Origin of the sequence: Nocardioides sp. (assembly GCA_037045645.1) — a bacterium.
Lineage (GTDB): Bacteria > Actinomycetota > Actinomycetes > Propionibacteriales > Nocardioidaceae > Nocardioides.
This window is the reverse complement of sequence record JBAOIH010000004.1, coordinates 339,511-396,329: the sequence shown is the minus strand read 5'-3', so window position 1 is coordinate 396,329 and position 56,819 is coordinate 339,511. Positions and strand designations below refer to the sequence as shown.

Below are 56,819 nucleotides of genomic sequence, written 5' to 3'. Positions count from 1 at the left end.
TGCCGAGCGGGGTCGCGCGGCCGAGCAGGGCCACCGTGATCGCGTCGAAGCCGATCGTGCCGGGCAGGGTCGGGCTCAACGAGTTCTGCTGTCCGAGCACCGTCATGGTGGCGGCCAGACCGGCCAGCAGGCCGGCGATCAGCATCGCGATGGTGAAGACCTTCTCGACGTTCATGCCCGCAGTGCGGGCGGCCTGGGGGTTGGCGCCGACGGCACGCAACTCGAAGCCGAGCGTGCTGCGCTCCAGCAGCCACCACACCGCGGCCGCGGCTACGAATGCGAGCAGCACGCCCAAGTGCATGTCGCCGATGCTGCCGAAGGTCGCGCTGTCGTGGACCGGAGGCGACTGACGGTTGTCACTGCCCGGACGCTGGAAAGCATTCTTGCTCAGCGCATAGAGCATCACCGACGCTGCCAGGTAGTTGAGCATGATCGTGGTGATCACCTCGTGCGCGCCCGTCCGGGCCTTGAGGTAACCCGAGATCGCTCCCCACAGACCACCGGCCACCAGGCCACCGATCAGCGCGGCCAGGGTGTGGATGCCCGGGGGCAGGTCCCACGAGAAGCCGATGTAGCCCGCCACCAACGCACCGAGGATCAACTGACCCTGGGCACCGATGTTGAACAGCCCGGAGCGGAACGCCAGGGAGACGCCCAGGCCGGCACAGATCAGCGGCGCCGAGCGCTGGAGCGTACGACCGATGGCCTCACCGCTGCCCATCGACCCCTTCAGCAGGGCCCAGTAGGACGACGAGATCGCGTCCCACGAGCGCGAGAAGAAGTCCCACGGATAGGAGAAGAAGTAGGGCATCGACTCGACGACCTTCTCGTCCGACAGCGCGATCAGCAGCGCGCCGATGATCAACGCGATCGCGATGGCGACGAAGGTCTCGATCAGGCTCGGAAGCCAACTGATCGGGCTCTTGAGATCGGCGTGCTCGGGCTGATCCTCGATCTTGGGATCTGTGCCGGTGCGCTCCTCTTCGAGTTCGACCACGGTCTCGGCCTCGATGGCCTTGTGGCCGGTCGGCTTCTCCGGAGGGGTCGGGGTCTTCTCGCTCATGCGCTCGCCTCCTCGGTGGCGCCGGCCATCAGCAGGCCGATCTCTTCACGTGCGATGTCGGGCTTGACCACCCCGACGATGCGGCCGTCGTACATCACCGCGATGCGATCGGACAGGGCATAGATCTCGTCGAGTTCGGTCGACACGATCACCACCGCGGTGCCTCGATCGCGTTCCTCGATGATCCGCTTGTGGATGAACTCGATCGAGCCGACGTCGACACCGCGAGTCGGCTGTGAGGCGATCAACAACTTGATCGGGCGACTGAACTCGCGCGCGACCACGACCTTCTGCTGGTTTCCACCCGAAAGTGCACTGACGTGCGACTCCATCGTCTCGGTGCGGATGTCGAACTCTTCGATGCGGTGTTTGGCGTTGGCCGCGATGTCGTCGAGCTTGAGCGCCATGCCCTTGGAGAACTCGTCGTGGCGATACATGTCGAGGATGAGGTTCTCGCGCACGCTGAACGAACCGACGTACCCGTCGTGGGAGCGGTCTTCGGGGATATAGCCGATGCCCGCGTCCAGCGACTTGCGTGGGGTTGCCTTGGTGATGTCGTCGCCGTCGAGGGTGATCGTGCCCGCGTCGGGGCGTACGAGCCCCATCAGCGTCTTGATCAACTCGGTCTGACCGTTGCCCTGCACACCGGCGATGCCCAGCACCTCACCGCCGCGAGCCTCGAACGACACGTTCTTGACTACGTGGTGTCCGCGCGGGTCGACGACCGTGAGGTTCTCGACCTTGAGCACCGGGTCGCCGACGGCGGCGTTCTCTTTCTGCACCACCAGGTTGACCGAGCGACCGACCATGAGTTCGGCGAGTTCGGCCTCGGACGCAGTCGGAGGCGCGGAGCCCACGACCTTGCCGCGACGGATGACGGTGATCACGTCACCGACAGCCTTGACCTCGCGAAGCTTGTGGGTGATGAAGATGATCGACGTGCCCTGCGCCTTGAGCGAGCGCATGATCTCCATCAGTTCGTCGATCTCCTGCGGGGTCAGCACCGCGGTGGGCTCGTCGAGGATCAGCACCTTGGCGTTGTGCGAGAGCGCCTTGATGATCTCCACGCGCTGCTGCACCCCGACCGGCAGGTCCTCGACGAGCGCGTTGGGGTCCACGCGAAGGCCGTACTGCTCGGACAGTTCACGCACCCGCTCCGCGGCCTTGCGGCGGTTGAGGATGCCGCCGCCGATGGTGTGTTCGTTGCCGAGCATCACGTTCTCGGCGACGGTGAACACCGGCACCAGCATGAAGTGCTGGTGCACCATCCCGATGCCATGCTCGATCGCATCGCTGGGAGAGGCGAAAGTGACCGGCTGGCCGTCGACCAGGATCTCGCCCTCACTCGGGGTGAGCAGGCCGTAGAGCATGTTCATCAGCGTGGACTTGCCCGCGCCGTTCTCCCCGAGGAGGCAGTGGATCTGGCCGTCCTCGATGGTGAGATCGATGTGATCGTTGGCGGTGAACGAGCCGAACCTCTTGGTCAGCCCTTTGATCTCCAGCCGCATTCGTTCCTCCCGGTGACGCGAGGTGATGAGGTGTGCGTCACAGCGGACGCTATCGAAACAGAAGCCGGGGTGGGAGTCTCCCACCCCGGCTCACTGTGGGGTATTGCAGTGACGGCGAGGCCGTCGGTGATCGATCAGCCGGTCGTGATCTCGCCGTCGATGATCTTCTGGGTGATCTCGTCGATCTTGTCCTGCAGGTCGGCGGCGTCGTCGCTCAGCGGGGCCAGGCCCACGCCACCATTCTCCAGCGTGCCCACGTAGAGCTCGTTGGTGAAGGTGCCCTCGACACCCTCCTTGATGGCCTCCTCGACCGCAACGTCCATGCCCTTCATGACCGAGGTCAAGAGCACGTCGCAGTATTCGGCGGCCGACTTGCAGCCGTCGGTGTCGACCCAGATGCCCTTGACGTCGGCGTCCTGGGCGGCCTGAAGACCGCCGAGACCGGCGGGACCGGCGACCGGGAAGATCACGTCAGCGCCCTGAGCGATCATCTGCTCAGCAACGGTCTGACCCTTGGCCTTGTCCTCGAAGTCGTCGGTGAAGGTGCCCTTCTTGCCGTTCCAGCCCAGGACCTTGACCTCGCCACCCTCCTCGGAGTTGTAGTAGTCCACACCCTGCTTGAAGCCGGTCATGAACGAGGTCACCGTCGGGATGTTCATGCCGCCGAAGGTGCCGACAGTGCCGGACTCCGACTTGGCAGCGGCAACATAGCCGGCCAGGAACGACGGCTCCGCGGTGTTGAACACCAGGCCCTTGAGGTTCTTGGGAGCCTTCTCGTAGGCGAAGTCGACGATCGAGAAGTTGACCTTCTTGTTCTTCTTCGCAGCGGCCTCCGTGGCGTCACCGAGCAGGAAGCCGACCGTGGTGATGGAGTTGCAGCCCTCGGACACGAGCGCCTTGATGTTGTCGGCGTACTCCGAGTCGGACTGGGACTCGACCTCACCGGTCTGCACACCCAGGTCGGCCGCGGCAGCCTTCAGTCCGTCGTGGGAAGTCTGGTTGAACGACTTGTCGTCGAAGCCGCCGGAGTCGGAGACCATGCATGCCTTGAAGTCGATCTCGTCGACCGCAGGCGATTCCTCAGTGGTCGAGGTGGTCTCGGCGTTGGTGGGGTCGTCGGAGCCTTCTTCTTCTGCGGGCTTGCTGCCACAGGCGGCGAGAGTGAGTGCAGCAGCACAGGTAAGCGCTGCGATACGGGCCGTCTTCTTCACGGCACCTCCTGATCATTGAGGTTCGCGCCGGACGGCGCACTTCGGCCCAAACTGTAATCTGCCGCGACTCCCACCCGGCGCCGCGTTAGGTAACTGTTAGGTCTCGGTTTTGGTCGCGATCGTGACCAGCGCAGCCTCGGCCAGCACCCGCGCCCCGAGCGCCACCGCGCCCTCGTCGATGCGCAGGTTGCCCTGGTGCAGGTCGTAGGTCGTCCCCCCCGGCGTGCGCGTGCCCAGGCGCGCCATCGCGCCCGGACGTTGACCCAGATACCAGGCGAAATCCTCGCCACCCAGACTCTGCGCGGTCGCCACTTTGGCCTCGGCGCCCAGGGCTCGGGTCACCGCAGTACCCAGTAGTTCGGTGGCCTGTGGCTCGTTGACGACCGGGGGCACGCCACGGCGGTAGTCGACGGTCGCGCGGACGCCGTAGGGCGCGACGAGTTCGGCGACGGTGGCCTGGACGATCTTCTCGGAGTGATCCCAGGCCACATGGTCCAGCATGCGTACGGTGCCGCCGACATGGCCCTCGCTCGGGATCACGTTGTGCGCCGACCCCGAGCCGACGAAGCCCCACACCACACTGACGCCCGCGCGTGGGTCGAAGCGACGCGACAGCACGGCAGGCACTTCGGAAATGACCTTCCCGAGCGCGAAGATGACGTCCTGGGTCAGGTGCGGGCGCGAGGTGTGGCCACCATCGCCGGTGAGACGCACCTCCAGACGATCGGCCGCCCCGGTCAACGGCCCCTCGCGCAGGCCGACCTTGCCGACGTCGATGCTGGGGTCGCAGTGCAGCATGAAGATCGACGCGACGTCCTCGAGTGCACCGTTGTCGATCATCTGCAGGGCGCCGCCGGGCATGACCTCCTCGGCGGGCTGGAAGATCAGGCGTACGCGTCCTTTCAACCGGCCCTGTTCGTGCGCGGCGGCCAACGCATAACTCGCCCCGATCAGCGCGGTGGTGTGGACGTCGTGGCCGCAGGCGTGCGCGACCTGGTCCTGTCGACTGGCCCACGGGTCACCGGTCGTGTCTTCGACGGGCAGGGCGTCGAGGTCGGCACGCAGCGCGACCCGGGGTCCGGCATCGCCAAGGTCTGCGAAGAAGCCGGTCTCCCCTGCCTGCTGGACGTTCCAGCCGGCGGCCTCGACCTGCTTGCGTGCGATGTCGGTCGTACGCACCTCGTGCCACGAGAGCTCGGGGTTGGCGTGGAGGTCGCGCCGGATGTCGCGCAATTCGTCGGCGCGTGCGGCGATGGTGGATTCGACGAGCCGAGTGGTGTCGTCGGGAGTCAGGGATGGAGCAGCCATAGCGAGACGAGGTTACTCGTCAAAGGCGGCAAGGATGCGGTCCGCGGCGACCGTCGCGGGCAACTCGCCCGCGAGCAGGTCCCGCTGGACGCTGTCGCGGATCGCCAGGACCCCCGCCGAGGTGCGCAGCCGCTGGTCGAGTTCGTCTCGTACGAGTGCCCAGGCGAACTCCAGTTGCTGATGGGCGCGCTTGGCTCGCAGCCCGCTCGCGCCGAGGTGGTCGCGATGCGCGAGCACCTGCGCCCAGACCTCGTCGATGCCTTCACGTTCGAGTGCGGAGCACGTCAGAACCGGCGGCGACCAGGTGTCGATCTGCCCTCCCAGGGCGCCTTTGTGCACCATCCGCAAGGCGCCGGAGAGTTCCCGCGCCGCCGCACGCGCTCCGGTGAGGTGGTCGCCGTCTGCCTTGTTGACCGCGATCACGTCGGCGATCTCGAGGATCCCCTTCTTGATGCCCTGCAGTTGGTCACCGGTGCGCGCGAGCGTCAGGAAGAGGAACGTGTCCACCATCCCGGCCACGGTCACCTCGGACTGACCTACGCCCACGGTCTCCACGAGCGTCACGTCGTACCCGCCCGCTTCGAGCACCTGCATCGCCTGCGCCGTGGCACGGGCGACACCGCCGAGAGTGCCAGCACTGGGACTGGGCCGAACGTACGCATTCGGGTCGGCGCTGAGGTCCGGCATCCGGGTCTTGTCGCCCAGGACCGACCCGCCCGTACGCACGCTGCTCGGATCGACGGCCAGCACACCGACCTGGTGACCCTGCGACGTCAGCATCGTGCCGAGAGCCTCGATGAAGGTCGACTTGCCGACGCCCGGCACACCACTGATCCCGACCCGGATCGACATCCGGTCCGGGTCCCGGGCCAGGTCGGTCAACAACTCTCGGGCGAGTTGGCGATGCTGCGACTTGCGCGACTCGACCAGAGTGATCGCGCGCGCGATCGCAGCCCGCTCCCCGGCTCGGATGCCCGAGACCAGGGCGTCGACGTCGACCTGGCGCGCCATCAGGCTGCGGCGCGCAGCTTCTCGAGCAACTCCAACGCCGAGGCCGCGATCACCGTGCCGGGCAGGAAGACCGACGCGGCTCCCATCTGACGCAGCGTCTCCACGTCGTCCGGCGGGATCACGCCACCGATCACGATCATGATGTCGTCGCGGCCCAGATCCGTCAGTGCGCGCTTGAGAGCAGGCAGCAGCGTCAGGTGGCCTGCCGCCAACGACGAGACCCCGACGATGTGCACGTCGTTGTCGACCGCCTGCTGGGCGACCTCTTCGGGAGTGGAGAACAGCGGGCCTACGTCGACGTCGAAGCCGAGATCGGCGAAGGCGGTGACCACCACCTTCTGGCCGCGGTCGTGGCCGTCTTGTCCCATCTTCGCGACCAGGATGCGCGGGCGCCGGCCTTCCTCCTCCTCGAAGGCAGCCGTCGCGTCGAGCACCTGCTGGACCGCGTCGGCGCCACCGTCGTTGCTGGCCTCTTGGCGATACACGCCGCTGATCGTACGGATCTCGGCGCGGTGACGACCCCACGGCTTTTCCAGCGCCTCGGAGATCTCGCCGACCGTAGCCTTGGCTCGGGCGGCGTCGACCGCCAGTTTGAGCAGGTTGGCATCCGGGTCGTTGGTCTGGGTCTCAGCAGCATTGGTGAGTGCGGTGAGCGCGGCTCGTACGTCGTCGTCGTGGCGCTCGGCGCGCAGCCGCTCCAGTTTGGCTATCTGCTGGCGATAGACGTCGTCGTTGTCGACCTTGAGAACTTCGAGTGGGTCCTCGTCGGCCAGACGATAGGTGTTGACGCCGATCACGGCCTGCGCGCCCGAGTCGATACGGGCCTGCGTACGCGCCGCCGCCTCCTCGATGCGCAACTTGGGGATGCCCTGCTCGATCGCTTTGGCCATCCCGCCGGCCTCCTCGGCCTCGGTGATGTGCGCCCAGGCGCGTTCGGCGAGGTCGTGGGTGAGGCGCTCGACGTAGTAGGAGCCCGCCCAAGGGTCGATCGTCTGCGTGGTGCCCGACTCCTGCTGCAGCAACAACTGGGTGTTGCGGGCGATGCGGGCGCTGAAGTCGGTCGGCAGCGCGATCGCCTCGTCGAGCGCGTTGGTGTGCAGGCTCTGGGTGTGGCCCTGGGTCGCGGCCATCGCCTCGATGCAGGTGCGTCCGACGTTGTTGAAGACGTCCTGGGCGGTGAGGGACCAACCGCTGGTCTGGGAGTGCGTACGCAGACTTCGGCTCTTGGGGTTCTTCGGGTCGAACTGGTCGACCAGGCGGCTCCACAGCGCGCGGGCGGCCCTGCAGCTTGGCGACCTCCATGAAGAAATTCATCCCGATCGCCCAGAAGAAGCTCAACCGGGGCGCGAACGCGTCGATGTCGAGACCCGCGTCGAGTCCCGCGCGGATGTATTCGACGCCGTCGGCCAGGGTGTACGCGAGTTCCAGGTCGGCGGTCGCTCCCGCCTCCTGCATGTGATAGCCGGAGATCGAGATCGAGTTGAAGCGCGGCATGTGGGACGCGGTGAAGGAGAAGATGTCGCTGATGATCCGCATGCTCGGTCGCGGCGGATAGATGTAGGTGTTGCGGACCATGAACTCCTTGAGGATGTCGTTCTGGATGGTCCCGGCCAGTTGCTCGGGCTTGACGCCCTGCTCCTCGGCCGCAGCGATATAGAGCGCCATCACCGGGAGTACGGCGCCGTTCATGGTCATGCTGACCGACATCTGGTCCAGCGGGATGCCGTCGAAGAGGGTGCGGGTGTCGTAGATCGAGTCGATCGCGACACCGGCCATCCCGACGTCGCCGCGTACGCGCGGGTGATCGGAGTCGTAGCCGCGGTGGGTCGCCAGGTCGAACGCGACGCTGAGACCCTTCTGGCCCGCCGCCAGGTTGCGGCGGTAGAAGGCGTTGGACTCCTCGGCGGTGGAGAACCCGGCGTACTGCCTGATCGTCCACGGCTGGGTGGTGTACATCGTCGGGTAGGGCCCGCGCAGGAAGGGGGCGATGCCCGGGTAGGTGTCGAGCGCGTCGAGGCCCTGGAGGTGCTCGGGGCCGTACGTCGGCAGGATCTCGATGCCCTCGGGGCTGAGCCACGGCGTGGTTTCGAGACGGGCTGCGCCCTCCTCAACCACCGGGGACGGGGCCGCGGTTTCGAGACGGGCTGCGCCCTCCTCAACCACCGGGGACGGGGCCGCGGTTTCCAGAAGGGCTGCGCCCTCCTCAACCACCGGGGACGGGGAACCGGTGGTTGAGGAGCCCGGAACGGGCGTCTCGAAACCACTCAGCGGGATCCCCGCGAAACTCTCCGGAATGCTCATGCGCTCGCCTCTCTGGTGCGCGTCAGGAACGCGATGGCGTCGACGCCCATCGCGCAGGAGTCGTCGATCAGGTCCGCGGCCACGGTCCGGTCTCCCGGCTTGCCCGCGAGGATCACGTGCTTGGCGCCTGACTTGCGCAGCGCCGCGATGGCGTCCGCGCCCCATTCGGCGTACGCCGCGTCAGCGCCGACCAGGCACACGACCGGACTCCCGTCGTACGCCGCGGCGAGGGCCTCGACGTCGAGCAACGGGCCCGGATTGGTTATGGCTACGCCCCCGGCCGCGAACAGGTTGCCGGCGAACGTCGCCCGGGCGGTGTGTGCGGCGATGGTGCCGAGCGGAGCCAGCCAGACGGAGCCCCGTGGGTCGTCGCGCAGTGCTTCGAAGGCCGCACCCCAGCGGCGTACGGGCGTGGTGTCGACGGGCTCGCGCTCCAGCCGGGTCTCGGCCGATTGCGGGAACTCGCTCAACCCCGTGATCGGCCGTGTCCGCAGCGCCACCTGACGCTCACGCTCGGTGGCGACCGTCTCGATCAGGTCGTCGAGAAGCGAGAAGCCCTCGTCGTCGAGGCGTACGAACAAATCCCATGCCGCCTGCGCGAGGTCAGCCGTCAGTCGTTCGACGGCGTACGCGCCCCCGGCCGGATCCGACACGGCCGCGACGTGCGACTCGTCGATGAGCAGCGCACTGGTGTTGCGCGCGATCCGGCGCGAGAAGTCGGTCGGGGCGCCGAGCGGCTCGTCGAATGGCAGCACCGTGACCGCGTCGGCTCCCCCGACGCCTGCCGCGAAGGCGGCCACGGTGGTGCGCAGCATGTTGGTGTGCGGGTCGTACGCACTCATCATCGGACGGCTGGTCACCGCGTGGATCGCCATCTCGACACCAGGCGCGCCGGAGAGTTCGAGGACCCGCGCCCACAACCGGCGGGCGGCACGGAACTTGGCGATGGTCGGGAACTGCTCGTCGGTCGCGACGAGTCGGAACTCGATCTGCCGCGCGGCCTCGGCGGCCTCGAACCCGGCACCTGCATAGATGCGCAGCGCTTCCACTCCCTGGGCGAGCGCCCACGCGAGTTCTTGGACGTCGGAGGCACCCCGGTCGTGGACCGTGTCTGCGTCGACGATGACCGAGCGGATGGCGTGCTGCTGGGCTTCGCGGGCCAGCGAGACGCCCGAACCGAGATTGGTCGCGGGGTGGAGTTCGCGGTCCGCGGCGTACGCCAAGAAGGCCCGCGCCGCCTCGACGTCGCCCTCCAGCGTCACCGGCGCGAGGTCCAAGAACACGCCGTCGAGCAATGCCGCGAAGTCTGTCTGCCCGTCGACCTTCAGCCACAAGGAGTTGGCGCCGGTGTCGAGGTCGGCGAGCGCGGTCGCGTTGTCGGCGACCTGGGTGCGTACGTCCCAACCACCGACCCGCCTCGGGCGCTGTTCGAGGTCCAGTTCGGCCACGTCGTGCGGCGTCCCCAGGGGCGTGATCGCGATGCCGTCGAGGGTCGCGCGAGTAAGTCGGTCCCAGACGTGGGCGTCTGTGTCGTCGTCGCTCAGCGCTCGGGTCTTGCGCAAGACGGCTGCCGCTGCCTGCTCCCACGCCTCCCGACTCGACACATCGTCTGCGCCCTGCAGGGCAAGGCTCTGAACCGTCTCGGGCTCGGGAGGTGTCGCCGGGGTCGTATCCGACCCGGCGGCGTCTGGCGCGTCGCTCATGCGCGCGAGCCTATGCCGCCTCGTACGGGATCGACCATGCGCACGGCTATGGGATTCCTCTCAGGCTCACCCCGCCGGGGTCAACTGGACACCCGTCCGGAAATGTCACACCGCCCCGCCGGACAGGCGTCCGTGCACGGCGGTACCCTGCCGAGGTGGCGACCACCCAACTCGTGAAGAACAACCGAGCCTCGCGCTCGACGGTCTTCCTCAAAATCCAGATGGCAGTGAGCGGGCTGATCTTCATCGGCTATGTCCTGCTCCACATGTACGGCAACCTCAAGGCGTTCGCCGGGCAGGAGGCGTACGACGAGTACGCCCACCACCTGCGTACCTTCGGCGAGCCGATGCTGCCGTACGGCGGGCTGCTCTGGATCGTGCGGATCGTGCTGATCCTGGCGATCCTGGCGCACCTGCGCGCGGTGTTCACGCTGTGGGCACGCGCCGGCCGGGCGCGCTCGACGTCGTACTCGGTGAAGAAGAACCTCGGCTCGACGCTCTCCTCGCGCACCATGCGCTGGGGTGGCGTGGCGCTGCTGCTCTTCATCGTGTGGCACCTGGTCCACTTCACGATCGTGAAGCCGACGCTGGGTGGGTCCTACTCCAGCGCCGAGATCAAGGACTCACCGTTCCTGATGCTGCTCAACTCGTTCGACCCGAGCATGTGGTGGGTCACGGTGATCTATCTGCTCGCGCTGGCGGCGCTGGGCATGCACCTGCACCACGGCGTATGGAGCGCCGCGCAGACGCTGGGCCTGACGGGCAGCGCGGCTTCTCGCGCCCGGGCCAAGCTGGCTGCCGCGTTCCTCGCCGGTGTCGTGGCGATCGGGTTCGCGCTCGTACCCCTCGGCATCCTCTTCGGCGTCATCAAGAAATAAGGAGCGAGAGCGATGGCATACCTCGACGGCACCTCGGTCACCAACGAGCCCTCGGTCCAGGTCTCGGACGACGCGGCTGGCTACTACACACTCGGCGACAAGCTCGTCGACCCGGCGGCGCCCAGCGGCCCGATCAAGGACCGCTGGACCAACCGCAAGATGGACAACCGGCTGGTCAACCCGGCCAACCGCCGCAAGCTGACGGTGATCATCGTCGGCACCGGGCTCGCGGGCGCGTCCGCAGGCGCCACGCTCGGCGAGGCCGGCTACAACGTGAAGTCCTTCTGTTACCAGGACTCCCCGCGGCGCGCGCACTCGATCGCAGCGCAGGGCGGCATCAACGCGGCCAAGAACTACAAGGAGGACGGCGACTCGACGTTCCGTCTCTTCTACGACACGGTCAAGGGCGGTGACTATCGCTCGCGCGAGTCCAACGTCTATCGCCTGGCCGAGGTCAGCGCCAACATCATCGACCAGTGCGTCGCGCAGGGCGTGCCGTTCGCGCGCGATTACGGCGGCCTGCTCGACAACCGTTCGTTCGGTGGCGTCCAGGTTTCTCGTACGTTCTACGCCCGCGGCCAGACCGGCCAGCAGTTGCTGATCGGCGCGTACCAGGCGCTGGAGCGCCAGGTGGCCGCCGGCACCGTCGAGACGTTCACCCGCCACGAGATGCTCGACCTGGTCGTCGTCGACGGGCGGGCGCGCGGCATCATCGCGCGCGACATGGTCACCGGTGAGATCGAGACCCACCTTGCGGACGCGGTCGTACTTGCTTCTGGTGGCTACGGCAACGTCTTCTTCCTGTCGACCAACGCGATGGGCTGCAACGTCACCGCCGCGTGGCGCGCGCACCGTCGCGGGGCGTACATGGCCAACCCGTGCTACACGCAGATCCACCCGACCTGCATCCCGGTCTCCGGCGACCACCAGTCCAAGCTGACGCTCATGAGCGAGTCGCTGCGCAACGACGGCCGCATCTGGGTGCCCAAGAAGGCCGAAGACTGCGACAAGGACCCGCGCCAGATCCCGGAGGAGGACCGCGACTACTACCTGGAGCGGATCTATCCCTCGTTCGGCAACCTGGTGCCCCGCGACATCGCCTCGCGGGCAGCCAAGTACATGTGCGACGAGGGTCGCGGTGTCGGCCCGATGGTCGGTGACTTCCGTCGCGGCGTCTACCTGGACTTCTCCGATGCGATCGCGCGGTTGGGCAAGCACGGGATCGAGGAGAAGTACGACAACCTCTTCGACATGTACGAGCGCATCACCGGCGAGAACCCGTACGAAGTGCCGATGCGCATCTACCCGGCCGTGCACTACGTGATGGGCGGACTGTGGGTCGACTATCACCTGCAGTCGAACCTGACCGGGCTTTTCGTCAGCGGCGAGGCCAACTTCTCCGACCACGGCGCCAACCGTCTCGGTGCCTCGGCACTGATGCAGGGCCTCGCGGACGGCTACTTCGTCCTCCCCAACACCATCCGCGAATACCTCGCCGACGGGCCCTTCGACGGACTCGACGAGTCGCACCCGGCCGTGACCGAGGCTCGCGCGTCGGTGCAGAACCGCATCGATCGGCTGATGTCGATCAACGGTGAGCGGTCGGCCGACAGTTTCCACAAGGCGCTCGGACACCTGATGTGGGAGTACTGCGGCATGGAGCGGACCGACGACGGCCTGCGCAAGGCCATCGACGGGATCCGTGAACTCAAGCGTGAGTTCTGGTCCAACCTGCGTGTGCTGGGCTCCGCGGAGACGCTGAACCAGTCGCTGGAGAAGGCTGGCCGCGTAGCCGACTTCCTCGAGCTCGGTGAGTTGATGTGCATCGACGCACTCAACCGGCGCGAGTCGTGCGGTGGCCACTTCCGTGGCGAGTCGCAGACCGAGGACGGCGAGGCGCTGCGCCACGACGACGAGTTCGCGTACGTCGCCGCGTGGGAGTTCGCCGCGTCGGATGATCGCGATACCAACGAACCACAGGACTCGATGGGCAGCCCGGTGCTGCACAAGGAGGACCTGATCTATACCGCCATCGAGCTGAAGCAGAGGAGTTACAAGTGAGCGAAGCGAGAGACCGCTTCGGTCTGTACGTGCCCTCTGACCGCGACGCAGCGGTCGAACTGCGAGTGAACAGGAATACACAGTGAGGCTCAAGCTCAACATCTGGCGCCAGGACGGCCCGCAGGACAAGGGCGGCCTGAAGACCTACGAGCTGACCGAGATCTCCGAGGACATGTCGTTCCTGGAGATGCTTGACGTGCTCAATGAGCAGCTCAACGCCAAGGGCGAGGAGCCGGTCGCGTTCGACTCCGACTGTCGCGAGGGCATCTGCGGCATGTGCGGGTTGATGATCAACGGTCAGGCGCACGGCCCCGAGGTCACCACGACCTGCCAGTTGCACATGCGCTCGTTCAAGGACGGCGACGAGATCACCATCGAGCCGTGGCGTGCGGACTCGTTCCCGGTGCTGAAGGACCTCTGCGTCGATCGGTCGGCATTCGACCGGATCATCCAGTCGGGTGGCTTCGTGTCGGTCAACACCGGCTCGGCTCCGGAGGCCAACGCGAACGCGGTGCCTCGCGACAAGGCGATGCGTGCCTTCAACGTGGCGACCTGCATCGGTTGCGGGGCCTGCGTAGCCGCGTGCCCCAACGGCTCGGCCTCGCTGTTCATGGGCGCCAAGGTGACCCACCTGGGCGAGTTGCCGCAGGGCCAGCCCGAGCGCGACACCCGCGTGGTCGACATGGTCGCCCAGCACGACCACGAGGGCTTCGGCGGCTGCACCAACATCGGCGAATGTGCCGCGGCGTGCCCCAAGGAGATCCCGCTCGACGTGATCAGCCAGCTGAACAAGGACCTGCGTACGGCGTTCAAGCACGGCCACTGAGGCGTTTGGCGAGGGGCGTTGACCCGCCCCCGGTCAGCGAGTCCAGACGTACGGCGTTGTGGTCGTGATCGCGACCAGACCCGACCTCTCCAGGATCGGGCGTGACATCGCCGTGCTGTCCGAGTGCAGGTACCGCCACCCCGCGTCAAGCGTGGCGCGCGCACGGGCGGCGGTGAGGGCTCGATACACGCCCCGGCCACGGTGGTCGGGATGAGTCGCGCCGCCCCAAAGACCGGCGACCTCCGTACCGGGTACGAGTTCGAGTCGGCCGGCGCTGATGATCTCGCCCTCGGCCTCGGCGATCCAGAACTGCGCGTGAACCGGATCCCGGTCTAGCCTGGCGAGTACCTCGTCGGCAGTTGGACCGGCGCCGAAGATAGCGGCCTGCAACGCCGCTGCTCGACCGATCACGTCGGCTCGGTCGGGCAGTTGATCGACCCGGCGTACGGTCACACCCGCCGGAGGCTGCGACGCCACGAGCCCGGCGGCTTCCCCGAGCATCACCGTCTCGACCTCTTCCGGGGTTAGGCCAGCGGCGATCAGCCGCTCCCCCAGGTCGGGCGGCGCATCGTGGCCGCGTGACTTCCACTCGAAATCGTCGAGGTTCGACTGGGTCTCGAAATGGGTGATCGTACGCGCGATCAAGTTGTCGAGTTCGGCGCCTGTGAGTCCGCCGAGATCGCGATACGTGACGAAGCCTCCTCGGTCGAAACGCGCTCGCAGCAGCGGCCCGTCGCGCGTCACGTCTTGGGCGCTGCGAACCTCGGCGGTCGTACGCAACTGCTCGTCATAGACGGCGAGCAGTTCGCCGGCAGTCATCGGCCCCGCCGAAGCCAGCCGAGCAGCCACATCAATGCCGCACCCGCCGCGAAGTTGGCCGTCCGCTCGACTGCGTTCGGTCGCGACGTTCGCGTGCCACCGCCGGCCGATCGTACGGACTCACGGAACTCACGCAGTTCACGTAGTTCGCGCAGTTCCTCTGGATCCAACGTTCGCGCTTCGCGGACCCTCGCTGCCAAGGCCGACGAGTCCGGAAGATCTGCTGACTCGGCGGGAAGACCTGCCGGCTCGGCGGGAAGATCTGCTGACTCGCGGGGGGCGCGGGCGGCGGCCGACGTGTGCGCCCACGCGGCGGCGTACATGACCACCCGCGAGAAGTAGTTGATCCACACCAGCAGGATCAAGGCGATGCCGAAGGCCTGGAAGGCCGGCTGGTTCTTGGTCGAGGCCATCAGATAGGTCGAGGCCCACTTCAGTGCCTCGAAACCGAGCGCACCCAGGAGTGCGCCCGACCACAGGGACCGCCGAGGGGTGTCGGGCGCCGCCAGCAGCCGGAACAGCGCGAAGAACAGCAAGGCGTTGGCAGCCAGACCCACCAGCACCGTGAGCACCGCCAACGCGGGGCGAAGTTCGGCGCCCAGCCCGACGAGTGCGAGCAACTTCTCCGAGAAGCCGGTCACCACGCTCGACAGACCCACGCTGACGACGAGCACGATCCCGATGACGCCCAGCGCGGCGAGGTCGCGCACGTAGCCGACCAGGAAGTTCCCCTGCTCCTCGGCCGGCTTCTCGAAGACCGCGAGGAGAGCCGTACGCATCCCGCTGACCCAACTCAGCCCCGAATAGAGCAGGCCGAGCACACCGATCAGCCCGGCCGCGCCGCCGTACTTCGACATAGAGGCCAGCGAGATCTCGCCCTTGCCGTCGCCGATCATCCCCGGCAGCACGGTGCCGATCGCCTCGACCAGATCCTGCTGCGCGTCGGGATAGACGCGCGCGACGTACCCGATCACGAAGAAGGCCAAGGCCAGGATGGGGAAGAACGACAAGAAGGCGAAGTACGTCACCCCGCCGGCCAGCATCGAGCCGTTGACGGTGCCGTAGTGCTGCACCATCCGGATCACGTGGTCGAGCAACGGCACCGTCTCGCGGGCGCGCTCCAGTGTCGCGGTCGCCCGCGTCTTGAATGAACTCATCAGACTCCTCGTCCGAGGGGGAACGCACGAGTCGGCTGCCAGCCGGCCTCGTCATCGTGCAGATAGAGGTGGAACTGCGAGACGTCGAAGAGACACTCGAAGTCGGCTAGTTCGGCGTACGCCCGGTCGAGCGCCACGTCGTCGAGATGATGAGCGATGGTGACGTGGGGGTGGTACGGAAACTTCAGCGGCACGTCGAGAGGCCCCGACCGCAACCGTTGCGCCAGCGCCTCGCACGCCGAGATGCCCTCGGCCACCGTCACGAACACCACCGGGGACACCGGACGGAAGGTGCCCGTCCCGCGCAAGTGAATCCGGAAGGAGGCGACCCCCGCACTCGCACGCTCCAAGTGGGCCGCCACCTCATCGAAATCCTCGACCTCTTGAGGCGGGACGAGCGTGACGTGGGTAGGGATCAGAGCCGCGGTCAGATCACCGATCGAGGTGCGGTAGTCCTGCAATTGCGTAGCCCACGGCTCGGGCACCGCGATCGAGACTCCGACTGTGGGCATCGGATCACTTTAGCCCTGGGAAGTGGTCAGGAAACCCACGCGGTCGTACACGTCACGCAGAGTGGCGGACGCGACCGACTCCGCTCGCTCGCGACCCGAGGCAAGCACGCGGTCGAGTTCCTCGCCATCGGCAAGCAGGGCGAGCGTACGGTCACGAAATGGCGTCACGAACTCCACCACCGCGTCGGCCAGGTCGCCCTTGAGGTCGCCATAGCCACGGCCCTCGTACGCGTTCTCGAGGTCGGGGATGGACGCACCGGTGAGGGCGGAGAAGATCGTGAGGAGGTTGCTGACACCGGGCTTGTTCTCGACGTCGAAGCGCACTTCGGCTTCGCTGTCGGTGACGGCGGAGCGGATCTTCTTGGCCGAGACCTTGGGGTCGTCGAGGAGTTCGATGATGCCGCTGGGTGACGACGCCGACTTCGACATCTTGGCCGTCGGCTCCTGCAGATCGGTGATCTTGGCCGTCTCCTTCAAGATGTAGGGCTCCGGCAGCCGGAAGGTCTTCTTGTAACGGTGGTTGAACCGCTGCGCGAGGTCGCGGGTGAGTTCGAGGTGTTGGCGCTGGTCCTCGCCGACGGGGACGTACGCCGGGCGGTAGAGCAAGATGTCGGCCGCCTGGAGGATCGGGTAGGTGAACAGACCGACGCTCGACGCACCTTCCCCGCCCTTGGCGGACTTGTCCTTGAACTGCGTCATCCGACGGGCCTCACCGAACCCGGTCAGACACTGCAGCACCCAGCCCGCCTGGGCGTGCGCGGGCACCTGACTCTGCACGAAGATCGCCGAGCGCTCCGGGTCGATTCCCATCGCCAGCAACTGCGCTGCCGCGCGTCGGGTGCGTTCGCGCAGCACCTTCGGGTCCTGCTCGACCGTGATCGCGTGCAGGTCGGCGATGAAGAAGAACGGTTCGTAGTCGGCTTGCAGGTCCACCCACTGCCGCAGCGCGCCGAGGTAGTTGCCGAAGTGGAACGAGTCGGCGGTCGGCTGGATGCCGGAGAGTACGCGCGGACGTGCGGTTGGTGCGTCAGACATGGGCAACATTCTTCCAAGACGGCCGATGCAACCGATCCCGGGGTTCGTGAGTCGTCTGGTCATGAGCACCACAAAGAACTCGGCGGCTGTCGTCGAGGTGGGAGTCTGGGGCATGGCCGGGAGCGCCGAGGAGCACGTCCAGGAGGTCTATGAGGCCTCCTATCGGCGCCTGGTCGGCCAACTCACCGGCGTCACCGGCGACCCGGTCGAGGCCGAGGACGTGGTGATGGAGGCGTTTGCTCGGGCGCTCAACGCCGGACGCGCCTTCCAGCGCACCGACAATCCCGAGGCGTGGCTGCGTACGGTCGCCGTGAACGTGGCACGGAGCCGCTGGCGACGGCAACGCTGGTTTCGCGATCGCGCCGCGCAGTGGGTGGCCGAGTCTGCGTACGAAGACCTGCCCGCCGACCGCATCGCGCTGCTCGCAGCACTGCGCCGACTCCCCCACCACCAGCGAGAGGCGCTCGCGTTGTTCCACTTCGCCGACCTGCCCGTGCACGAAGTCGCCGACACCCTCGGCGTGCCAGTGGGCACCGTGAAAGCTCGACTGTCTCGCGGTCGAGCGGCACTGGCCGACCTGCTGGCCGATGACTTCGACGACCCACAAGGAGCCCCGTCATGAACCCCACCGAGCTTCCCCACGAGATCGCCGAGCGGGTGCGGATCCCGCACTTCGATGACGTACGCACTCGGGCAACGGCCGCGCGCAAGCGTCGACAGCGCAGGGCGACAGTGGGCTCCATCGCCGCAGCGGCCGTGATCGCGGGAGTGGGCTGGCAGTTCCTCGACGCGCCGCGCAGCGACACGGGCCCGGCCACGTCCGCGCCCTCGGTCGCCTCGTCGACGTTCACTCCCTCGGTCCCCGAATCGAGTGACCGGCCCGGGGTCGACCCGCGCTTGCCCTCGGACGTACGGGAACTGCTGTCGCGCAAACTCGTGCACCCCTGGCCGCCGCACGGCGCCTCGGACGGGACCGTCGCCGTGACGTGGCGCGCATGCAAGGGGGCGCGCCACTGCGAGTTCGCGGTGGTGACGCAAGACCCGGATGGCGACGTCTTCGGCCGCGTGCTGGGTTCGCAACCAGTGGGCATGGCCGCGGTCAGTGACGGGTGGCTGCTGACACAGTTCGGTGACGACACGCTCGTACGCATGCGCTCCGACGGCGATCGTGTGGAATTGCGACAAGGCGACTGGACCGAGCCGCGCCCGGGTGACGAAGTCGTGATGCTGGACGGCGTCGGCATGGTCAGTTATGACGCGACGCGCGCAATCGCCTATCGGATCAACCAGCCGTTATGGCAGGCGGGCTATCAGACGCCGGACGGGCGGCTCGTCGTCGCGGAGGGCAACCAGAAGTCCGGCTGGTCGCTGCGCTCGACCGCTGACGGGGAGAACTGGAGCCTCGATGAGGCCGCGCTTCGACGTGCCCGTCGTCCACGTCGACGTGACCGGTCACGGCGACCACATCTTTGCCGTGGCAGTCGCCCAGAGCGACAAGGACTTCTTCGTCCCCGGCGCCTGGGTCAGTTCCGATGGTGGCGAGAGTTGGCTGGACGTGAAGGGACTGGACACTGGCACTGACCGCAACTCTGCTCCGCAGAATCCGAGCGGCATCGCGGTGGACAGCCACGGCAACGCCTACCTCAGTGCGGACGGCGGGCTGATCATGATCGACTCCGAGGGCAATGCCTTGCCCATTCCCGTCGTCGGCGTGGACCGAACACCGTTCGCCAGCGGCGATGGGGTCTGCATGCTGGGCAGCGACGACCACGGCCCACTGATGTGCAGCAACGACGGAACCGAATGGTACGAGCGGGCGATCCCTGGTTTCGTGAGTGGGAACTGACTCAACGGGTCTTGAGGTGCAGCCTCGCGCTGGCGAGGATCACCAGCAGTCCCGCGATGGACAGCGCGATGCCCGCGAGCGCCGGCGAGCGATAGCCGTACCCCGCCGCGATCACGACGCCACCCAGCCAGGCGCCCAGGGCGTTGGCGATGTTGAGCGAGGCGTGGTTCATCGCCGCGCCCAGGGTCTTGGCGTCACCGGCGACCTCCATCAGTCGCAGTTGCAAGCACATCACCAGCAGCGACCCGAGGATCGGCGTCAGGAAGGCCGCAGGCAGCAGACCCCAACCGGTGGGCGCGGTCACCCAGAAGAGTGCGAGTACGACAGCCAGCCCGGCCGCCCCCATCAGCAGTGCCCGGAAGACCGACCAGTCGGCGAGCACGCCGGCCAGCCACATGCCGAGGACGCTGCCGATGCCGAACACGAACAAGAAGATCGGCACCGCGCTCTCGTGCAGTCCTGCGACCTCGGTGACGGTCGGCGCGATGTAGGAATAGACCGCGAACATGCCGCCGAAGCCGATCGCGCCGGCCAGCAACGTCAGCCAGACCTGAGGGAGTTTGAAGGCGCGCAACTCCGTACGCCAGGACGCATCAGCGTTGCCCTCGGACACGGGTACGAATGCCGCGACGAGCGCGAAAGTGAGCACACCGAGCGCGGCCACGGACCAGAAAGCCAGTCGCCAGCCAAGCTCTTGGCCCATCCAGGTGCCGAAGGGAACGCCGACCACTTGAGAGACCGAGATGCCCATCATCACCTGGGAGATGGCGCGGCCCTTGCGGTTGGGCGGAACCATCGCGGCGGCCACCAGGCTGGCGACTCCGAAGTAGGCCCCATGCGGCAGGCCGGCTGCGAATCGCGCCAGGAAGAGCAGGCCGTACGAGCCTGCGATCGCGCTGGCCGCATTGCCGAGCGCGAACGTCGCCATCAACGCGATCAGGAGCCCTTTGCGCGGTAGCTTCGTGGTCAGCACAGCCAGCACGGGGGCGCCGACGACGACGCCCAGGGCGTACGCCGAGATGACGTGACCCGCCTGCGGGATCGAGACGGCGACGCCGTCCGCGATCTGCGGCAGCAGGCCCATCGTGACGAACTCGGTCGTACCGATCGCGAAACCACCCATGCCGAGCGCGATCATCGCGAGCAGATGGTGGCGGGCGGGCGTTTCGACGTCGGCGCGGGTCGCGGTCGCGGCGCTGAGTTCTGGGCTCGATTCTGCGCTCGATTCTGGGCTCGATTCTGGGCTCAGTTCTGCGCTCAATTCTGGGGACGCGGTCATGCGGTGGACTTCCAGCAGGTGCGGGTGAAGGCGAGTCGGCGCCCCTACCAACAGGCGCCAACACGGGCCGTCGCAGGTCGCGAACCGACGGCTCCATGATGGGACGTCACCGGGACCCGCGTCCATTCGCCGACCTGTCGCATCTGCTCCGCGCAACCCGGCCCACCTGTCGCATCTGCTCCGCGCAACCCGGCCCACCTGTCGCATCTGCTCCGCATCCTGTGGAGAACTCGAGCACTAGCGACAGGTCGAGGTCAGTTTCGTGCGCAGACGCGACAGGTCGAGGCTACTTTCGTGCGCAGACGCGACAGGTCGATGATGGGGGGATGCCAGAGGGAGACGCGGTGCTGCGTACGGCGCGACGACTCGACGCCGCGTTGCGTGGGCGCGAGATCACCCGCTCGGACCTTAGGTTTCCCAGCGTCGCGGCGGTCGACCTGAGTGGGCGTACGACTCTCGAAGTGATCGCGCGCGGCAAGCACCTGTTGCACCGACTCAGCGGCGACGTGACGCTGCACTCGCACCTCAAGATGGAGGGCTCGTGGCGGATCTTCGAGTCCGCTCCTCCGACTCGCGACCACCGGATCAGAGCCGTGCTGCATACCGAGGGCCCGGTCGCAGTGGGACGCCAGCTGGGCAACCTGGACGTCGTACGCACCGAGCGCGAGGACGCGCTCGTCGGTCACCTCGGTCCCGATCTACTCGGCGCTGACTGGGACGCCGAGCGAGCGGCGGCAAACCTGAGTGCGGACGGCCGAGCCCTGGGTGAGGCGCTGCTCGATCAGCAGGTCCTGGCCGGCCTGGGCACGATGTGGGTCAGCGAGGCACTTTTTGCGGCGCGGCTCAATCCTGGTTCGCAACGTCGTGACCCCGACGAGTTGGCGACGCTGATCCAACACGCGCATCGCTTGATCCACGACGCGGTCGACAAGCCCCGCGGGCGTGGTCGTGGCGAGTCCGCGATGCTCGCCTACGGCCGGGTCGGACTCCCCTGCCAGCGATGTCGTACGCCGATCCGCGCCGTCGCGGTCGGGCCTCCGGGACGCCAGCGCACCCTGAACTACTGCCCGACCTGTCAGGAGGGGTTGGCGCCCGGCGACGACGGCAGCCGGACCGCGAGCAGCCGGGTGCGCCGACCGTCGCGCACTGTCAGATAGACCTTGTCCTTGCTCGGGCCGGCGTGCGAGACCACGGGCGTCGTCGTCACGCGAGCGAATCGACGATCCTGACTGATCGAGCCCAGCGCGGCATCGGTCCAGAAGAGACTCAGTTCGTTGTCCCGAGGGGGTTCGGCCCCGCTCCAGCGCCGGTTGCGCAACCCGATCACCCGATCGTAGGCAGTGTCCAGAGCCGCGAGTTCCTCGTTCGAGCCCTTGAACGCGCCCGGCAGCGTCGACAGCTTCGAGCCGTCCTCCAGCGCCACCCGTACGACCGAGGTGACGGGCGCGTCGTCCGTGGCCTCCTCGACCTGGAGGTAGGCCGAACCAGCATCCGTCAGGATCTCGGTCAGACGTGGCGGGCTGTCGGTTTCGGCCTCGGCATCGATCATCGTCTCGCGTACGCCGGTCAGAGTGAGGTCGCCAGCGTCATCGCTGCCCCACACCGCGAAGCGCACCGTGCCGAGCGGGCCGTCGTCGGCGACTGCGGTGAGCAGGGTCGACCCGTCGGGCGAGAGCGCCAGCGGCGCCTGGATGCCCGGCACGTCGCCCAGCCCACCGTCGAGGACCGCGTGCACCTTGGGCTTGCCCGGTCGGCTGAGGTCGAGACTGACGATGTCGTCGCGCAACTGTAGGAGGAGCCGCTCGCCGTCGGGGGTGATCACGGCATCGGCCAACCGAGACCGCGCCCCGCCAGCCGCGGAGAAGTCGTACGACCGCACGAACTTCGGCCGCGACTTGTCGATGCGCGCGATCTCGATCGTCCAGCGACGACCGAAGCCGTGGGCGAAGACGTAGGCGAACTTGCCGTCGGGGTGCAGCACCGTGGTGCTGTATTCGGCCTTCTTGAGCGCCCGACTCGACTTGCTGTGGACGGCCTTCTTGATCGACTTCCTGGTCAGCCGATGCCGGATCAACTGATCGTCATCGGTCGTGACGAAGAACCGACCGTCGGCCGAGATCTGCCCGTCCCAATATCCCGAGCCGATCCGCGTCTGAGCCTCGATGGTCGCCGAGTCCGTCTCGCTGGCCTGCGCACCTGCCGGAGCGGTCAGACCCGCAAGCAGCGCGCAGGCAGCGACGACGGTCGTACGAGTTCCCGAGAGCACGGGCGAACCCTAACCCGCGATCAGAGCGCGGCGAGAGCCTCGTTGAAGGTCGCCGATGGACGCATCACGGCCGCCGTCTTCTCCGCATCGGGGCGGTAGTAGCCCCCGATGTCGGCGGGCTGACCCTGCACCGCGATCAACTCCTCGGCGATCTGGGTCTCGTTGGCGCGCAGCGACTCGGCCAGCGGCTTGAAAGCAGCCGCGAGGTCGACGTCGTCGGTCTGCTTGGCCAACTCCTCTGCCCAGAAGAGCGCGAGGTAGAAGTGCGAGCCACGGTTATCGATGGAGCCCAGGCGACGACCCGGCGACTTGTTCTCGTCCAGGAACGACGCGTTGGCGCGGTCGAGGGTCGCCGCCAGTACGCGAGCGCCGTCGTTCGAAGCAGCCTCAGCGAACTTCTCCAGCGACTCGGCCAGCGCCAGGAACTCACCCAGGCTGTCCCAGCGCAGGTAGTTCTCCTTCACCAGCTGCTGGACGTGCTTGGGCGCCGAGCCGCCGGCGCCGGTCTCGAACAGCCCACCACCGTTGATCAGCGGCACGACCGACAGCATCTTGGCCGAGGTGCCGAGCTCGAGGATGGGGAAGAGGTCGGTGTTGTAGTCACGCAGCACGTTGCCGGTGACCGAGATCGTGTTCTTGCCCTCGCGGATGCGTTCGAACGAACGCGCACACGCCAAAGCCGGCGCCAGGATCTCGATGTCGAGACCAGCTGTGTCGTGCTCTGGGAGGTATTCGCGGACCTTCGCGATCAGGTTGGCATCGTGCGCGCGAGTCTCGTCGAGCCAGAAGATCGCCGGGTCGCCGCTGGCGCGAGCGCGGGTGACCGCGAGCTTGACCCAGTCGCGTACGGGCACGTCCTTGGTCTGGCAGGCACGCCAGATGTCACCGGCCTCGACGTCGTGCTCCATCAGCACGTCGCCGGCCGCATTCTTGACGCGTACGGTGCCAGCCGAGGCGATCTCGAAGGTCTTGTCGTGCGAGCCGTACTCCTCCGCGGCCTGGGCCATCAGACCGACGTTGGGCACCGATCCCATCGAGGCGGGGTCCAGAGCGCCGTTGGCCCGGCAGTCGTCAATCGCGGCCTGGTAGATGCCGGCGTACGACGAGTCGGGGATCACCGCGAGGGTGTCCTGCTCCTCGCCTGCGGCATTCCACATGTGTCCCGAGGTGCGGATCATCGCGGGCATCGAGGCGTCGACGATCACGTCCGACGGCACGTGCAGGTTGGTGATGCCGCGGTCGGAGTCGACCATCGCCAGCGCGGGACCTTCGCTCATCGCCTGCTCGAAGGCCGCCTTGATCTCGGCGCCGTTGGATAGCGCGTCGAGTCCGCCGAGGATCGCGCCGAGTCCGTCATTGGCACTCAGACCGGCGGCAGCGAGGTCGTCGCCGTACTGCTCGAAGACGTCGGCGAAGTACGCGCGCACCACGTGCCCGAAGATGATCGGGTCGGAGACCTTCATCATCGTCGCCTTGAGGTGCACCGAGAACAGCACGCCCTCGGCCTTGGCGGTGGCGATCGCGTTGCGCAGGAACGCATCGAGGTGGGCGGCCTGCATCACGGTCGCGTCGACGATCTCACCGGCGAGGACCTTCAGGCCCTCCTTGAGCACGGTCACGTCACCGTTCGCGGCTTCGAGTTCGATGCTCAGCGTGTCATCGGCGGGCAGTACGACCGACTGCTCGTTGGACTTGAAGTCGTGGTCGGCCATCGTGGCGACGTTGGTCTTGGAGTCGGCACTCCAGGCCCCCATCGAGTGCGGGTGCTTGCGGGCGTACGCCTTCACCGACTCGGGCGCGCGCCGATCGGAGTTGCCCTCGCGCAGCACCGGGTTGACCGCCGAGCCCTTGACGCGGTCGTAGGCCGCGCGCGCCGCCTTCTCCTCGTCGGTGCTCGGGTTGTCGGGGTAGTCGGGCAGGTCGTACCCCTGCTCCTGCAACTCCTTGATCGCGGCCTTGAGCTGCGGGATCGAGGCCGAGACGTTGGGAAGTTTGATGATGTTGGCCTCGGGCGTCTTGGCGAGCTCGCCGAGTTCGGCGAGGGCATCGCCGATGCGCTGCTCCTCGGACAGACGATCGGGGAATTGGGCGATGATGCGCCCGGCCAGCGAGATGTCGCGCGTCTCGACGGGCACGCCCGCCTTCGCGGCGTACGCCTCGATGATCGGGAGGAAGGAGTACGTCGCCAGCAGCGGCGCCTCGTCGGTGTGCGTGTAAATGATCGGCTGGCTCACCCTGGGGACGCTAGTCGCCCGCTCCGACAGGCGGCAAACCGGTCCCGGAAAGTGTCCGTGCCCCCAGGTAGAGTCCTCCCGTCGCGGGGGGCGATCTCCCCTGCTTTGCCTCGCATAGGAGACCCAACACATGAGTGAGATTGCAGAAGGCGTGGAGGTCGTCGAAGAGGAGGCGACCATCGTCCAGAAGATGTTGGCCGAGTTGATCGGCACGTTCACGCTGGTGTTCATCGGCTGCGGCGCGGCGCTGCTCAGCGGCGCGAACGTGATGGTGACCGGCACCGCGTTCGGTCTGACCGTGCTGACGATGGCGTACGCCTTCGGCCGTGTCTCTGGCGGACACTTCAACCCGGCCGTCACCCTCGGCGCGGCGATCGCCGGGCGGCTGCCGTGGAAGTCGCTGCCGCTCTATTGGGTGGTCCAGGGCCTCGGCGGCATCCTCGCGGGCGGCGTCCTCTTCGTGGTGATGCAGGGCTTCCCCGGTTTCGACGTGAACGCAGGCTTCGCCACCAACGGTTTCGGCGACCAGACCGAGTTCAACTTTGCCTGGTGGGCGGCCCTGTTGCTTGAGTTCGTGCTGACCGCGATCTTCCTGCTGGTCATCTTGGGCACCACCGACGCACGCAGCGAGACCTCGGCGATGGCTCCCCTGGCGATCGGCCTGTCGCTGGCGATGATCCACTACGCGTCGATCCCCGCGACCGGCACCTCGGTCAACCCGGCTCGTTCGGTCGGCGTGGCGCTGTATGCGGGCATGGATCACATCGCCCAACTGTGGGTCTTCATCCTCGCGCCGCTGCTCGGCGCCGCCGTTGCCGGTGCGCTCTACCCGCTGCTCTTCGGTGGCCCCAAGGCCGTGCCCGGTTCCGGCCTCGGCTTCGGCGGCCCGCGTACGCACGAGGTCGACTCCTATCAACAGCAGTGGAACCAGCAGGACTGGCAGGCCGGCGCCTGGCAGGGCCAGCACGGTGGCCAGCCCCAGCAGCAGTGGGGTGCTCCCCAGCAGCCTGCCCAGCAGTGGGACCAGCCCGCCCAAGGGGCGCCTTCGCCGCGGCAGTGGGACCAGCCCGCCCAGCAGCCACCCGCCCAGCAGCCGCCCGCCCAACAGTGGGGGCAGCCGGCGGAGCCACCGCGTCAGTTCGGGCAGGACTGGCAAGAAGGTGACGACGACGGTCGCACCCAGATCCGCCCCAACGACTGAGTTTCAGTTGCGAGCCCGCTGATCCCACCCCGGGGTCAGCGGGCTCGTGCTCTCAGGCTCCAATCGCCCCAGAGACCGCCGGATCTGGCCACCAGTCCGACCCCTTCGACGTACGCCCGCGACTCGCTGCGTCCGCTCACGTCCACCCTGAGTTCGACGGCCCCCTCGAAATCGGCCATCCAGGTCTTCACCGCAACTCCCGTTTCGGCGACATTGGCGATCTCCTGCCCCGGTCGTACGACAAAGCCGTCGCCGAGCCGCAGCGCGCGCGGCATCCACAAGCCGAAACCGTCATTCGCTTCGCTCGACTCCATTCCTGCCGGTGGCCGACCGCTGACCTCACGACCGCACCACCACACATTGCCGTCGCGATCTTGGGCCAACAGGTCGCGGACGACCCACAGCCTGCGATCAGCGCCGTCGTACGCGGTGGACACGAGCGCCGTCGTCGGCACGCCCTGGCGTGCCTCGCCGGGCTCGATATTCACGACAACTCGTTCGGCGTCGTTGGCGGTGACGTCGTAGGTCCAGGTGATCCCCGGCTCGTACGCCAACCACGGATTGTCGATCGTGTCGACGAAGTCGCCCGGACGCGGTGACGGCGTGGGAATCTGCAACCCGTCGACCCCCGTCGGCGCGAGCACCGGTGGGGCGCCCCCACAAGCGGTCAGCAACCCGACGCCGAGCAGGCTCAGCACGGTACGGCGAGCGGGATGTGGCATGCGCACAGGATGCCTGACCGCGTGACGAGCAGAAGTCCCGCCGCTGCTAAGTTGCCAGACAAGCCCTCTATCTCTAGGAGATCCTCGTGAGCACCTCGCCCCTCAAGGTGGCCGTGACCGGCGCTGCCGGACAGATCGGCTACAGCCTTCTCTTCCGTCTGGCGGCCGGAGCGCTGGGCGATCGTCCGATCGAGTTGCGTCTGCTGGAGATCGAGCCGGCGCTGCCCGCGCTTGAGGGCGTCGTGATGGAGCTCGACGACTGCGCGTTCCCGCTGCTCGCGGGCGTGGAGATCGGTGCCGACCCGGCCGCGATCTTCTCGGGCGCCAACGCCGCCATGCTCGTCGGCGCGATGCCGCGCAAGGAGGGCATGGACCGTGCCGACCTGCTCGCCGCGAACGGCAAGATCTTCACCGGCCAGGGCAAGGCCCTCAACGACAACGCCGCGGACGACATCAAGATCCTGGTGACCGGCAACCCGGCCAACACCAACGCTCTGATCGCCCAGTCCAACGCCCCCGACATCCCCAAGAATCGCTTCAACGCGCTGACCCGCCTGGACCACAACCGGGCCAAGTCGATGCTGGCCAAGAAGCTCGGCGTCGCGGTCGACGAGGTCAAGAACCTCGCGATCTGGGGCAACCACGACGACTCGATGTATCCCGACCTCTTCAACACCACGGTCAATGGTGCCTCTGCCGCCTCGCAGGTGGACGAGTCCTGGATCACCGAGGAATACATCCCCAAGGTCGCGACCCGCGGTGGCGCGATCATCAAGGCACGCGGCCTGTCGAGTGCTGCGTCCGCGGCCAACGCCACGATCGACCACATGCGCGACTGGCTCAACGGCACGTCGGAGTGGGTGTCGATGTCGGTGCCGTCCGACGGGTCGTACGACGTCACCGAGGGCATCATCTCCTCGTTCCCCTGCACCGTGGAGAACGGCGAGTGGAAGATCGTTCAGGGCGTCGACCTCAACGACTTCTCCCGTGAGCGGATTGCCGCGTCGGTCGCGCGCCTGGAGAGCGAGCGCGACCAGGTGAAGGAACTGGGTCTGATCTGACCTAGAGCGTCGGCTGGTCGGGGATCGTCTGCGCCAAGGCGATCAGCGCGATCCCCGTCCCGGCCAACAGCAGGGCATCGAGCGGCTTGGAGCGTACGGCCAACATGCCCGCGTCCCTGGTCGGGAGCACCAGCCGGATCGCAGACGCGGCCACCAGCGCCGCAGCGATGCAGCGTACGCCCACCCGCCAGTCGCTGAAGTAGGCGATGGCGACACCGGTGACCGCGACCGCCAAGATCACCAGATAGAACGCGCCCCCGATGGTGGAGGGATAACGCCTGGCCTCTGCGTCGGGCCCGACCGCGACCTCGCCGTCGACGAGTCGCTCGGCCGAGACCGGGGGTACGTCCTCCGGCGGCTTGAGTCCGCGCGGGTCCTCGGTCACGAGGCGTTCTGCTCCGCTGCGGACACGATGTTGCTCAGCAGCATCGCCCGCGTCATCGGGCCGACGCCCCCGGGGTTGGGCGAGACCCAGCCTGCCTTGTCCCAGACATCGTCGGCGACATCGCCCGCGATCTTGCCGTCGACCCGACTGACGCCCACATCGAGGACGGCGGCGCCTTCCTTGATCATGTCGGCACTGATGATGCCCGGCACCCCGGCCGCGGCGACCACGATGTCTGCGGAGCGGGTGTAGTCCGCGAGGTCGCGGGTGCCGGTGTGACACAGCGAGACGGTCGCGTTCTCCGAGCGGCGGGTCAGCAACAGGCCGAGCGGTCGTCCGACGGTGATGCCGCGACCGACGACCACCACGTCGGCTCCCGCGATCGGCACGTCGTGACGGCGCAACAACTCCACGATCCCGAAGGGAGTGCAGGGCAGCGGTGCGGGCTTGCCGAGCACCAGCCAGCCGAGATTTGTCGGGTGCAGTCCGTCGGCATCCTTGGCTGGGTCGATCAGACCGAGCACCCGGTTCTCGTCGCGACCGCGCGGGAGCGGCAACTGGACGATGTATCCGGTGCAGGTTTCGTCGGCGTTGAGCCCGCGTACGGCCTCCTCGATCTCATCCTGGGTCGCGACCTCGGGGAGTTCGACGCGGATGGACTCAATGCCGACTTCGGCGCAGTCCTTGTGCTTGCCGTTGACATACCACCGCGAGCCGGGGTCGTCCCCGACGAGCACGGTGCCCAGCCCCGGCGTGATGCCTCGCTCGCGAAGGGCGGCGACGCGGGTCTTGAGTTCGTCCTTGATGGCGGCGGCGGTGGCTGTCCCGTCGAGTCTCTGCGCGGTCACCAGGCCAGTCTAGGGATGCCTGCGGTCAGGCGCCGACGGGCGCCCCGACCCGTTCGAGGTGGCGTTGTGCGGCCGTAGAAGCCGGGTGCGCGAGCACCGCCGCCGCGATGCCGATGGCGGCGATGACGATCCAACCGGGCGTACCCCATTGCAGAGCCAAGAATGTGTAGAGAGCCGGGAACACCACGGACTCGACCTGGTAGCCCATCCCCCATACGCCTTGATAGTCACCGAGGCGACGGTGGTCGGAGAGTTCACTGGTGAAGCCCCAGTCGGCCGCGCTCTGCCACAACTCGGCGCCGGTGATCGTCACGTGCCCGGCCCAGATCAGCACGATCGAGACCCACCCGACCGTCTCGTGCGTGACCGCGAGCAGGGCGCAGGAGATCAGGAAGGCCCAGCCGGACCAGCGTACGGCTCTGAGCGAACCACTCACCGAGTCGGCGACGCGCGATGCCCGGACCTGCAGCAGCACCGCCAAGACGGTGTTGGTGCCGAAGAGCCAGGCCAGCAGGGAATGTGGGGCATCCGTACGCTCGACGAGCCACAGCGGGACCACGACGTTGAGCAGGACCTGGTTGGACGAGAGCACACCGTTGCAGATCGCCAGCGCGACGAACCCGACGTTGCGCCACGCGGCGGGCGCGGTCGTGACGGTGTCCGCGAACGTGTGCACGTGAACGGTGCGCTGGATCGCCGGCAACATCACCGCGATCATGACCGCGTTGAGCACGAGGAGCAGGCCGGTCAGGATCGGGATCAGGCGTACGGCTCCGACGCCGATCCCCAGGGCGACCCCGCTCGCGCCCGCACCCAGCGTGTAGCCGACGTTGCGGGCGGCACGCATGTAGGCGTTGGCGCGCACTCGGGTTTCTCGTTCGAAGACCGCGATCCGATAGACGTTGCGGGCGTTGCGTCCGGCTGTCTCGAAGATCGCGAGCGTAGAGAGCATGGCGACGAACGCGACCATGCCGCCGAGCAACGGCCAGACGAAATAGAGCGCGGCCTCGACCGCGCTGGCGAACACCCACAGCGGCTTCGCGCCGACGCGGTCGGCGAGGCGGCCCATCGGGAGTTGGAGCAGGAGCGTCACGGCGGCCGCGATCGACATGCCGAGTCCGACCTGAGCGCCCGTCAGTCCGACGATCTGGGTGAAGAAGACGGCCGTGCCGGTGAGGAAGGAACCGGTGGCGAACGCGGAGAGTACGCATTGCAGCGCCAGGTCCCGCTCGAGCTTCGTCGGCGGGAGGATGCGTCGCCAGGAGGTCGCCATCACCTCTCCTTTATCTTGACATCAAGATAACAGCGGCGACTGTGCCGTGTCACTCTCTCGTCAACGGGCGTCTCGAAACCACGCCCCACCGGTGGTTGAGGAGCCCGCGCCAGCGGGCGTCTCGAAACCACACCCCACCGGTGGTTGAGGAGCCCGCGCCAGCGGGCGTCTCGAAACCACGCCCCGGCCAAGCACCCTGGCTACCCTCCCCATGTGGCCACCACCCCGAGCGACCTGACAGTGATCACCCGCTGGCTCGACAGCCTGAACGACGACAGCTTCGTCGCGGTGACCGGTCCGACGAGCGAGCGCTACACCCAGGACGAGGCGCACCAGGACGCCCACGAACTGATCGCCGCGCGCGGGCTCGCACCCACCACGGCGTACGTCGTATGGCACCACCAAGCACACCAGCGGGCGTTCGACCGCCGCAGAAATCTGACGGGGCCGCTGCTGCTCTACTTCGGCGGCGATCGCGAGCTCGTGACTGCCAAGTTGGGTGGAGTCCCCGAGGGGTTCGAGCTCTCCGGCGGGCGTACGGACACCGAGGCGTTCGCCCTGCATCGCAAGCTGGATCTGCGCGCCGTCGACGCTCACGACGCGGGCCAGGTGGCCGAGGTCTTCGACCGGTTCGCGTCCGGCCACACCCGCACCCTGAGCGGGATCCGATCACTGGACGAGCCACCCAGCGACTCCGTGATCGCGTGGGTGCGTACCCTGCTCGCTGACACTTCCGTCCCGCCCGAGTCGCGGGGGGACGCACTCGAATTCCTCGAAGCCGCGCGAGCCGTCAACGACACAGACCTTGAGGTCGCGTACGCCGCGCGCGACGAGATCCTGCGGACCACCGACGGCTGGCACATCGCCGTCCTGGCGCTCATCCGGTCGGCATGGCTGCGCTCGTGGACGCCTGCGGCGGCACTCGTACGCGAGCTCGCCACAGATCCCGAACTCGGCGAGCGTGCCCTGATCGCCTGGCCCGACGCGACATCCCTCGCGCAGGCCCGTGAGTTGAGGCATCCGGTCGCCGCCGCTCGAATCCGCGCCTTCCTGGAGAGTCGCGACGCGCGCGCGGTGGCGGTCGAAGACGCCGTGGCCGCGCAGGCGGCACCCGACGAGACCAGTGTGGACGCCCTGGCCGCGCAGCTCGCGACGATCGAGCTGGCACCCGACGATGACTGCAGGCCCTATCGCGGCTTTGACCTCGGAGCGGTGCTGGACGTCGTACGAGACCCTGCGATCCCGGACTGGCTGCGCGCCAAAGTGGCCGATCACGGTGAGAGGGTCTTCGGGCGACTGCGCCGAGATCTCCAGCAGCCCGGAGCGATTTGGGGAATGCCGCGCGAGGTGGTGGAACGGCACGTGTTCGAGTGGCCGGCGGCCGTGGAGGCGGTGCGTGCCTCGCTTCCCGACGAAGGCTGGCGGGGTCCGGACGTCACCAACAAGTACGAGTGCCGCGACACGCTGCCCGACGTACAGACGTTGACGCCCGCGCAGGCCGAGTGGTTCCACGAGCAGGTCAAGTCCGCCGCGGCGCGATCCACGCCGTTGGATCTGGACGCCTGGGGCTACCTGTTGGAGCCGCTTGCGGCGTGTCGACTGTTCACGCACGCGGATGCTGAGGCGTTGTTGCCGATCTGGCGCACGCAACTCGTCGGCAAGCACGACAACTACCAGAACACGCAGCCCGCACTGTTGTCGTACGCGTTGGGTTTGCTGCAACTGGGGCATCCGCAAGCGCACGAGGTGGTGCAGGCGATCGCCAAGCTCAAGCAGAAGTGGGCAGGTCCTCTGCAGACGGTGCTCGCGGCCTGGCAAGGCATGGAGGACCAGCGGGACCTGCTGTGGCGCCAAGCTGTGGACGAGAGTCTGGAGCCGCAGTACGCCGCGATCGCCGCCTGGATCATGACCGAGGCGCGCCTCGCCGGTGTGCATCCGGTGTATGCGGCGGCGCGGCTGTGGGAAACCGCGCAGACGGGGAGCGTACGGACGGCGTACTCCGTCGGCCAGGCTGCGCTGCGACTGGGAATCGAGTTCGCCAGTGATCATCCGCGGTTGCTGAATACGAATGGAAAGGTGACACCCGAGCATCTGGCCTGGGTCGAAAGGATGGCAGTCGACCCACACTTGAGCGAGGACTTCAAAGCGGCGCTGCCCACGCAGGTCGGCCGCTGGGACTGACTTCCTGAATGTCACGATCCTGTGATGTGCGCGTGAGTCTCGTGAGACGCGCGCGATCGAGGGTTGTCGTACGCCACCAGTCCGCGCCAGCGGCCCGTCAAGGAGAAGCATCGTGATCCGCATCAACACCGCCCGAATTTCCGCCGCTGCACTCGGTCTGACGCTCGCAGTGAGCCTCACCGCGTGCGGCGCCGACTCGGAGCCGGTCAAGACTTCGCCAGGTGCGTCCACCTCCACGACAGCACCGATCGTTACCCGCGGCTACAGCTTCCCTGCCGGAATGATCGACGGAGGTCTCGTCCCCGACGGCCCGTTCAAGGGCAAGCTCTTCAGCCGGATCGAGGGCACCATCACGATGCCCCCCGGCGACGGTCCGCACCCGGTCGCGATGCTGGTGCACGGCTCGTACCCCGTGTGCATCTCAGCGAAGGACAACAAGGTGATCGGCACCGGCGCGAACACCGTCGCCTGGCCCGAAGCCTGCGCGGACATGGCCCAGCCGGGCAACCCGCTCTCCAGCGGTCATGACTACGTACGCTCCTCGGCGTCGTTCGGCTACATCGCCCAGGAGTTGGCTCGTCGAGGGATCGCGACGGTGGCCCTCGATGTCAACGTCAAGGAGACCTGGTGGAGCGGTGAGCCCGACGCGCGGGCCGCGCAGAAGGCGCTGCTGCAGATCCACCGCTCGCTGGTCGAGGACTTCAACGCCGGCAAGGACCACGGGATCGACTGGGCGGGTGACCTCAAGGGACGCTTCGACCTCGACAAGCTGGCCCTGGTCGGCCACAGCTCCGGAGGCGGGTACGTCCTCGCCGAGATGCTCGGCAAGGAACCGATCGAGGGGCTCGATGCCGTCGTCGCGATCCAGCCGGCCGACAACTCCGGGCTGCCGAAGGACTCCGCGCCCGTGCCGACGCTGACCATCGCGGGCGAATGTGACGAACAGGTCGGCGCGACCGGCCCGGGTGAACTCGCGCAGCAAGTGGCCAAGGGCAAGGCCGGCAATCCCGTCGTGGAACTCATGCTGGGCCACACCACGCACATCGGTGTCGTGGGCGCGGGCGATGGAGACCCCAGCCTCGGCATGGTCTACAGCGTCGACTCACCCAACTGCAAGCCCGCGAAACTGGCCGCGCCAGGCGCGATGCAGGCCGTGACGGCCGACGCGACGGCAACCTTCCTCGCCGACATCTTTGCCGGGCGTACGAAGTTTGAGTTCAACCCGGCGCCGGGTGTGCCCGTGACGACGAAGGCCCTGCAGGGCGCCGAGGTCAGCGTGTCCAAGACCTCCCTGACCCCCGTCGTCAACGACCCGCAGGCGATCAAGTTCACCGAGTCCGAGGACGAGATCGTGCCCCCGCTGCCCAACGGCGTGAAGTTGATCCACGAGTCCGGCGCGAACGGCGGCGACGTCTAGGTCGGGTGGGCGCTCCGTCCCGTGCGAGTTCACGCGTACGTCCGAACTGGCACGGGTTGGAGGGTTCCAAGCGGTACGAGTTCAGGCGTACGCGTGAAGTCGTACGACCGCGGGCTGGGAAGAGCTCGCGGAACGCCGTGATTCACACGTTGAAGCGGAACGCGCATCGGTCAGCCCGGAGCTGCTGTCCCGCCGAGGCCAATACCGGAACGCGCCATCTTGCCGCTTGCGATGCTTAGGGGTGCCACATAGTGACACCTGCAAGCACCGCAACCACGTTTGGTCGCCGCAGCCCTGTGCCGAAGTACGTCGCAGAGAAGGTCAGCCGCTCAACTGCTTCTGCGAGAGCAGCAGGAGCACGACACCGGCTCCCACCAAGTAGGTCCCCACGCCAAGCAGGATCCAGTGCTGACGAACGGCGAAATGCTGGTCAGGATCCAACGGGTCATATTTGACGCGGAAGGTGTCGCCCCTCTTGCCCCAGAGGAACCGCTGCTCGGAGCCTTGGTGCTCGTTGCCCGCCTGATCGAGAAAGCGGTAGCGCACCAGTTTGTCGTACCCGTCGCCTTCACGATTCTTCTTCTGGCGCACCTTGACCACCGTGGCCTGCGTCGTGATCCAATCGCGGCTCTTGCCCGTGAAGGGCACTGCCTTCCACATCGTCCACAGGCCAAGGACGATCAGGCCGATCCCGACAGGGAACCCCCACCAGGGCACGTCGAGGTCTCCGAGAAACTCCATGCCAGCAATCTACGGCCCGCCCTCATTGCCCTAGAGGGGCAACCATCGGCGGGCGGGTGGAACGTGTGGTGGTCAGCCGGGTCAGCCACGAGGGACTAGACGTTAAACCTGAACTCGACCGCGAATCAGTCGCCAACGTGACGGTCGGACTTCCCGAGGTTGCAGTCTTGACAGAGCGTCTGCAGGTTCGCGAGGACGGTCTCGCCACCCTTGCTGTAGGGGGTCACGTGGTCCACGTGCAGGGTCACGCCGGGATCGCTAGACGGAGACCGTCCGCACGATCTGCACGTGAAGCGATCGCGTTGAAGGACAGCGAAGCGGACGCGCAGATTCGGGCTGCGGCCCGTACGTCGCTTGCGCTGGGGTACCGGTTCAACGTCGAAGGTGTTGGCGTCCACCACCCATTCGCTGAACCGAGTCAACGCCTTTCGCCAGGAACCGTAGCGGTTCGCATAGCCCTCCGGTGAGAACCGACCCGTTCTCATTTCCGCATAGGTCGGCTGACGGCCGATGGCCGTCCAGACGGCGACGATGTTCTCCATCCACGCATCGTCGGAGTGACCAAGGTCTTGACGGCCCGCCAGAAGCCCACCGGCCTCGCATGCCAACGTCCATCCGCCCAGGCGGCGATGAATCGTTGAGGGATGATAACGGCCGTGCTCGCCGTACTGCTGGCGGGTCAACGTCGTCACGCTGAGCGACTCCGCTACCCGACGCACGTCCGCCAGCAGTTCCTCGTCGCTGACGCCGCGAGCCGAGAGGCGGACCAGGAATTCCGGCCCATCGGATTCGTCCACGACTCCCACCTCACGCCTTTCCGAAGCGGAACTCCACGACATCCCCGTCGACCATGACGTACTCCTTGCCCTCCATGCGGACCTTGCCGGCCTCTTTGGCCTTCTGCATGGAGCCGGCGGCGACCAGGTCGTCGAACGAGACGATCTCAGCCTTGATGAAGCCCTTCTGGAAGTCGGTGTGGATCACACCGGCGGCCTCAGGTGCGGTCGCGCCCTTGCGGATCGTCCAGGCCCGCGTCTCCTTGGGCCCCGCGGTGAGGTACGTCTGCAGGCCCAGCGTGTCGAAGCCGACGCGAGCCAGGTGCTCAAGACCCGGCTCCTCGATGCCCATCTCCTGCAGCATCTCCAACGCCTCGTCGTCGTCGCCGAGCTCGACCAGGTCGGACTCGAACTTGGCATCCAGGAAGATCGCCTCGGCCGGAGCAACCAAAGAACGCATCCGGTCGAGCAACTCCGCATCCCCCAACTCGTCGGAGTCGCAGTTGAAGACATAGAGGTACGGCTTCGCGGTCAGCAGCATCAGTTCGCGGATCAGGTCGCGGTCGATCGACGTCGCGATGATCGGCGTCCCGGCGGCGAGGGCGTCGTACGCCTCCTTGGTCGCAGCGAACTTCGGCTGCAACTCCTTCTTGATCCGCGACTCCTTCTCCAGCCGCGGCAGCGCCTTCTCGACCGTCTGGAGGTCGGCGAGGATCAGCTCGGTCTGGATCGTCGAGATGTCGGAGGCAGGGTCGACGCGGCCGTCGACGTGGGTCACGTCCTCGTCGCGGAACACCCGCGTCACCTGGCAGATCGCCGACGACTCCCGGATGTGGGAGAGGAACTTGTTGCCCAGCCCCTCCCCCTGCGAGGCGCCGGCCACGATGCCGGCGATGTCGACGAACTCGACGGTCGCGGGCAGGATCTTGGCCGAGCCGAAGATGCCCGCGAGTGCAGCCAGGCGGGGGTCGGGCAGGGGTACGACGCCGACGTTCGGCTCGATCGTCGCGAACGGGTAGTTCGCCGCGAGCACATTGTTCTTGGTCAGCGCGTTGAAGAGCGTCGACTTGCCCGCGTTGGGGAGTCCGACGATGCCGATGGTGAGTGCCACGAGCGGCGAGTCTAGGTGCGTACGACAGGGCACCCCGAATCCCGACCCTCACCGCTATGGAAGGCTCGACGTCATGAGTGACGCCTTGCAGTCTCCGGCCGATTCGCCGCACGTGGCGTTGCGCGACCCCGCCCACAAGGTCTCGCCGCGCGCGAAGTCCTATTGGCGTCTTCAGGCAACGATCACGGCCGCGTTCCAACTCGCCGGGCTCGGCGCGGGCTTCTGGTTCTGGCCGGACCGCCCGTGGTGGGGTACGGCGCTGATCGCGCTGCTGGCGATCCTCGCGATCGGACGGGTCTTCGTGATGCCGCCGGTGCGGTACGCAATTCACCGCTGGGAGGTCAGCCCGATCGCGGTCTACACCCGATCCGGTTGGCTCTCACGCCACCAGCAGATCGTGCCGCTGTCGCGGGTGCAGACCGTCGACTCTCATCAGGCCGCGTTGATGCGGCCCTTCAATCTGATGACCGTCACGGTCACCACCGCCAGCGCCTTGGGCTCGGTCCGCATCGAATGCCTCGATGCCGAGACCGCCAAGCACCTCGTCGCGGAACTGACCGAGATCACGGCGGCCACCGAGGGAGACGCCACGTGAGCGAACTTCCCCCGGATCCCCAGCCCGAGCCGACCGCGCTGCCGGACGAGGGCTGGCAGCGACTCGATCCGCGCATGTTGCTGGTGCACCCCATCCGTACGCTCTGGGGGTTCATGGTCCCGATCCTGATCGGGTTCTTCGGGTTCCGCGCCAGTGACGGCAACATGCCGCTCTGGGCGATCCCGATGATCTTGATCGCGCCGATCGTCATCGGGGTCGTGACCTGGTGGCGTACGGAATATCGGCTGACGAGCACTCAGTTCCAGCAGCGCAAGGGCCTGCTGAGCCGCCAGCAACTCACCGCGCCACTGGATCGCGTACGCAGCGTCGACCTCGAAGCTTCCCTGCTGTATCGCGTGCTCGGGCTGACCAAGGTCAAGGTCGGCACCGGAGTCGAGGGTGGCGACATCGAACTGGACTCGCTGTCGGTGGCTCAAGCCGAGGAGTTGCGCTCGGTGTTGTTGCGGCGGCGGGGCAGCGTCTCGACTCCGCTCGACCGGACCGGCGACGAGTTCGACCACCCCGAGGACGGCCTCGACCGGCCCGCAAAAGCCGACCCACCCGCCGAGGTGCTCGCGCGGATCGACTGGTCGTGGCTGCGGTTCGCGCCCTTCAGCCTCACCCGCCTCGTGGTGTTGGGCGGCATCGTCGGCCTCTACTTCCAGTTCAACGATCGGGTGCCGGTGTTGGACCAGAACGCGGTCGACGGCGCCTGGGGCCGCGTGTCCGCCATCGCACTGCCGCTGCTGATCGCGGGCATCTTCCTCGCCGCGCTGCTCGGCTGGCTGCTTATCTCGATCGGCGGCTACGTCGTGCAGTGGGCCAACCTGGTGCTGCAACGCGAGGGCGACAGCATCCGGCTGACATCGGGGCTGTTCACCACCCGCTCGATCACCGTCGAGGAGGCGCGCATCCGAGGCGTACGCCTGAAGGAGCCGCCGCTGCTTCGGCTGGTCAAGGGCGCCGAGCTCAGCACCTACTCCACGGGCCTCGCCGGCGGGGTCACCGACGTCCTGCCGCCGTCTCCTCGCCACGTCAACGAGGCGGTCGGGCACGCGATCTTGGACGAGCGGCACGGGGAGGACAACGCGTACGCCATGACGGTCCCGGTCGTCTCGCACGGGCCACGCGCGCACCGACGCTGCCACATCCGCGAGCAGTGGTTCACCCTCTTCCTGGCCGCCGTGGCGGTGGTGTCGTACGCGACCGGCTGGCCCGGCTGGATGCCGACCTGGGCGCTGATCGCGATCCCGCTCGCACAACTGACCCTCGGCCTGATCGGCGCCGAGCTCGAATATCGCGGCCTCGGCCATGCGCTCACACCCGAGCACCTGGTCTCGCGCCACGGGGCATATCAGCGCACCCGCGAGGTGCTCGAGCGCGACGGGATCATCGGCTGGGAGATCAAGCAGAACTACTTCCAGCGCCGGGTGGGTCTGGCCACACTCGTCGCCACCACCGCTGCGGGACCCGACCACGTGGAGATCGTCGACATTCCGTTGGACGCGGCGGTCCGGGTCGCCCACCGGGTGACACCGGCAGCACTCCAGCCGTTCACGGTCACGTCACCAGCGTCTGCCTAGATTGCAACTGTGACGGAGCAGGCACGACGGCGCGATCCGATCGGGCCCCTGCTCGCCCTCGCCAGCGCCGCACTCTTCGTCGCCCGCGGCTTCGACGGGATCCTGTCCAGAGACCTCGCGCTCTATGCGTACGCCGGACAACGCGTGGCGGCGGGCGACCCGCCGTACGTCGGGGTGATGAACCGCTCTGGTCCGCTCGCCCATCTGGTGCCTGGCTTCGGTGCGTGGTGGGGCGACCTGGTCGGGATGGACGATCTGCTCGCCATGCGACTGGTGATGCTCGTGCTGTCGGCGCTCACCGTCTGGGCGACGTACGCCCTGGCCCGACGCGTGCTCGACTCCCGCCCGGCCGCTGCGGTGGCCGCGTTCGCGATCGCGACGATTCCCGGCTGGATCTTCTACGCCGCCGGTGGCCCGCGCGAGAAGACCACGATGGTGCTGTTGCTGACGCTCACGCTCGCCGCGTTGCTGGCCAGGCGCTGGACCGCCGCCGGCGTGTGCCTGGCCCTGGCGACTCTCACCTGGCAACCGGTGTTCTTCCCCGGGGCGGTGACGGCGCTCGCGATCGCCCTCGCTAGCGCGGAACGACTGAGGGCACTGGTCCGGATCGCGTTCGGCGGGATGGCGACCACCCTCGCGTTCGTGGCGTACTTCCTCGTGGTGGGAGCCCTGCCCGAGGCGCTCGACGGTTTCATCCGCATCCACCTCGCCTACACCAGGCAACCCGGCTTCGGCGACGACGACGGCCGGATCTGGGAGCAGACGCTCAACATGCTCGGCATGTCGACGTACATCCTGATCGCCGGTCTGATCGCACTGCCTCTCGTCACGCTCGTGATGCTGATCCAAGCAAGGTTGCGCCGCGAACTCGACTGGAACGCTCGCTTCCTGATCGCTGCCACCCTCGGGGAGATCGCCGGATTGGCCTGGAGTTATCGCACCTTCAACGGCTGGGCCGACGCGCTGGTGCTCGTGCCGTACGCCGTGCTGGGCCTCGCCGGAGTCGCCACACTGCTCGTACGCCACCTGCCGTGGCGCGTCGGGACGGTGCTGGCGATCGCCGGCTGCCTGGCGCTGGGTGCGATCGGCGTGCAGTACGTCCGCAGCGACTCGGAGAACTTCCTGCCCAAGCAGCGCGCAGAGATCGACCGGGTGTTGGAGGTGTTGCCCGACGCGACCATGGTGTCGATCGAGGCGCCCCAGGCCCTGGTGCTCGCACATCGGGTGAATCCCAGCCAGCACCAGATGTTCCGACTCGGCCTGCAACGCTTCGTCAACGACACCTGGCCGGGCGGTCTGCGCGGTTATGGCGACTGGATCGCGCAGCAGCGACCGGATCTGGTGCTGGTCGGCCAGAAGGCGAAGTACCGCTGGCTGATGCGCACCCTGGACGAGGACTACACAGAGTTCGGCAAGAGTCCCGGGTGGTACTGGTTCGTACGCAACGACGTCGACGACGAAACCCTGGCCTCTCTGGGTGATTCGGTCCGTGGCTGAGCGGGGCATGATCGCCATATGACGACCGACGACAACCTCTATTCGATCGTCATCCCCGTCTTCAACAGCGCGGCGATCGTCGGCACCACCATCGACCGGGTGCAGGAGACCTTCGAGGCGGCCGGACTGCGCCACCAACTGATCCTGGTCAACGACGGCAGCACCGACGGCAGTTGGGCCGTGGTGGCCGCGCGCGCCCGAGAGCACCCCGGCGTCATCGCGATCAATCTGCTGCGCAACTACGGCCAGCACCATGCCAATCTCGCGGGGCTGCGCGAGGCCCGCGGCGACTACGTGATCACCATGGACGACGACCTGCAGAACCCTCCCGATCAGGCGCTGCTGCTGATCGAGAAGGCCCGCGAGGGCGACCACGATGTCGTCTTCGGCGAGTTCGAGACCAAACAGGCTCGCGGCTACCGCCGTCTCGGCTCGAAGATGATCAGCGCGATCAATCGTCGCGTCTTCGGCCAACCGCCGGGGCTGGCCGTCTCCAACTTCCGGATCCTGCGCCGCGACGTGGTCGACCGGATCTGCGCATCCCGCACCGCACACCCGTACATCACCGGGCAGGCGCTGCTCTACTCCAGCAACCGCGGCAACGTGACGGTGCGCCACGACCCACGTCCGGTGGGCAAGAGCACGTACTCCCTGCTGCGCATCACCAAACTGGTGATGACGATCCTCTTCAGCTATTCGTCGTTCCCGCTCCGGCTCGGCGCGGTGCTGGGTTTCGCGGTCGCCGGACTCTCCTTCCTGATGGGCGTCGGCATCTTGTTGAGCCGCCTGTTCACCGACACGAATGTGCCCGGTTGGACCTCGATCATGGTGATGTCGGCGGTCTTCAACGGCTTCACCATCGCGCTGCTGTCGATGCTGGGTGAGTACGTCGTACGCACTCTCAATGCGGTCAGCGAGCCGACGGCCTATCACGTGGCGGAGCGGATCGGGTGACGCCGGAGATGACTCACAGGCACCTCGTGATCGCCGGGGCGCAACGCTGCGGCACCACCTACCTGCGCGAGTTGCTGGCCGCGCATCCCGAGATCTCGATGGCCGAACCCGCCCGCCCGGAGCCGAAGGCGTTCCTGCGCGACATCGACCACCGGGCGTACGACGAGACCTTCTTCGCGCACGCGCGCGAGGGCAACCTGCTGGGTGACAAGAGCACCAGCTATCTCGACGCACCCGACGCTGCCGAGCGGATCGACGCGACCCTCGGTCCGCAGACCAAGGTGATCGTGCAATTGCGCGACCCGGTCGCGCGCGCGGTGTCGCACTGGGCCTTCAGCACCCAGCACGGACTGGAGACCCGTCCGCTGGATCACGCGCTGCGCGAGAACCTCGCCGGCCCGACGCCCTGGGATCCGAGCCTCACCTCGACCTCACCTTTCGGCTATCTCGAAGGCGGCAGCTATGCCGACAAACTCGAGCCGTGGCTGGCGATCTTCGGCGATCGGTTGCGCGTGACGTTCCTCGACGAACTCCTCAGCGACCCGAGTCCGATGTTGCGCTGGCTCGGTGTGGCACCGACCGTGAACGCGCCGGACGGGGTCGTCAATGCGTCCTGCGTGGACGTCCCCGAGCTTGATCGGGCCTTGCAGGATCGGCTGCGTACGCATTTCGCACCAGCCGATCGGCGCCTCGCAGCACTGCTCGACCGCCCGCTCCCGTGGCCCAACGAAGGAGCCCGATGGACCCCCTGATCCGGTTCAACGTCCCCTGGGTCGCCCCGGACGAGAAGGGCCTGCTGATCGAATCGCTCGACAGCGGCAAGACCTCCTCCAGCGGCCCCTTCAGCAAACTCGCCGCCGAGATGATCACCGCCGAGACCCGGGCGGCCGCGACCCTGATGACCACCTCGTGCACGGCGGCGCTGGAGTTGAGCGCGATGCTGCTCGACATCGGCGAGGGCGACGTGGTGATCGTGCCGTCCTTCACCTTCACCTCGTCGGCGTTGGCGTTCGTACGCGCGGGGGCACGCATCCTCTTCTGCGACATCGAGCCGGCCACGCTCGGTCCCGATCCGGGCAGCGTGGCCGAGTTGTTGGCCGACCCGACGTACGGCCCGGCGGTCAAGGCGGTCGTGACGGTGCACTATGCGGGGATCGCGGGCGACCTGGAGGCTCTGTTGAAGGTGCTCCAGGAGCGGCCCGACGTGGCGTTGGTGGAGGACAACGCGCACGGGCTCTACGGCCGCTGGCGCGATCAGCCGCTGGGATCGTTCGGCCGGTTCGCCACCCAGAGCTTCCACGAGACCAAGAACTTCACCTGCGGTGAGGGCGGGGCGCTGGTCGTCCGCGACGAGGCCGACGTGGCGCGTGCCTGGATCTGCTACGACAAGGGCACCGACCGGCAGGCCTTCCTACAAGGCCAGATCGACAAGTACTCCTGGCGCGACACTGGCTCGTCGTTCGGGATGGCCGACACGTTGGCCGCGTCCCTGGTCGCCCAGCTCCGGGCCCGCGAGTGGGTCCAGGAGAAGCGCCGTGGGATCTTCGAGGGCTACCTCGCCAGGCTCGGCCCGCTCGTCGACGATTTGGGCGTGACGTTGCCGCACGTGCCCGCAGACTGCCTGCCGGCGTACCACCTCTTCCACGTGCTGCTGCCCGAGGCCGAGCGTCGTCGCGAGGTGATGGGCGCGATGAAGGCTGACGGGGTCAACACGACCTTCCACTATGTGCCGCTGCACGACTCCGACGGCGGCCGGGCCTTCGCCGCGCGTCCCACCGAATGCCCGGTGACGACCGACGTCAGCAGCCGGCTCGTACGCCTGCCGTTTCACCACCACCTCACCGACACCGATCTCGATCGAGTGGTCGAGACGTTCGTACGCGCGGTGCGATGAGCATGCGGCAGCCGGGCTCGTCGTCGATCGAGCACGCCGACTATTGGTGGTTCGACGCACGCTCGGGACTCTTGGAGGCTGGCCTGCGCGACTGGCTGCCGACCTCGGGGCGTCTGCTCGACGTCGGCAGCGCCGACGGTCCGTCGGCGCGATGGTTGCGTGGCGGGCTGATCCGCACGGCGATCGACACCGATCCGCGCGGCTTGAGCGCCGGTCAGGATGTGTGCGCGTCGGCGTTGGCGTTGCCGTTCGCGGACGAGACCTTCGACGTGGTGGCGGCGTTCGACGTGATCGAGCATCTGGATCCGGAGGAGACCGGTGTCGCCGAACTCGCGCGGGTCTTGCGTCCGGGGGGACGGTTGCTGGTCAGCGTCCCGGCCTATCAGTGGGCGTGGAGCGACCATGACGTACGCGCGGGGCACTATCGCCGCTACACCCGCTCTCGGCTGGAGGCTGCGATCACTCGCGCCGGGCTGAGGGTGGAGCGGTCGTCGCATGCGTTCGCTCTGGTCTTTCCGATGTTCGCCGCCGAACGCCTGCTGCGGCGACGTCGTGGGCCGTCACCGGACCGCCTGCCGAGCGTGTCGCCGTGGCAGGACCGAGTCCTGCGAGGTCTGTGCCGGGTGGAGTCGCGGTGGCTGCGGCGACGCGATCTGGCGTACGGCTCCTCGATCCTGCTGGCTGCGACGAAGCCCTAGCGGCGTCGAGCGAAGAGCGCCAGCACCAGCCACGCCGCTGCTTCGGTGACCAGGAACGCCCATGCCACCGTCTCGATCCGGGTGCCCGGTCCGATCGACAGCGTGAGCGCACCCGGCGCCACCGAGATCAGCCAGCCGAGCAGCACCCGGCTCGTCCGGGCGTACGCATAAAGCAGGACGCTGAGCACCAGATTGGCGAGGGCGTACGCCGATCCGGCCGCCAACAACGCCGCGACGACGGGCACGACGGCGACCTCGGCGCCGAAGACCACCCGCACCAGCCACGGTCCGAGCAGCGCGCCGAGGCCTGCGGCGAGTCCGGCGAGCACGAGCCCGCCCACGGTGATGGTGCGATGCAGGCGACCCAAGCGCTCTAGGCGTCCGCTGACGACCAGCCGGGTGAAGAAGCCCGTCAACTGCGCGACCTGCCCGAGCACCACGAGGAAGGGTGCTCGCGCCAGCGCCAGCGCCGCGAACAGCGCGGTCACCTGAGCCGCGCCACCACCCAGCAACGCCAGCAGCACGGGTGGGCCGACCAGCACCACTTGACCGAGCACCTGGCCGCCGGTCGCACCACCCAGGAAGCCGAGCACGCCGGCGCCTTGTGCCTCGTCGCCGGTCGGTGACCACGCCGACGGCCAGCCCGCGCAGGCCAGATAACCCGCGAGCAGCGCGATGCCGTACGCCACCGGGCTCGTCACCCCGATCAGCACCAGAATCGAGACGCAGAGGAGCCGCACCGCGTTCTCCGCGATCAGCACCTGCCCGACCTCCACGAAACGACCGCGCGCCGTCAGCAGACCCCGGACGAGTCCCATCAGTCCCGACCCGATCGTGGTCAGCGCGACCAGCCAGGCGAACGCACCCAAACCGTCGAAGAGCAGTCCCTTCGCCGCGTACGCGCCCAAGCCCGTCACGACGGTGCTGGCCCCCACGACCAGGCCCAGCCGCGGCAGATCCGCGCGTACGCCTGCCTCGGACTGCTGCGCCGCCACGCTGCGCGCGATCCAGTGCTGGACCGGGAAGGTGAGCGCAGCCGCCGACAGCCCCCAATAGGTCCACAACACCGCGACCGGCGCAGCGTCGGCGGAGCCGAGCGCGCGCGTGGTCAAGGCGAAGACGGCGTACGCCAGCACGCCGCTGACGATCGAGCCGGACGCGAGCCCGATCGTGTTGCGGGCGGGAGCGGTGGCGGACATCGGGTGAATCCTGCCACCGCCCCGCTCGGTAACCTGCCTTCCGTGCGACTCGCGACCTGGAACGTCAACTCCCTGCGTGCGCGGATCGACCGCGTCGAGGCCTTCGTACAACGCCACGACATCGACGTGCTGGCGCTGCAGGAGACCAAGGCGCGCGAAGATCAGGTGCCGCTGATGGGGTTGCAGGCATTGGGGTACGACGTGGCGCTCGCCGGGCTCAACCAGTGGAACGGCGTCGCGATCGTCTCCCGCGTCGGGCTCGACGACATCGAGGTGGGCTTCCCGGACATGCCCGGCTGGGGCGAGCCGGTCGCGGCGGAGTCGCGCGCGATCGGCGCGACGTGTGGGGGCGTACGCGTGTGGTCGCTCTACATCCCCAACGGTCGCAAGCCCGACGACCCGCACTATGTCTACAAACTCGACTGGCTGGCCCGCCTTCGGAGGGCCGCGCAGGCCTGGCTGGACACCGACACGATCCTGGTCGGCGACTGGAACGTCTGTCCGAGCGACGACGACGTCTTCGACCCGGCACAGTTTCGCAACTCCACCCACGTCACTCCCGCCGAGCGGGCGGCGTTCCAGGCGTTGCTGGAGGACGGCTACGCAGAGGTCACCCGCGCCCACGACCCCGGCTACACCTATTGGGACTACTACCGGCAACGCTTCGAGCGAGATCGCGGGCTCAAGATCGACTTCGCGCTCGCGTCGCCGTCGGTGGCCGCCCGCGTGACTTCCGCACGGGTCGACCGGGCCGAACGCGACCCGGCCCAGGGGTCCGGCGCACCCTCGGATCACGCTCCGGTGATCGTCGACATCGCCTGATCCCGCCGAATGTCGGTGCTCTCGTGCAGCCTGGGGTCATGCAGACGTACGACATGCTCCTCGGCCTGGTGTTGGGCGCCCTCCTCGGGTTGGCGCTCGGTGGATTCGCGGTGGCGCGACTCTTGCGGGCCTCCCAACCAGACCCAGCGCTGGAAGCCGACGTGATCCGCGAGAGTCTCGACCGGCTCTACGACCAGATCCGGGACCAGGAGCACTCGCGTGCCTCCTGGCAGGGCCAGTTCGCCGAGCAGGTGGAGCAGATGCGTCACGCGACGGAAGGCCTGGGCAAGGAGACGCGCAGCCTGACCAGTGCGCTGCGCAAGCCGCAGGTGCGGGGCCGCTGGGGCGAGTTGCACCTGCGCCGTGCGGTCGAGCTGGCCGGACTGGTCGAGCACTGTGACTTCACCGAGCAGGAGCGGTTGCGCGACGGCGCTCAGCGCCCCGATCTGGTCGTACGCCTGGCAGGTGAGCGCCGGATCGTGGTCGATGCGAAGGTGCCACTCGAAGGATTCCTCGACGCGACGTCCGCCGAGGACGACGCGCTTCGCGAGCATCACCTCGACCGGCACGCGCGACAACTGCGCACCCACATCGACTCGTTGGGTTCCAAGGCCTATTGGCGCTCACTGCCCGAGAGCACCGAGTTCGTTGTGCTCTTCGTGCCCGCCGAATCGTTCCTGAGCGCCGGGCTGGAGCGGCAGCGGGATCTGATCGAGTACGCCGCGGGCAAGGACGTCATCTTGGCCTCCCCCACCACGCTGATCGCGCTGCTGCGCACGGTGGCGCACGGCTGGCGGCACGAGGCACTGAGCCGGGAGGCCGCCCAGATCCATGCGCGCGGACGGGAACTGTACGAACGCCTCGGCAACTTCGCCGGACATCTTGATCAGGTGGGTCGCTCCCTCAACGCCGCGGTAGGGCACTACAACCACGCGATGGGGTCACTGGAGTCCCGCGTACTGGTGTCGGCACGCCGATTCGAGGATCTTTCCGGGCCTGGGGCGAGCCTCGAAACACCCCGTCAGGTCGAGTCTGCCGCCCGGCGCGCCACCCGCCGAGGCGACGACGACCCGCCTAGGCTCGCGATATGAACGAGTCCGCACGGTCGGTCACGGCGCTTGGTTTCGCGCTCGTGCTGTCGGCGGTCGCGTTCAATCTGGTGCTCACCGAGTCGCTGGGCGTCTTCTTCGACCTCGTGTTCGTGTCGACCTGTGTCCTGCTCGCCTGGGTGGTCCGACTCGAAGATTTCTACCGCGTCACCATCTTGCCGCCGTTGCTGATGGCCGGCACGTTCCTGCTCATCGCGGCGGTGGCTCCGGAGTTGATCGCGCGCGCCGACGACAACGTCCTGCAGGCGTTGCTGTCCGGGCTCTCCGACCATGCGCTGGCCCTGGTGGCGGGCTATGCGCTGGCGCTCGGCACGATCTGGTGGCGGCTGCGCCAGGACCACCATGTGCACGTGGACCCAATGGCCGAGCTCGGAGACACCTCCGAGTTCGTCATTCCTCGAACCGGTCCGGGTCACCAGCGCCGCGGCGCATGACCTCGGGGTAGCCCTGCGACCAGTCGACCACGGTGGTGGGCTCGGCGGGTGTCTCGCCGGCCTCGATGACGATGTCGACCTGGTGGTCGAGGTCTTCCTTGATCTCCCACCCCATCGTGCGCGGCTCGGTCTCGCCAGGCAGGATCAGCGTGGAGGTGAGCATCGGCTCGCCGAGGGCGCTCAACAACGCGTGGACGACCCGGTGCTCGGGGATGCGTACTCCCACGGTGCGCTTCTTGGGGTGCATCAACCGCTTCGGCACCTCCCCGGTGGCGGGCAGGATGAAGGTGTAAGGCCCCGGAGTGGCGGCTTTGATCGACCGGAACGCCGAGTTGTCGATATGCACGAACTGGCCCATCTGGGCGAACGAGTCGCACATCAGCGTGAAGTCGTGGCGGTCGTCGAGGTCGCGGATCCGCAGGATCCGGTCACGGCCGGCACGGTTGCCCAGTTGGCACCCCAGCGCATAGCCCGAGTCGGTCGGATAGGCGATCAGCGCATCGTCGCGCAGCGCCTCCACGATCTGGGCGACGAGACGCGGTTGCGGGTCGACCGGGTGCAGGTCGACATATCGGGCCATCAGGATCGCCCGGCCGCGCGCAGGTCCTTACGCAACTCGGGCGGAAGGGCGAAGATCAACGACTCCTCCGCCGAATGCACCGCCTTGGCGTCGGGGTAGCCGCGCTCGGCCAGGAAGCTCAGCACGCCGTCCACCAGGCCCTCGGGCACCGATGCCCCCGACGTGACCGAGACCGTACGCACGCCATCGAGCCAGGCCTCGTCGATCTCACTCGCGTCGTCGACGCGGTAGGAAGACTTGGCGCCGGCTTCGAGCGCGACCTCTACCAGGCGTACCGAGTTGGACGAGTTGCCCGAGCCGACCACGATCACCAGATCGGCGTCACGGGCGATCTCCTTGATCGCCAATTGGCGGTTCTGAGTGGCATAGCAGATGTCATCCGACGGTGGGTCGAGCAGAAGTGGGAAGCGTTCGCGGATCGCCGCGACCGTCTCCATGGTCTCGTCGACGCTGAGCGTGGTCTGGGACAGCCACGCCACCTTGGCGGGATCGCGTACGACGATCTTGTCGACGTCACCCGGGCCTTGCACGAGTTGGATGTGCTCGGGCGCCTCGCCCGCGGTCCCCTCGACCTCCTCGTGACCCTCGTGTCCGATCAGCAAGATGTCGTAGTCGTCGCCGGCGAAGCGCTTGGCCTCGTGGTGCACCTTCGTCACCAGCGGACAGGTCGCGTCGATGGTTTTCAGACTCCGCTCCTGCGCCTGGGCGTGCACCGCCGGGGAGACACCGTGGGCGGAGAACACGACCGTCTGCCCCTCGGGCACCTCGTCGAGTTCCTCGACGAAGATCGCACCCCGAGACTCCAGATCCGCGACCACGTGCTTGTTGTGCACGATCTGCTTGCGGACATAGACCGGTGCGCCATAGAGGTCGAGCGCCTTCTCGACCGTGATCACGGCCCGGTCGACGCCGGCGCAATAGCCACGAGGCGCCGCGAGCAGGACGGCCCGCTCGGCCTCGTCCGGGCTCAGGACTTGCGGGGTGCCGAGGTCAGTGCTCATGACGTCGAGTGTACGGAGCGCATCGCCGGGTCGCGATTCACCGAACTGTCTGTCCGTGGTCGCGTCTAGGGTTCTGCGCATGGCCTCCTTGCGCGATGCGACACCCGAGTCGCCGGCACCCGTACGCGCGGTGGCCAACGCGCTGCAGGGGTGGATCGACCGCCTCGGCACCGTGTGGGTCGAGGGCCAGTTGGCTCAGATCAACAGGCGCTCGGGCATCAACACGGTGTTCTTGACTCTGCGCGATCCGGTGGCGGATCTCTCGGTCAACGCCACCATGGCGCGCACTCTCTTCGATTCCCTCAACCCTCCTCTGGTGGAGGGCGCCAAGATCATTGCGCTGGCCAAACCGTCCTACTTCCCGGCCCGCGGCTCGCTCTCGTTGAGCATCCGGGAGGTTCGCCTCAGCGGGCTCGGCGACCTGCTTGCCCGCTTGGAGCAACGCCGACAGTTGCTCGCCGCCGAGGGTCTGTTCGCCCCCGACCTCAAGCGACGGTTGCCGTTCCTGCCGCGACGCGTCGGCCTGATCACGGCTCCAGGCAGCGCGGCCGAGCGCGATGTGCTGGAGCGGGCGCGGGCACGCTGGCCGGCCGTACGCTTCGAGGTCGCGCCCGCGACCGTGCAAGGTCCGCGTGCTACGCAGGAGGTCATGGACGCGCTGGCCCGACTCGATCGTCTCGATGAGGTCGACGTGATCGTGATCGCGCGAGGCGGTGGTTCCGTGGAGGACCTGCTGCCCTTCAGCGACGAGGCCCTGATCCGTGCGGTGCACCGCGCGCGCACTCCGATCGTCTCGGCCATCGGCCACGAGCAGGACAGTCCGTTGCTCGATCTGGTGGCTGACGAGCGCGCCTCCACCCCGACGCACGCGGCGAGCCTGATCGTGCCCGACATGGCCGACGAGATGCGCGGCATCTCCTGGGCGCGCGATCGACTGCGCGACCTGGTGACCACCCGACTCCATCAGGAGCAACAAGGGCTGAGCGCACTGCGCAGCCGGCCCGTACTGGCCGCGCCGTTGTCTTTGATCGACGGCCGCCGCGACGAGGTCACCGGTCTCATCGACCGGGCGAGGCGGCAAGTGGGACATCGGCTCGACCGCGCGGTCGATGATCTCGAGCACCAACGCGCGCGGGCCAGGGCGCTGAGTCCACTCCAAACTCTCAAGCGCGGTTACGCCGTCGTCCAGACGGCCGACGGTGGCGTACTCACCTGCGTGCGCGACCTGGCCGTCGACGACACCGTGAGCATCCGGCTGTCGGACGGTCGCCTGGGTGCCACCGTCACGACCCTCGACCCCGACGACGCATCAGGAGGCAGCAATGGCTGACGCCCCGATCCCCGCCGACTATGAGCAGGCGCGCGAGGAGTTGGTGGCAGTCGTACGCCAACTCGAGGCCGGCGGCACCACGCTGGAGGAGTCACTCGCGCTTTGGGAGCGCGGAGAGAAGCTCGCCGATGCCTGTCAGTCCTGGCTCGACGGCGCGCGCGAGCGCCTGGCCAAGACGGTCTCAGCCGCGGATGCGGTCGTCGACGAGTAGACCGGCGACTTCGACCAGCTGATCGAGCTTGGCCGGGCCATAGACCAGGAGCCATTCGTCTCCTTCGCGGCTCGCCAGTGCGGTGTCGCCGCCCGTGTCGGTGAAGACGCGCCATTCCCGACCATCCGAGGCCGTGACCGCATTCCCTTCGACGGGAGCCTCGTCGACGTGGCTGGCCAGCATCCTCTTCAGCCCCAGGCCCTGTTGCCGAATGCCCACGAAGTCCTCGCGCTCGGTGAGCAGGTTGATCCGCCACTCCATCACCTTGCCCGGGATCACCCGCGCCTCCGTCGCGATCCAGTCCTCCGGCAGCCGGCTGGGATAGACGACGTCGACCCCGGACTCCTGGGCGTACCGGACAATCTCGAGATAGTCGATCTTCTCGGGGTTGACCGCGAGATCGTTGCGCACCAGCGCCCGGAAACCGACGTACGCCGCCAGCACGAGCAGCAGGATCAGCATCGCACTCAGCAGACCGCCTGCCGAACGCTGATAGCGGCCGGGTCGTCCGGTGGGCTCACTCACGCTGCAGATCCTCCCATCGACCCAGTCGCGCAGGGGCGTCGGGCCATCCCCATCCTTCGCTCCGTTACGCACTTGCGGTTGATCCTTGCTGATTTCACCGCAGATGCGGTTCAATGAACAGATGGCTTCGTACCGAATCGCGGAAGCGGCACTCTTGTTGGGAGTCAGCGACGACACGATCCGTCGCTGGATCGAGGCGGGCCGCCTGACCCCGTCACCAGACACCAGCCCGACCACCGTCGAAGGCGCAGAGTTGGCGGCCCTGGCCCAAGCCCAAGCCGTCAACCCCGAAGCCGACGAGCGCGCACACACGGTCAGCGCCCGCAACCGACTCACCGGCCTGGTTACCCGGGTCCAGAGGGACGGCGTGATGGCCCAGGTCGATCTGATCTGCGGGCCCTACCGGATGGTCTCGCTGATGAGCGCCGAGGCGGCCGACGAGTTGGGGCTCGCGCCCGGCGTACGAGCCACGGCGTCGGTCAAGTCGACGAACGTCGTCGTCGAGATCGCCTGAGATCGGAAGTGCCCGCGATGAAGAAGTGCGTCGCCGCAGCTGCCCTGCTCGCCCTGCTGCCACTCTCGGGATGCGGAGGCTCTGAGGAGACCCGGACCCTGCACGTTCTGGCGGCAGCCTCGCTCACCGAGACGTTCACGGAGTTGGCGCGCGACTTCGAGGAAGCACACGAGGGCGTCACGGTGAAGCTTGTCTTCGATTCCTCCGCAACGCTGGCACAGCAGGCCGTCGACGGCGCGCCCGGTGACGTGCTCGCCACTGCGGACGAGACCACGATGGACACCGCCAAGCAGGGTGAGGCGCTGGGCAGTGATCCGACAGTCTTCGCCACCAACGTGCTGACCCTGGTCACCCCGGCCGACAACCCGTCCCACATCACCTCCCTGGCCGATCTTGCGGGCACCGACTGGGTCGAGTGTGTCGAGACCGCACCGTGCGGCAAGGTGGCGGACGCGGTGCTCAGTGCCCAAGAGATCAGCGCCGCGCCGGCCAGTCGCGAAGTCGACGTGAAGGCGGTGCTGGCCAAGGTCACCGAGGGCGAGGCCGACGCTGGACTGGTGTATGCCACCGACGCGGTCGCGGCCGGTGATGCAGTCCAGACGATCGCGATCGAGGGTGCTCAGGACCAGCAGACCACCTATCCGATCGCCACGCTGAACCAGTCCAAGGACGACGACCTGGCCCAGGGGTTCGTCGACCTGGTCACCGGGACCTCGGGGCGGCAGGTGTTGGCGAGAGCCGGTTTCGGCACGCCATGAGCCGATCCTCATTGGGCCGCGCTCCACTCGGGCTGACGGTGGCGGCGACGATTGCCGCAGGCTTCCTCGTGCTGCCCCTGGTCTCGCTCGTCATGGCAACCCCGTGGTCGGGCTTCTCCGCACTACTCAACGCAGCCGTCACCCGCGAAGCACTGCTCATCACCCTGATCACCAGCGTGTGCGCAGTGGGTCTGTGCCTGGTGCTCGGCACACCCTTGGCCTGGGTGCTGGCACGCGTCGAGTTCCGGGGACGCTCGTTGTTGCGCGCCCTGGTGACGGTGCCGCTGGTGCTACCCCCGGTCGTCGCGGGCGTCGCGCTCACCACGGCGTACGGCCGGATGGGCCTGCTCGGCGCTCCGCTGCGTGAAGCGTTCGACCTCACGATCCCGTTCACGACCACGGGTGTCGTCTTCGCGCATACCTTCGTCGCCTTGCCGTTCTATGTGCTGGCCGTCGAGGGTGCGCTGCGCGCGGGCGGGAGTTCGTACGACATCGTGGCCGCCACCTTGGGCGCGGATCGGTGGACCACCTTCCGCCGCATCACGTTGCCCCTGGCGGCGCCGGGGATCGTGGCGGGCGCGGTGCTGGCTTGGGCGCGCTCGCTGGGTGAGTTCGGCGCGACCATCACGTTCGCCGGCAACTATCCGGGCACCACGCAGACGATGCCGAGCCTGATCTATACGGCCCTGCAGGCCGATCCGGACCTGGCCAGAGCCCTGAGCATGATCCTGCTCGGCGTGTGCATCGCCGTGCTTGCCCTGCTGCGCAACCGCTGGCTGGTGCGGCCATGAGCGGACTGACCGCGAGCCTGCGTGTCGGCGAGCGCCTGTCGGCCGAACTCGAGATCGGTCCCGGCGAGGTCGTCGCCGTGATCGGCCCCAACGGGGCAGGCAAGTCGACCATGCTGAGCGCGCTGGCCGGCATCGAGCCGGGTGGCCAGGTGTCCTTGGCCGACCGCGACTGGTCGCGGTTGCCGATCAAGGATCGAGATCTGGGCTTCGTCTTCCAAGACCAGTCGCTCTTCCCTCACCTGAGTGCGGCCGACAACGTCTCCTTCGGACTGCGCTGCCGCGGGGCGACCCGAGCAGACGCGGATCGTCAGGCCCGAGAGTGGCTCGACGCCTTCGGGCTCGCCGCCCTGGCCGAGCGCCGACCAGGGCGGCTGTCCGGCGGCCAGGCGCAGCGCGTCGCGATCGCACGCGCGCTGGCTCCTCGCCCGGAGTTGTTGCTGCTGGACGAGCCTTTCGCAGGGCTCGATGTCGGCGTCGCCACCGCGCTGCGACTCGATCTGGCCAGACACCTGCGGTCCTACGACGGGATCACCTTGCTGGTCACCCACGAGGCGATCGACGCGATCACCCTCGCCACCCGCGTCCTCGTACTCGAGGGTGGCCTCATCGTGCAGCAGGGATCACCGGCAGAGGTCGCCGCGCGGCCACTCACCGATCACGTGGCGCGCCTGGTCGGGCTCAACGTGATCCGCGCCGGGGGGCGCTGCGCGGCGTTCCCTCCGAGTGCCGTCGCGGTCTCCCGCACTCGACCCGAGGGCTCGGCGCGACACGTCTGGTCCGGCGTCGTGGAGAGCGCGGTGCCGCACGGAGATGCCGTACGACTGCGCATCGCCAGCACGCCCAGCCTGTTGGCCGACGTGACTCCCGCCGCAGCAGCGGCGCTGGACCTGGCACCCGGCACCGAGGTCTGGCTCGCGGCGAAGGAGACCGCCATGACGTGGTACGACGACCTGCCCCGCCCAAGTGCCGGTTAACTTGGCCCCATGTCCTCCCCCGAATCACTGGCGACGCTGAGCACCGGCGTCGAGATCTGCTTCCAGACCTTCGGCTCCCCCGACGGTGACCCGCTGTTGCTGGTGATGGGCCTGGGCGGCCCGATGATCTGGTGGGACGAGGAGTTCTGTCAGCAGCTTGCCGACCACGGCTTCTTCGTGATCCGGTACGACAACCGCGACACCGGGCGCTCCACCAAGATCAAGGCGCGCGCGACCCGGACCCGACTCGTACGCGCCTTCGCCGGTCGCGGCGCCCCGCCGCCCTACACGTTGACCGACATGTCGGACGACGCCTTCGCGCTGCTGGATCACCTCGACATCGACGCCGCTCACATCGTGGGCGTCTCGATGGGCGGCATGATCGTGCAGACCATGGCCCTTGCCCACCCCGAGCGAGTGCTGTCGATGACCAGCATCATGTCGACGACAGGGCGTCGTACGGTCGGCTGGCAGCACCCCAAACTGCTGCCGATGCTGATCGCGCCGCGCGGGCCCGGCAAGGCGGCGTACGCCGAGACCTCGGCTCGGATGTGGCGGATGATCGGTTCGCCGGGCTATCCCAAGCCGGTCGAGGAGAGCCGAGCCCTGGCCGAGGCGACCTTCGATCGCGGCTTCTCGGCCAGCGGCGTGATGCGGCAGATGCTGGCGATCCTCGACCAACCCGACCGCAGCCGCGCACTGCGGGAACTGCGGGTCCCGAGCCTGGTGATCCACGGCCTCAGCGACCGGATGGTGCACGTCTCGGGCGGACGCGCCACCGCCGCCGCCATCCCCGGTGCCGAACTGATCCTGGTCCCGGGAATGGGCCATGACATGCCGCCCGCCCTGTTCGGGGACTTCGCCGAAGCCATCCGCCGCACCGCCGACCGGGCGGAAACGCACGCGTAAACCCCGCCGACCGGGCGGAAACGCACGCGCGAAACTCGCCCACCGGGCGAAAACGCACGCGCGAAACTCGCCCACCGGGCACAAACGCACGCGTGAAATGCAACGAGCGGGCACCACCCTGGTCAGGTAGTGCCCGCTCGTCAGGTCGTGCGCGTGCGTTTGTGCCCGATCGACGCCTTCGGCTCGTGCGTTTGTGCCCTCTCGGCGTGATTTTGACGTGCGTTTGTGCCCGCTCGATCAGTCGGAGAGCCGCGCCCCCGAGTCGGTGTCGAAGACGTGCACGTTGGCCGGGTCGGTCGTGACGTGGATCGTGTCGCCCTTCTGGACCGAGTCGCGGCCCTGGACCCGGATGATCACGTTGCCGGGAGTGCCCTCGACGTCGCAGGTGCCGTAGACGAAGGCGTCGGCGCCGAGTTCCTCGACGACCGTGACCTGCACCGGCAGACCACCCTCACTCGGGGAGACGACGCGCCAGTTCTCGGGGCGTACGCCGACGGTGATGTTGCCTTGCATCTTCTTGGCCGCGGCCGCGTCGACCGGCACGTCGTAGCCACCGATATTGGCCTTGCCCTCGTGAGCCTTCGCCGCGATCAGGTTCATCTGCGGGGAGCCGATGAAGCCGGCAACGAAGAGGTTGACGGGCTTGTCGTAGAGCTTGAGAGGCGTGTCGACCTGCTGCAGGATGCCGTCCTTCATCACCGCAACGCGGTCACCCATGGTCATGGCCTCGACCTGGTCGTGGGTGACGTAGACGGTGGTGACACCGAGGTCCTGCTGCAGCTTGGCGATGTCCGTACGCGTCTGCACGCGCATCTTCGCGTCGAGGTTTGAAAGCGGCTCGTCCATGCAGAAGACCTGCGGCGAACGTACGATCGCGCGGCCCATGGCCACGCGCTGGCGCTGTCCACCCGAGAGTGCCTTGGGCTTGCGCTCGAGGTACTCCTCCAGTCCCAGGATGCGGGCGGCCTCGGCGACACGCTTCTTGCGCTCGGCCTCGGGGACCTTGGCCATCTTGAGCGCGAAGGCCATGTTGTCGGCCACCGTCATGTGTGGGTAGAGCGCGTAGTTCTGGAACACCATGGCGATGTCGCGGTCCTTGGGCGCCACATGGGTGACATCGCGGTCACCGATGAAGATCTTGCCCTCGTTGCATTCCTCCAGGCCCGCGAGCATCCGCAAGGTCGTGGACTTGCCACAGCCGGAGGGGCCGACGAGCACCATGAATTCGCCGTCGTGGATCTCCAGGTCGATGCCGGGCACAGCCGGCTTGTCGGCCCCTGGGTACCAGCGCTGGGCCTTCTCGAAAGTCACTGTTGCCATGTGTGTGATTCTCCTTGTCTTCACCGGCAGGTACGTGCCGGACGATCCGTTGTGAAGTGGCCACGGGAGCCGACCTCACCGTAGAGCTTGCTGACTCGATTCAGCAAGGGTCTTCGGAAAGCTCCAATCCGGCACCGTCGGCTCGCCAACGCACCGGGACCGGGTCGATCACGCCTCCGACGAAGTCGCCGTCATCATCGAAATTGCGAAAAGCCAGGAACTGCCAGCGCCCGGCCCGATCACGCACCAACTGGCCGACATAGTGCCCTTCGTCGCACAGACGTACGGCCGCCTCAAGGTCCACGGGCTCTCCGACGCCGCCGACGGGCACCGACCAGACCCCACCGTCACCGGGCCTACCCCCGACGATTTCTGGGCCGAGGCAAC

General features: G+C 67.7%; 54 protein-coding genes and 1 pseudogene (2 of these 55 only partly in view). 28 read left to right on the top strand and 27 right to left on the bottom strand.

Features of this window, described 5'->3' with window-relative positions; genetic code table 11:
- From V9G04_15220 to V9G04_15190, 7 genes and pseudogenes are all read right to left on the bottom strand, one after another.
- Positions 1-1,063 carry the 5' portion of an ABC transporter permease gene (locus V9G04_15220; GenBank protein ID MEI2714601.1) on the bottom strand. It extends 206 nt beyond the left edge of the window, so the window shows 1,063 of its 1,269 coding nt (coding positions 1-1,063); it begins with the start codon at positions 1,061-1,063; the stop codon falls past the left edge of the window.
- Complete coding sequence (locus V9G04_15215) at positions 1,060-2,571, bottom strand: ABC transporter ATP-binding protein (GenBank protein MEI2714600.1); 1,512 nt, start codon at positions 2,569-2,571, stop codon at positions 1,060-1,062. Before V9G04_15215 ends, V9G04_15220 begins: the two co-directional genes overlap by 4 nt.
- Positions 2,572-2,705: 134 nt before the next feature.
- Positions 2,706-3,782, bottom strand: coding sequence for a BMP family ABC transporter substrate-binding protein (locus tag V9G04_15210; protein MEI2714599.1), 1,077 nt, complete (start codon positions 3,780-3,782; stop codon positions 2,706-2,708).
- A 96-nt stretch (positions 3,783-3,878) separates the two neighbouring features.
- On the bottom strand, positions 3,879-5,090 hold the full coding sequence (locus tag V9G04_15205) for an amidohydrolase (GenBank protein ID MEI2714598.1): 1,212 nt from the start codon (positions 5,088-5,090) through the stop codon (positions 3,879-3,881).
- A 12-nt stretch (positions 5,091-5,102) separates the two neighbouring features.
- Positions 5,103-6,101, bottom strand: coding sequence for a methylmalonyl Co-A mutase-associated GTPase MeaB (gene meaB / locus V9G04_15200; protein MEI2714597.1), 999 nt, complete (start codon positions 6,099-6,101; stop codon positions 5,103-5,105).
- Positions 6,101-8,117 (bottom strand): annotated as a pseudogene (gene scpA / locus V9G04_15195) (methylmalonyl-CoA mutase). The gene meaB and the pseudogene scpA overlap by 1 nt, the downstream one beginning before the upstream one ends.
- Positions 8,118-8,398: 281 nt before the next feature.
- Positions 8,399-10,105: a methylmalonyl-CoA mutase family protein gene (locus tag V9G04_15190; GenBank protein ID MEI2714596.1), complete on the bottom strand. Its 1,707-nt coding sequence runs from the start codon at positions 10,103-10,105 to the stop codon at positions 8,399-8,401.
- 155 nt (positions 10,106-10,260) lie between these two features.
- Here V9G04_15190 and V9G04_15185 point away from each other — a divergent pair, with 155 nt between their 5' ends.
- The 3 genes from V9G04_15185 (at position 10,261) to V9G04_15175 (ending at position 13,870) form a co-directional block, all read left to right on the top strand.
- On the top strand, positions 10,261-10,983 hold the full coding sequence (locus V9G04_15185; protein ID MEI2714595.1) for a succinate dehydrogenase cytochrome b subunit: 723 nt from the start codon (positions 10,261-10,263) through the stop codon (positions 10,981-10,983).
- 12 nt (positions 10,984-10,995) lie between these two features.
- The gene (locus V9G04_15180; protein ID MEI2714594.1) at positions 10,996-13,044 is read left to right on the top strand and encodes a fumarate reductase/succinate dehydrogenase flavoprotein subunit; all 2,049 of its coding nucleotides are present in this window, start codon (positions 10,996-10,998) and stop codon (positions 13,042-13,044) included.
- Positions 13,045-13,126: 82 nt separating this feature from the next.
- On the top strand, positions 13,127-13,870 hold the full coding sequence (locus V9G04_15175; protein MEI2714593.1) for a succinate dehydrogenase/fumarate reductase iron-sulfur subunit: 744 nt from the start codon (positions 13,127-13,129) through the stop codon (positions 13,868-13,870).
- Between the two features lie 33 nt (positions 13,871-13,903).
- Here V9G04_15175 and V9G04_15170 read toward each other — a convergent pair whose 3' ends face one another.
- Genes V9G04_15170 through trpS form a run of 4 tightly spaced genes read right to left on the bottom strand, consistent with a single transcriptional unit; the run spans position 13,904 to position 17,393 of the window.
- The gene (locus tag V9G04_15170; protein MEI2714592.1) at positions 13,904-14,689 is read right to left on the bottom strand and encodes a GNAT family N-acetyltransferase; all 786 of its coding nucleotides are present in this window, start codon (positions 14,687-14,689) and stop codon (positions 13,904-13,906) included.
- Complete coding sequence (locus tag V9G04_15165; protein ID MEI2714591.1) at positions 14,686-15,846, bottom strand: YihY/virulence factor BrkB family protein; 1,161 nt, start codon at positions 15,844-15,846, stop codon at positions 14,686-14,688. The genes V9G04_15170 and V9G04_15165 overlap by 4 nt, the downstream gene beginning before the upstream one ends.
- A complete protein-coding gene (locus tag V9G04_15160; protein MEI2714590.1) occupies positions 15,846-16,358 on the bottom strand; it encodes a 2'-5' RNA ligase family protein in 513 nt (170 codons plus the stop codon). Before V9G04_15160 ends, V9G04_15165 begins: the two co-directional genes overlap by 1 nt.
- 9 nt (positions 16,359-16,367) lie before the next feature.
- On the bottom strand, positions 16,368-17,393 hold the full coding sequence (trpS, locus tag V9G04_15155; GenBank protein ID MEI2714589.1) for a tryptophan--tRNA ligase: 1,026 nt from the start codon (positions 17,391-17,393) through the stop codon (positions 16,368-16,370).
- Between the two features lie 61 nt (positions 17,394-17,454).
- Here trpS and V9G04_15150 point away from each other — a divergent pair, with 61 nt between their 5' ends.
- The 3 genes from V9G04_15150 to V9G04_15140 are packed head-to-tail and all read left to right on the top strand — an operon-like array spanning position 17,455 to position 19,239.
- Positions 17,455-18,015, top strand: coding sequence for a SigE family RNA polymerase sigma factor (locus V9G04_15150; GenBank protein ID MEI2714588.1), 561 nt, complete (start codon positions 17,455-17,457; stop codon positions 18,013-18,015).
- Positions 18,012-18,974: a hypothetical protein gene (locus tag V9G04_15145; GenBank protein ID MEI2714587.1), complete on the top strand. Its 963-nt coding sequence runs from the start codon at positions 18,012-18,014 to the stop codon at positions 18,972-18,974. The genes V9G04_15150 and V9G04_15145 overlap by 4 nt, the downstream gene beginning before the upstream one ends.
- The gene (locus tag V9G04_15140; protein MEI2714586.1) at positions 18,949-19,239 is read left to right on the top strand and encodes a hypothetical protein; all 291 of its coding nucleotides are present in this window, start codon (positions 18,949-18,951) and stop codon (positions 19,237-19,239) included. Before V9G04_15145 ends, V9G04_15140 begins: the two co-directional genes overlap by 26 nt.
- Before the next feature lies 1 nt (position 19,240).
- On the opposite strand, the gene V9G04_15135 is transcribed toward V9G04_15140, so the two are convergent.
- Positions 19,241-20,518: an MFS transporter gene (locus V9G04_15135; GenBank protein ID MEI2714585.1), complete on the bottom strand. Its 1,278-nt coding sequence runs from the start codon at positions 20,516-20,518 to the stop codon at positions 19,241-19,243.
- Positions 20,519-20,844: 326 nt separating this feature from the next.
- Here V9G04_15135 and V9G04_15130 point away from each other — a divergent pair, with 326 nt between their 5' ends.
- Positions 20,845-21,675, top strand: coding sequence for a DNA-formamidopyrimidine glycosylase family protein (locus V9G04_15130; GenBank protein MEI2714584.1), 831 nt, complete (start codon positions 20,845-20,847; stop codon positions 21,673-21,675).
- On the opposite strand, the gene V9G04_15125 is transcribed toward V9G04_15130, so the two are convergent.
- Together V9G04_15125 and V9G04_15120 are read right to left on the bottom strand one after the other, a co-directional pair.
- The gene (locus V9G04_15125) at positions 21,594-22,784 is read right to left on the bottom strand and encodes a hypothetical protein (GenBank protein ID MEI2714583.1); all 1,191 of its coding nucleotides are present in this window, start codon (positions 22,782-22,784) and stop codon (positions 21,594-21,596) included. The two genes, V9G04_15130 and V9G04_15125, sit on opposite strands and share 82 nt — an antisense overlap.
- A gap of 20 nt (positions 22,785-22,804) precedes the next feature.
- On the bottom strand, positions 22,805-25,018 hold the full coding sequence (locus V9G04_15120; GenBank protein ID MEI2714582.1) for an NADP-dependent isocitrate dehydrogenase: 2,214 nt from the start codon (positions 25,016-25,018) through the stop codon (positions 22,805-22,807).
- Positions 25,019-25,148: 130 nt separating this feature from the next.
- On the opposite strand from V9G04_15120, the gene V9G04_15115 reads away from it, so the two are divergent.
- On the top strand, positions 25,149-26,219 hold the full coding sequence (locus V9G04_15115) for an MIP family channel protein (protein ID MEI2714581.1): 1,071 nt from the start codon (positions 25,149-25,151) through the stop codon (positions 26,217-26,219).
- A 35-nt stretch (positions 26,220-26,254) separates the two neighbouring features.
- Here V9G04_15115 and V9G04_15110 read toward each other — a convergent pair whose 3' ends face one another.
- Complete coding sequence (locus tag V9G04_15110; GenBank protein MEI2714580.1) at positions 26,255-26,941, bottom strand: hypothetical protein; 687 nt, start codon at positions 26,939-26,941, stop codon at positions 26,255-26,257.
- An 86-nt stretch (positions 26,942-27,027) separates the two neighbouring features.
- Here V9G04_15110 and V9G04_15105 point away from each other — a divergent pair, with 86 nt between their 5' ends.
- Positions 27,028-28,002 carry a malate dehydrogenase gene (locus tag V9G04_15105; protein MEI2714579.1) on the top strand — a complete coding sequence of 325 codons (975 nt, stop codon included), beginning with the start codon at positions 27,028-27,030 and terminating at the stop codon, positions 28,000-28,002.
- Position 28,003: 1 nt separating this feature from the next.
- Here V9G04_15105 and V9G04_15100 read toward each other — a convergent pair whose 3' ends face one another.
- From V9G04_15100 to V9G04_15090, 3 genes are read right to left on the bottom strand one after another with little or no spacing between them, the layout of a single operon-like run.
- Positions 28,004-28,387 (bottom strand): DUF3017 domain-containing protein, encoded by a 384-nt coding sequence (locus tag V9G04_15100; protein MEI2714578.1) that lies wholly within the window; start codon positions 28,385-28,387, stop codon positions 28,004-28,006.
- The gene (locus V9G04_15095) at positions 28,384-29,235 is read right to left on the bottom strand and encodes a bifunctional methylenetetrahydrofolate dehydrogenase/methenyltetrahydrofolate cyclohydrolase (protein ID MEI2714577.1); all 852 of its coding nucleotides are present in this window, start codon (positions 29,233-29,235) and stop codon (positions 28,384-28,386) included. The genes V9G04_15100 and V9G04_15095 overlap by 4 nt, the downstream gene beginning before the upstream one ends.
- A 25-nt stretch (positions 29,236-29,260) precedes the next feature.
- Positions 29,261-30,508 carry an MFS transporter gene (locus V9G04_15090; protein ID MEI2714576.1) on the bottom strand — a complete coding sequence of 416 codons (1,248 nt, stop codon included), beginning with the start codon at positions 30,506-30,508 and terminating at the stop codon, positions 29,261-29,263.
- Positions 30,509-30,721: 213 nt separating this feature from the next.
- On the opposite strand from V9G04_15090, the gene V9G04_15085 reads away from it, so the two are divergent.
- Together V9G04_15085 and V9G04_15080 are read left to right on the top strand one after the other, a co-directional pair.
- Complete coding sequence (locus V9G04_15085; protein ID MEI2714575.1) at positions 30,722-32,689, top strand: hypothetical protein; 1,968 nt, start codon at positions 30,722-30,724, stop codon at positions 32,687-32,689.
- 112 nt (positions 32,690-32,801) lie between these two features.
- Positions 32,802-34,106, top strand: coding sequence for a hypothetical protein (locus V9G04_15080; GenBank protein ID MEI2714574.1), 1,305 nt, complete (start codon positions 32,802-32,804; stop codon positions 34,104-34,106).
- Between the two features lie 321 nt (positions 34,107-34,427).
- Here the strand turns inward: V9G04_15080 and V9G04_15075 are convergent, their stop codons facing one another.
- From V9G04_15075 to ychF, 3 genes are all read right to left on the bottom strand, one after another.
- Positions 34,428-34,847 (bottom strand): DUF3592 domain-containing protein, encoded by a 420-nt coding sequence (locus V9G04_15075; GenBank protein MEI2714573.1) that lies wholly within the window; start codon positions 34,845-34,847, stop codon positions 34,428-34,430.
- 125 nt (positions 34,848-34,972) lie between these two features.
- Positions 34,973-35,644, bottom strand: coding sequence for an HNH endonuclease (locus tag V9G04_15070; protein MEI2714572.1), 672 nt, complete (start codon positions 35,642-35,644; stop codon positions 34,973-34,975).
- A gap of 10 nt (positions 35,645-35,654) precedes the next feature.
- On the bottom strand, positions 35,655-36,734 hold the full coding sequence (gene ychF, locus V9G04_15065) for a redox-regulated ATPase YchF (GenBank protein MEI2714571.1): 1,080 nt from the start codon (positions 36,732-36,734) through the stop codon (positions 35,655-35,657).
- A gap of 73 nt (positions 36,735-36,807) precedes the next feature.
- On the opposite strand from ychF, the gene V9G04_15060 reads away from it, so the two are divergent.
- Genes V9G04_15060 through V9G04_15030 form a run of 7 tightly spaced genes read left to right on the top strand, consistent with a single transcriptional unit; the run spans position 36,808 to position 43,955 of the window.
- The gene (locus V9G04_15060) at positions 36,808-37,329 is read left to right on the top strand and encodes a PH domain-containing protein (GenBank protein MEI2714570.1); all 522 of its coding nucleotides are present in this window, start codon (positions 36,808-36,810) and stop codon (positions 37,327-37,329) included.
- Positions 37,326-38,912, top strand: a complete 1,587-nt coding sequence (locus tag V9G04_15055; GenBank protein ID MEI2714569.1) for a PH domain-containing protein — start codon at positions 37,326-37,328, stop codon at positions 38,910-38,912. Before V9G04_15060 ends, V9G04_15055 begins: the two co-directional genes overlap by 4 nt.
- A gap of 9 nt (positions 38,913-38,921) precedes the next feature.
- A complete protein-coding gene (locus tag V9G04_15050; GenBank protein MEI2714568.1) occupies positions 38,922-40,409 on the top strand; it encodes a glycosyltransferase family 39 protein in 1,488 nt (495 codons plus the stop codon).
- Between the two features lie 18 nt (positions 40,410-40,427).
- Positions 40,428-41,363, top strand: a complete 936-nt coding sequence (locus V9G04_15045) for a glycosyltransferase family 2 protein (protein ID MEI2714567.1) — start codon at positions 40,428-40,430, stop codon at positions 41,361-41,363.
- Between the two features lie 8 nt (positions 41,364-41,371).
- Positions 41,372-42,115: a sulfotransferase domain-containing protein gene (locus V9G04_15040; protein ID MEI2714566.1), complete on the top strand. Its 744-nt coding sequence runs from the start codon at positions 41,372-41,374 to the stop codon at positions 42,113-42,115.
- Positions 42,103-43,257 carry a dTDP-4-amino-4,6-dideoxygalactose transaminase gene (gene rffA / locus V9G04_15035; protein ID MEI2714565.1) on the top strand — a complete coding sequence of 385 codons (1,155 nt, stop codon included), beginning with the start codon at positions 42,103-42,105 and terminating at the stop codon, positions 43,255-43,257. The genes V9G04_15040 and rffA overlap by 13 nt, the downstream gene beginning before the upstream one ends.
- Positions 43,254-43,955 (top strand): class I SAM-dependent methyltransferase, encoded by a 702-nt coding sequence (locus V9G04_15030; protein ID MEI2714564.1) that lies wholly within the window; start codon positions 43,254-43,256, stop codon positions 43,953-43,955. Before rffA ends, V9G04_15030 begins: the two co-directional genes overlap by 4 nt.
- Here V9G04_15030 and V9G04_15025 read toward each other — a convergent pair.
- Positions 43,952-45,154, bottom strand: a complete 1,203-nt coding sequence (locus V9G04_15025) for a hypothetical protein (GenBank protein ID MEI2714563.1) — start codon at positions 45,152-45,154, stop codon at positions 43,952-43,954. The two genes, V9G04_15030 and V9G04_15025, sit on opposite strands and share 4 nt — an antisense overlap.
- A gap of 42 nt (positions 45,155-45,196) precedes the next feature.
- Between V9G04_15025 and V9G04_15020 the strand changes: the two genes are divergently transcribed.
- The 3 genes from V9G04_15020 to V9G04_15010 are packed head-to-tail and all read left to right on the top strand — an operon-like array spanning position 45,197 to position 47,519.
- Positions 45,197-45,976: an exodeoxyribonuclease III gene (locus V9G04_15020; protein MEI2714562.1), complete on the top strand. Its 780-nt coding sequence runs from the start codon at positions 45,197-45,199 to the stop codon at positions 45,974-45,976.
- Between the two features lie 38 nt (positions 45,977-46,014).
- The gene (locus V9G04_15015) at positions 46,015-47,067 is read left to right on the top strand and encodes a DNA recombination protein RmuC (GenBank protein ID MEI2714561.1); all 1,053 of its coding nucleotides are present in this window, start codon (positions 46,015-46,017) and stop codon (positions 47,065-47,067) included.
- The gene (locus V9G04_15010) at positions 47,064-47,519 is read left to right on the top strand and encodes a DUF6542 domain-containing protein (protein ID MEI2714560.1); all 456 of its coding nucleotides are present in this window, start codon (positions 47,064-47,066) and stop codon (positions 47,517-47,519) included. The genes V9G04_15015 and V9G04_15010 overlap by 4 nt, the downstream gene beginning before the upstream one ends.
- Here the strand turns inward: V9G04_15010 and V9G04_15005 are convergent.
- Positions 47,476-48,099 carry an L-threonylcarbamoyladenylate synthase gene (locus V9G04_15005; GenBank protein ID MEI2714559.1) on the bottom strand — a complete coding sequence of 208 codons (624 nt, stop codon included), beginning with the start codon at positions 48,097-48,099 and terminating at the stop codon, positions 47,476-47,478. The genes V9G04_15010 and V9G04_15005 overlap by 44 nt on opposite strands.
- On the bottom strand, positions 48,099-49,100 hold the full coding sequence (locus V9G04_15000; GenBank protein ID MEI2714558.1) for a 4-hydroxy-3-methylbut-2-enyl diphosphate reductase: 1,002 nt from the start codon (positions 49,098-49,100) through the stop codon (positions 48,099-48,101). The genes V9G04_15005 and V9G04_15000 overlap by 1 nt, the downstream gene beginning before the upstream one ends.
- A gap of 79 nt (positions 49,101-49,179) precedes the next feature.
- Between V9G04_15000 and xseA the strand changes: the two genes are divergently transcribed.
- Both xseA and V9G04_14990 read left to right on the top strand, forming a co-directional pair.
- Entirely contained in the window at positions 49,180-50,430 is a 1,251-nt protein-coding gene (xseA, locus tag V9G04_14995) for an exodeoxyribonuclease VII large subunit (GenBank protein ID MEI2714557.1), read from the top strand.
- A complete protein-coding gene (locus tag V9G04_14990) occupies positions 50,423-50,641 on the top strand; it encodes an exodeoxyribonuclease VII small subunit (protein MEI2714556.1) in 219 nt (72 codons plus the stop codon). The genes xseA and V9G04_14990 overlap by 8 nt, the downstream gene beginning before the upstream one ends.
- Here the strand turns inward: V9G04_14990 and V9G04_14985 are convergent.
- Complete coding sequence (locus tag V9G04_14985; protein MEI2714555.1) at positions 50,612-51,166, bottom strand: DUF4245 family protein; 555 nt, start codon at positions 51,164-51,166, stop codon at positions 50,612-50,614. The two genes, V9G04_14990 and V9G04_14985, sit on opposite strands and share 30 nt — an antisense overlap.
- Before the next feature lie 121 nt (positions 51,167-51,287).
- Here V9G04_14985 and V9G04_14980 point away from each other — a divergent pair, with 121 nt between their 5' ends.
- Genes V9G04_14980 through V9G04_14960 form a run of 5 tightly spaced genes read left to right on the top strand, consistent with a single transcriptional unit; the run spans position 51,288 to position 55,112 of the window.
- A complete protein-coding gene (locus V9G04_14980; protein MEI2714554.1) occupies positions 51,288-51,680 on the top strand; it encodes a TOBE domain-containing protein in 393 nt (130 codons plus the stop codon).
- Positions 51,681-51,697: 17 nt separating this feature from the next.
- Positions 51,698-52,438 (top strand): molybdate ABC transporter substrate-binding protein, encoded by a 741-nt coding sequence (gene modA, locus V9G04_14975; protein ID MEI2714553.1) that lies wholly within the window; start codon positions 51,698-51,700, stop codon positions 52,436-52,438.
- Complete coding sequence (gene modB, locus V9G04_14970) at positions 52,435-53,229, top strand: molybdate ABC transporter permease subunit (GenBank protein MEI2714552.1); 795 nt, start codon at positions 52,435-52,437, stop codon at positions 53,227-53,229. The genes modA and modB overlap by 4 nt, the downstream gene beginning before the upstream one ends.
- A complete protein-coding gene (locus tag V9G04_14965; GenBank protein MEI2714551.1) occupies positions 53,226-54,203 on the top strand; it encodes an ABC transporter ATP-binding protein in 978 nt (325 codons plus the stop codon). Before modB ends, V9G04_14965 begins: the two co-directional genes overlap by 4 nt.
- A 9-nt stretch (positions 54,204-54,212) precedes the next feature.
- Positions 54,213-55,112: an alpha/beta fold hydrolase gene (locus V9G04_14960; GenBank protein ID MEI2714550.1), complete on the top strand. Its 900-nt coding sequence runs from the start codon at positions 54,213-54,215 to the stop codon at positions 55,110-55,112.
- Between the two features lie 237 nt (positions 55,113-55,349).
- On the opposite strand, the gene ugpC is transcribed toward V9G04_14960, so the two are convergent.
- Complete coding sequence (ugpC, locus tag V9G04_14955) at positions 55,350-56,432, bottom strand: sn-glycerol-3-phosphate ABC transporter ATP-binding protein UgpC (protein ID MEI2714549.1); 1,083 nt, start codon at positions 56,430-56,432, stop codon at positions 55,350-55,352.
- A 100-nt stretch (positions 56,433-56,532) separates the two neighbouring features.
- On the bottom strand, positions 56,533-56,819 hold the end of the coding sequence (locus tag V9G04_14950; protein ID MEI2714548.1) for a hypothetical protein. Its footprint extends 682 nt past the window's final position; 287 of the gene's 969 nt are visible here — the last part of the coding sequence; its start codon lies off the right edge, out of view — the gene reads right to left on this strand; its stop codon occupies positions 56,533-56,535.

Coding starts and splice junctions, on each gene's coding strand:
- V9G04_15150 (MEI2714588.1), top strand. CDS start 17,455: ATGAGCACCACAAAGAACTCGGCGGCTGTCGTCGAGGTGGGAGTCTGG.
- V9G04_15160 (MEI2714590.1), bottom strand. CDS start 16,358: ATGCCCACAGTCGGAGTCTCGATCGCGGTGCCCGAGCCGTGGGCTACG.
- V9G04_15165 (MEI2714591.1), bottom strand. CDS start 15,846: ATGAGTTCATTCAAGACGCGGGCGACCGCGACACTGGAGCGCGCCCGC.
- V9G04_15215 (MEI2714600.1), bottom strand. CDS start 2,571: ATGCGGCTGGAGATCAAAGGGCTGACCAAGAGGTTCGGCTCGTTCACC.
- V9G04_15090 (MEI2714576.1), bottom strand. CDS start 30,508: ATGGCGACCTCCTGGCGACGCATCCTCCCGCCGACGAAGCTCGAGCGG.
- V9G04_15030 (MEI2714564.1), top strand. CDS start 43,254: ATGAGCATGCGGCAGCCGGGCTCGTCGTCGATCGAGCACGCCGACTAT.
- V9G04_15205 (MEI2714598.1), bottom strand. CDS start 5,090: ATGGCTGCTCCATCCCTGACTCCCGACGACACCACTCGGCTCGTCGAA.
- V9G04_15075 (MEI2714573.1), bottom strand. CDS start 34,847: ATGGAGTTTCTCGGAGACCTCGACGTGCCCTGGTGGGGGTTCCCTGTC.
- V9G04_14980 (MEI2714554.1), top strand. CDS start 51,288: ATGGCTTCGTACCGAATCGCGGAAGCGGCACTCTTGTTGGGAGTCAGC.
- V9G04_15015 (MEI2714561.1), top strand. CDS start 46,015: ATGCAGACGTACGACATGCTCCTCGGCCTGGTGTTGGGCGCCCTCCTC.
- V9G04_15000 (MEI2714558.1), bottom strand. CDS start 49,100: ATGAGCACTGACCTCGGCACCCCGCAAGTCCTGAGCCCGGACGAGGCC.
- V9G04_14960 (MEI2714550.1), top strand. CDS start 54,213: ATGTCCTCCCCCGAATCACTGGCGACGCTGAGCACCGGCGTCGAGATC.
- V9G04_15110 (MEI2714580.1), bottom strand. CDS start 26,941: ATGCCACATCCCGCTCGCCGTACCGTGCTGAGCCTGCTCGGCGTCGGG.
- V9G04_15005 (MEI2714559.1), bottom strand. CDS start 48,099: ATGGCCCGATATGTCGACCTGCACCCGGTCGACCCGCAACCGCGTCTC.
- V9G04_14965 (MEI2714551.1), top strand. CDS start 53,226: ATGAGCGGACTGACCGCGAGCCTGCGTGTCGGCGAGCGCCTGTCGGCC.
- V9G04_15025 (MEI2714563.1), bottom strand. CDS start 45,154: ATGTCCGCCACCGCTCCCGCCCGCAACACGATCGGGCTCGCGTCCGGC.
- xseA (MEI2714557.1), top strand. CDS start 49,180: ATGGCCTCCTTGCGCGATGCGACACCCGAGTCGCCGGCACCCGTACGC.
- trpS (MEI2714589.1), bottom strand. CDS start 17,393: ATGTCTGACGCACCAACCGCACGTCCGCGCGTACTCTCCGGCATCCAG.
- V9G04_15115 (MEI2714581.1), top strand. CDS start 25,149: ATGAGTGAGATTGCAGAAGGCGTGGAGGTCGTCGAAGAGGAGGCGACC.
- meaB (MEI2714597.1), bottom strand. CDS start 6,101: ATGGCGCGCCAGGTCGACGTCGACGCCCTGGTCTCGGGCATCCGAGCC.
- rffA (MEI2714565.1), top strand. CDS start 42,103: ATGGACCCCCTGATCCGGTTCAACGTCCCCTGGGTCGCCCCGGACGAG.
- modA (MEI2714553.1), top strand. CDS start 51,698: ATGAAGAAGTGCGTCGCCGCAGCTGCCCTGCTCGCCCTGCTGCCACTC.
- V9G04_15130 (MEI2714584.1), top strand. CDS start 20,845: ATGCCAGAGGGAGACGCGGTGCTGCGTACGGCGCGACGACTCGACGCC.
- V9G04_15180 (MEI2714594.1), top strand. CDS start 10,996: ATGGCATACCTCGACGGCACCTCGGTCACCAACGAGCCCTCGGTCCAG.
- ugpC (MEI2714549.1), bottom strand. CDS start 56,432: ATGGCAACAGTGACTTTCGAGAAGGCCCAGCGCTGGTACCCAGGGGCC.
- V9G04_15190 (MEI2714596.1), bottom strand. CDS start 10,105: ATGAGCGACGCGCCAGACGCCGCCGGGTCGGATACGACCCCGGCGACA.
- V9G04_15040 (MEI2714566.1), top strand. CDS start 41,372: ATGACTCACAGGCACCTCGTGATCGCCGGGGCGCAACGCTGCGGCACC.
- V9G04_15010 (MEI2714560.1), top strand. CDS start 47,064: ATGAACGAGTCCGCACGGTCGGTCACGGCGCTTGGTTTCGCGCTCGTG.
- V9G04_14990 (MEI2714556.1), top strand. CDS start 50,423: ATGGCTGACGCCCCGATCCCCGCCGACTATGAGCAGGCGCGCGAGGAG.
- V9G04_15145 (MEI2714587.1), top strand. CDS start 18,012: ATGAACCCCACCGAGCTTCCCCACGAGATCGCCGAGCGGGTGCGGATC.
- V9G04_15170 (MEI2714592.1), bottom strand. CDS start 14,689: ATGACTGCCGGCGAACTGCTCGCCGTCTATGACGAGCAGTTGCGTACG.
- modB (MEI2714552.1), top strand. CDS start 52,435: ATGAGCCGATCCTCATTGGGCCGCGCTCCACTCGGGCTGACGGTGGCG.
- V9G04_15135 (MEI2714585.1), bottom strand. CDS start 20,518: ATGACCGCGTCCCCAGAATTGAGCGCAGAACTGAGCCCAGAATCGAGC.
- V9G04_15045 (MEI2714567.1), top strand. CDS start 40,428: ATGACGACCGACGACAACCTCTATTCGATCGTCATCCCCGTCTTCAAC.
- V9G04_15060 (MEI2714570.1), top strand. CDS start 36,808: ATGAGTGACGCCTTGCAGTCTCCGGCCGATTCGCCGCACGTGGCGTTG.